A 57,549-nucleotide genomic window follows, 5' to 3' on the forward strand; every position below is an offset into this window, starting at 1 on the left:
GGCATCGCCGGGATGGTGATCCTCACGGGCGAGGCGTTCATCCGCCGCATTCCCGATTCGGTCGTCGCGCTCGCCGAGCAGCTCGGGATTCCGCTGATCGAGCAGCCGTATCTGCTGAAGATGGTGATCGTCACGCAGCTGATCGGCACAGCGCTCGTGCGACACGAGAATACGCTGCGCTCGCAGCGCGACATCGTCAACCAGCTGCTGACGGGCGATTACCCGAGCATCGACATCGCGGCCCATCGCGCGCGCAACCTGCAGCTCGCGCTCGACCGGCCGCGCCGCGTCGTCGCGCTCAGGCTCGCGGGCGTGCCCGCGCTCTTCGACGGCCGCGATCCGGCCGCGGCCGAGACGCTGCTGCAGGATGCGCGGCGGACCGTCCAGCGCGGTCTCGACGACTGGCTGCGCGACGAGAACGGCGCGCTGCCCGTCGTCGAGCAGGGCGAACTGTTCGTGCTGCTGCTGCCGTGCGACGATCCGCGCTTTCGGAAGAGCAAGCTCGCGCTCGGCGCGCTGCGCGACGCGCTGAGCCGGCAAATCGGCCCGCTCGCGCTGTTCATCGGGATTTCGTCGACGGTCGGCGCCGCGGGCCATTACTGCCGCGGGCTCGCCGAGGCGCGGCAGGCGCTCGGCGTCGCCGAAGGGATGCGGCCGGGGCAGGGCCTGTGCGATTACAGCGAGCTCGGCGTGCTGAAGCTGCTTGCGGCGATTCCCGATCCGACGCTGATCGACAGCTTCGTGAAGGAAACGCTCGGTAATCTGCTCGACAGCAACCGCAAGCACCCGACGATGCTGATCGAGACGCTCGAGGCGCTGCTTCAGGAAAACGGCAATGCGATCAAGACGGCCGAGCAATTGGCGATCCATCGCAACACGCTCAATCACCGGCTGCGCAGGATCGAGACGCAGTCGGGGCAATCGCTCGCCGATCCGTATTTTCGGTTGAACGCGTCCGTCGCGCTGCTCGCGTGGCGGATGTCGGACACGCAACGACAGGAGTTCTGATGAAGCTCATCAACGCGACGCTGCGCAAGCGCAGCGGTCTTTTCAGCATCGCGCTCGACGGCGGCGCGATCGCGAGCGTCACGCCGCAGTCGGCGCGCGTCGCCGCGCAGGGCGCGGACGATATCGACGTCGAAGGCCGGCTCGTGATTGCGCCGCTCGTCGAGCCGCACATCCATCTCGACGCGGTGCTGACGGCGGGCGAGCCCGAATGGAACATGAGCGGCACGCTGTTCGAAGGCATCGAGCGATGGTCGCAGCGCAAGGCGACGATCACGCACGAGGACACGAAGACGCGCGCGCACGCGGCGATCGCGATGCTGCGCGATCACGGGATCCAGCACGTGCGCACGCACGTCGACGTCACCGATCCGACGCTTGCCGCGCTGAAGGCGATGCTCGAAGTGAAGGACGAGGCGCGCGGCCTGATCGATCTGCAGATCGTCGCGTTTCCGCAAGAAGGGATCGAATCGTTCGACGGCGGCCGCAGGCTGATGGAGCAGGCGATCGAGATCGGCGCGGACGTCGTCGGCGGCATCCCGCACTTCGAGAACACGCGCGAACAGGGCGTGAGCTCGATCCGGTTCCTGATGGATCTCGCCGAGCGCACCGGCTGCCTCGTCGACGTGCATTGCGACGAGACCGACGATCCGAACTCGCGCTTTCTCGAAGTGCTCGCCGAGGAAGCGCGCGTGCGCGGGCTCGGCGCGCGCGTGACGGCGAGCCACACGACCGCGATGGGCTCGTACGACAACGCGTATTGCTCGAAGCTGTTCCGCTTGCTGAAGCGCTCGGACATCAACTTCATCTCGTGTCCGACCGAGAGCATCCATTTGCAGGGCCGCTTCGACACGTTCCCGAAGCGCCGCGGCGTCACGCGCGTCGCCGAGCTCGACCATGCGGGGATGAACGTGTGCTTCGGGCAGGATTCGATTCGGGATCCTTGGTATCCGCTCGGCAACGGCAACATCCTGCGCGTGCTCGACGCGGGGCTGCACATCTGCCACCTGATGGGCTATCAGGATCTCGCGCGCAGCCTCGACTTCGTCACCGACCACAGCGCGCGGACGATGCATCTCGGCGAGCGCTACGGGATCGAGCCGGGACGGCCCGCGAATCTCGTCGTGCTCGACGCGAGCGACGACTACGAAGTGCTGCGGCGGCAGGCGAAGGCGCTGCTGTCGATTCGCGGCGGCGACGTGATCATGCGCCGGGTGCCCGAGCGCATCGACTATCCGGTCGTACGCTGACGCACGGCGGCGGCGGGGCATATGCGTTCCGTCGCCGCCGTGCGCCGTCATTCGTGCCCGTGCTTGAGCCGCAGGCTCGCGAATGCGGCGACGACGAGCGCGATCGCGAGGAACGCGAGGCCGTTCTTCGCGTTGCCGGTCACTTGCTCGATCGTGCCGACGACGGTCGGGCCGACGAAGCCGCCGAGCAGGCCGCATGTGTTGACGAGGCCGAGCCCGCCCGCGAGTGCGCTGCCGGACAGCCGTGACGCGGGGAACGTGAACACGATCGACTGCACGACGAAGAACATCGACGCGGCGACGCACACGCTGAGGAGCGCGGCCGCGGGCTGCGCATACGCCGCGCAGACGAGTCCCGCCGCCATCACGACGAGCCCCGCGCACAGCATCCGCCGCGACTGCGACGAGTCGCGCGCGAAGCGCGGCAGCGTCGCCGCGCCGAGCGCCGCGGCGATCCACGGCATCGCGGCCAGCAGGCCGATGACGATGGGCGTGAAGCGCCCCGATTCGCCGATGATGCCGGGCAGGAAGAAGATCATCGTGTAGATCGTCAGTTGATGGCAGAAATACACGAAGATCGCGAGCCAGATCTGCGGATCGCGCAGCGCGATGCCGAACGTATGCGTCCCGTGCGCGGACGCGCCCTCCGCCTGTTCGCTCGCGAGCGTGCGTTCGAGCGCGCGGCCGACTTCGGGCGCGAGCCAGCGCGCGTCGCTCGGCCGGTCCGGCAGGCGGGTCCAGACGACGAATGCAAGCGCGATCGCCGGAATGCCTTCGATCATGAACAACCATTGCCAGCCGTGCAGCCCGAGCGCGCCGTCGAGTTCGAGCAGCGCGCCCGCGAGCGGGCCACCGACGATGTTCGCGATGCACACGCCGAGCAGAAAATAGCCGGTCGCGCGTGCGCGTTCCTCGCGGCCGAACCAGTAGGTCAGATACAGCATCACGCCGGGAAAGAGCCCGGCCTCGGCGGCGCCGAGCATGACGCGCATCGCATAGAACGACGTTTCGCCGCGCACGAGCGCCATCGCGACCGACAGCGCGCCCCACGTGATCATGATTCGTGTGATCCAGAACCGCGCGCCGACGCGATGCATGATCAGATTGCTCGGGATCTCGAAGAGTGCGTACGTGACGAAGAAGAGTCCCGCGCCGAGACCGTAGGCGGCCGACGAAATGCCGAGATCGACGCCCATCGAATGCTTCGCGAACGCGATGTTCGTGCGATCGAGGAAGCTGATCACGTATGCGGTGATGAGCAGCGGCATCAGCTTGCGGAACAGCAGGCGGTTCAGCGACGCGCGGGCGTCGCCGGCGGGCGGACAGAGAGCTTCGGCGTGGTGAGCGGACATGGGTGCGACTCCGGTGGGAACGAGCCGGAGCGCACGGCAAGCACGGCGCTCCGCGTTCAGATGACGGGCAGATGCGCAGGTCGCGCGCCGGCGGCGCTCGTCGGGAGCGGGGCGAAAGGCGGCCTGCCGGGCATCGGCTTGCGCCGATGCCGCGTTTCTGCGCTTGCTTGTCGAATGGTCGGGCGGCGCGTCGTCAGAAGTTGACCGCGTCGCCGCCCTTGAGCGCGAGCATCGCGCGCGCGTCGGCGGGCGTCGCGATCTCGAGCGACAATCCTTCGAGCACCTGACGAATCTTGCGCACCTGGGCGGCGCTCGATTCGGCGAGCTTGCCCGGCGCGATCCACAGCGAATCCTCGAGGCCGACGCGCACGTTCGCGCCCTGCGCGGCGCCGATCGTCGCGAGCGGAATCTGGTTCTTGCCCGCGCCGAGGATCGACCACACGTAGTCGCCGCCGAACAGGCGGTCGGCCGTGCGGCGCATGTGCGCGAGATCTTCCGGATGCGCGCCGATGCCGCCGAGGAGGCCGAACACGCTCTGGATGAAGAACGGCGGCTTCGCGAGCCCGCGATCGACGAAGTGCGCGAGGTTGTACAGGTGCGAGAGGTCGTAGCACTCGAATTCGAAGCGCGTGCCGTTCGCGCCGCAGCTCGTCAGGATCGTCTCGATGTCCGCAAAGGTGTTCTTGAACACGAGGTCGCGGCTTTTCTCCAGATGCTCGCGTTCCCACGGATGTCTGAATTCGCGGAACCGCTCGAGCATCGGATAGAGGCCGAAGTTCATCGAGCCCATGTTCAGCGACGCGACCTCGGGCTGGAAATGATGCGCGGGACGCAGCCGCTCCGCGACCGTCATGTGCGGGCTGCCGCCCGTCGTGATGTTGATCACCGCGCCGGTGCGCGCCTTGATGCGCGGCAGGAATTCGGCGAACACGGCCGGGTCTTGCGTCGGCCGGCCGTCGGCCGGATCGCGCGCGTGCAGGTGCAGGATCGCCGCGCCGGCTTCGGCGGCCGCGACCGCCGCTTCCTCGATCTCGCGCGGCGTCACGGGCAAGTGCGGCGACATCGACGGCGTGTGGATCGCGCCCGTCGGCGCGCAGGTGATGATGACTTTGCGGGTGCTGGCCACGTTAGGGCTCCTTTCGATGCTCGACCGTGAATGGCGATGGTTGATGGCGCGTCAGAGCGCCTCGACGTTGCCGCAGACGGAAATCGCCTGCCCGGAAATCCCGTGGCCGCCCGGCGAGCAGAGGAACAGCGCCGTCGCGGCGATCTCGTCCGGGTCGGTCATTCGCCGCAGCGAGATCTTCTCGAGATAGCGCGCTTCCATCCGATCGTAGTCGATGCCGAGCTGCGCGGCCCGCGCTTCGATCACGCGGCGCATCCGCGGGCCGCGGACGATGCCCGGCTGGATCGCGTTCACGCGGATGCCGAGCGGGCCGAGTTCGATCGCGAGGCTTTTCACGAGGCCGACGACCGCCCATTTGGTCGCCGAGTACGGCGTGCGGAACGCATAGCCCAGGCGTCCCGCGACCGACGACAGCGCGATGATCGCGCCGCCGTGCGGCGCGTCGCGCAACAGCGGCACCGCGCGCCGCGCGAACTGGAACTGCGCGTTCAGGTTGATCGCGACCGTCTGCTCCCATTGCGCGGGATCGATTTCGTCGATGCCGCCCGTCGGTCCGGCGATGCCGGCGTTGTTGACGAGCACGTCGAGCCCGCCGAGCGTTTGCACGACGTCGGCGAACACGCGCTCGACGGCGGCCGGATCGGCGACGTCGGCGAGCGTCGTGCCGAGCGCGGCGCGCGACGGGCGGTCCGCAAGCCCGGCGAGCGCCTTCTCGGATGCGTCGCAGACGTGAACCTTGCCGCCGCATTCGGCGAACGCGTCGGCGATCGCGAGCCCGATGCCGGACGCGCCGCCCGTCACGAGTACGCGCAGACCGGCGTATGGCTTCAGTAGATCGAGTGCGGCCATGAGTGTCTGTCTCCAGTGATGTCTGTGGTTTTTTTGTGATGTCGCCGTGGTTTCCTCGGCGATCTGCAATCGGCGATCGTCGATCGCTCGCCGCGCCGCCGATGACGGCCCGGATGTGCGACGGGCGGCGCGCCGCGCGGCTTGCCTCGAAGGCTGCACCGCTTATTCGTTCGCGAGCCGGCGCGGCCCGAGTCGTTCGCGTTCGGCCGCGAGCGTCGCGGCGAGATCGTGCGCGGCGCCGCCGATGTCGAGCGCGATGCCCGCGCGCACGCCCGCGCCGTCGCGGCGCTCGAGCGCGTCGACGATCGCGCGGTGCGCGTCCATCGAGCGCCGCATGTGCGGGACGTCGAGCGCGACCATGTTCAGGAACGGGCCGATTCGCATCCAGAGGTTCTGGATGATCGCGCGCGTGCTCTCGCTCGCGCCGTGCGCGTAGATCGCGCTGTGGAACGCGAAGTTGCTTTGCAGGTACGCGCGGCTTCGGCCGGCTTCGACGTGCGCATTCATCGTCTCGCAGATGCGCCGCACTTCGGCGATCTGCGCGTCGGTCATCCGCGTCGCCGCGCGCTCGGCGACGCAGCCTTCGAGCGCGATCCGCACGTCGCGCAGCTCGCCCAGCATCTCGACCGTCATCGGCGGCACGACGAGCGCGCGGTTCGGGCCGTCGACGAGCGCACGCTCCGCGCGCAGACGCGTGAGCGCGGCGCGGACCGGCATCGTCGACGAGCCGACCGCCTCGGCGACGCTGCGCAGGCTGAGCGCCTGGCCGGGAGCGAAGCGGCCGCTCATCAGCGCCTGGCGGAGTTGCTGATAGACCTTGTCGGCCATCGTTTCCTGTTCGATGGCCTTGAGGGCGGGGGGGACGATGCGCGGCGCCAAAACGGACTCCTCGGGGTTTGATATGTGATCCGTGATCACACTTGCCATGTCATGCAGTGTTGTCGATGCGATGCGAGGAGTCAAGCGCGCGGCGATCAGGGAAAACGCGGGGGTCGTCGTGCCGACGCATCGAGCGAGACGTCGCTTCGGCGCGGTGCGGGAGATCGCGTCGCATGCGTGCGGTGAGGCGCCCGCGGCGCATCGCGCCGGAATGAATGCGCTGAAATCATCACTGGGTCAGAAAAAGCCATTCGTTTCATGATCTGGCGGCGCATACGATGGCGCCATTCGTTCCCGTCGCGCTTGCTTGTCGATGCATGCGCGCGCTCATTCGATTCGTCATCGCTCATGTCCACCCCGATCGCATCCGCTTCGTCCGTTCCCGCCGCTCCGGCCGCTCCGGCCGCGCCCGCCGCTGCTCGCGGTTCGCGCGTCGAGCTCGCGGCCGTCACGCTGCTGACGGGCGTCGGCGCGGGCCTCGGCGGGATGCTGCTCGCGCCGCTGCTGCATGCGATCCGGCACGTCGCGTACGGATACGACGTCGCGCAAGTCGTCGGCGACGAGCGCTTCCTGCAGGACATGACGGCCGCGCCGCCGCTGCGGTGCATGCTCGTGCTGATCGGCTGCGGCGTCGTCGCGAGGGGGAGGCTGGTGGGCGCTGTACCGGTTCGGCGCGCCGCTCGTCAGCATCCGCCGCGCGGTGCGCGCCGACGATCCGCGGATGCCGGTCGTCAGCACGATGGTGCATGCGCTGCTGCGGATCGTCACGGTTGCGCTCGGCTCGCCGCTCGGCCGCGAAGTCGCGCCGCGCGAGACCGGCGCGATGTGGGCCGGGTGGCTCGCGCATCGCCTGCAGGCAGCCCGACGCGATGCGCGCGCGATGGTCGCGTGCGGCGCGGGCGCCGGGCTTGCCGCTGTCTACAACGTGCCGCTCGGCGGCGCGCTCTTCGTGCTCGAAGCGAGTTGCTCATGCATCCGCCGAATCGAACCGGACGATAGCATCGTCCTCGCCGACGGTGCGACGACGCGCCGCGTATCAGGCCGAATGCCGCATGCGGATCGCGGAAGGCAGGCATGATCCGCCGAGCGCAAGACGGCTTCGCCTCTCGCACGCCAGGCATGAAGCGGAAACGGATCGAAGGAACGGTGCGCCGCGCATATACGGCGACAGCGTGAGGCGCGCAGTGACGATCGGCAATGCCCGTTGCATCGAGCATGCGACGGGCACCGCCGAATTCCGCGCAGCGACGCGCTATGCATCGCTTGGCGCGAGCACGGCGCGCGATGACACGTCAGGCGGGTGTCTCGGCGATGTACGACAGATGGAGATTCTGCCCCCAGCCGCTCGTCGTATAGTTGGCGCCGACATAATCGGTGCGACAGATGTTGACCGTGAAATCGGTGTTGGTGACGCTGATCACGGTGACCGCGAACGTGTCGGGGTAAGCGGGCGTGTGATTCGGATCCTGCAACGTACTTGCGATGACGATCGGCCTGGTGGTGAACGGGGCCGGGAACGGAATCTTGACGGTCAGCGGCGTGTTGGTCCACGGCTTGCTGGCCGGCAGTTTCTCGCGCGGACCGACCACGTGCGTACCGACGAATTTTTGCGTCATGTCGAATTCTCCATGGTTTTATTGATGTGGAGCGATGCACGGACGCGTCGAGCGACGGGCGACCGTAAGCACGTTATAGAAACCTCCCGAAGCGCGGAACAACCAGGAAGTCTTGTAGGTTGCGCATGTCGACTGTCGATGAGCGGAAGCCGCGAACGCGGAGCGGGGCGAGCGGGAGACGCCCCCGTTCCGCGATCGATCCGGCGCACGAAAGCGAGTGCGATGCGGCGGGCCCGAAGCGTGTCGCGTGCGGCCCAGGTTCTCGAGCCGGCCGAGACGGAAATCGTGAATGCAATCGATCGTTCGCGATTTCCGTCGCCGCGCTTCGTGTGAAGGTCAGCGCTTCCCGTCGGTCAGCGTCTTCAGAAACGCGACGATGTCGCGCATGTCCTGCTCCGTCATCGCCGGTCGATCGCCGGGCTTGCGGTCGAACGGCGCGTCGGCGACGTCGACGTTCGCGCGGTATGCGGGCGGGATGTCGTCGTATTGCAGCACGCGACCGCTTGCGTCGCGCGGATAGATCTTGCCCGGATCGGTATTGCGCACGTTGTAGAACGCGAGCACCTGATCGAGCGAGTGATAGACGCCGTTGTGAAAGAATACGCGGCGCGTCGCGACGTTGCGCAGCGACGGCGTCGCGAACATCCCGCAGTATTGCGTCTGCGTCTTGAGATCGTCGCGGAACGGCCCGCAGATGCCGAGATCGTGGAACGCCGGATTGCGGTTCTGCGCGAGCGCGCGGTTGCGCGGCACGCCGAGCGCTTCGTACTGGTAGTCGGTGAACATCGGCGGCAGCCCGTCGACGCTCGGCTTCGACAGATGGCAGCCCGCGCAATTGGCCTTGTGCGGATCGTCGAAGAGCCGCAGCCCGCGCAACTCGGCCTGCGTGAGGCGCGCGTCGCCTTCGAGCCAGCGGTCGTATTTGCTCGAATACGGATGGAACGACCGATCCTCGACCTGGTAGCGCGCGATCGCGAACATCGCTTCGGACACCGCAAGACGCGCGTCGTCGAAGATGCGCGGGCCGAACAGTTGCCGGAACTGCTGCGCGTACCGCGCGTTCGCGAGCTTGCGCGCGACGTCGTCGATGCTCGCGTTCGCCATCTCGACAGGATTCAGCAGCGGACCGAATGCCTGCTGCTGCAGCGTATCCGCGCGGCCGTCCCAGAACATTCCGCCTTGCGGCACGAGTTGCGGCGCGGCGTCGGCGCCCGCCGTCTTCTGCGCGCGGACGACGCCCGCTGCCGACGCGGCCTGCTGCGCGACGCTCGCCGCGTCGTCGTTCTCGGATGCGTCGGGACCGATGCTGAAGTTCGGCTGACGGTACAGATACATCAGCGACGGCGGCGGCCGGTAGCCGGGCTGCGACAGCGCGGCGCCGCCCAGTTGCACGTCGAGATCGTTCGGCGGCCCGTATGCATGGTCTGGGCTGTGGCACGACGCGCACGACTGACGGCCCGACGCGGACAGCGACGGATCGAAGAACAGTGTTTTGCCGAGCTGCGCGACCACGCTCAACGGCTCGGCGGCCGGGCGGCGCAGCACGACCGGATGCGGATTCGCACCCGTCAGGTCTTCGACGATCGCGCCGACCGCGTCCGGCGCATGCTCGGGAAATGCGAGCGCGAATGCGGCGAATGCGAATGCGCCGAACGCGGCGAGCGACAGCGCGTGACGCACGGCGCGCGCATTGCGGCGGGGTGCGTCGACTGATGCGGCGGCACGCGCCGACGCGGCGGATTCGGCGAACGGAGTGGACCGGTCGGATCCGGCGGAGCTGGAGCGGGAAGAAGAGGCGGGCTGGGCGGAAAGCGGCTCGGCCATGCTGGAACGTTCGGTCGTCATCGTGCGAATGAAAAATCCGGCGCATGCGCCGCCGGAACGACGGCGGCCGGCGCTGTGCGCGCCGGCCGGTTGCGGGTCGGACGCGTCGAGCGGTTGCGCGCCGCGCGACGCCCGATGATCGGTCAGATCGAGGGCGGCGTCGCGACCTTCGTGCCGAGCGTCGGATCGAGATACAGCGGCGTCGTGTTCACCATGCCCGAGAAGTCGAACAGATCGCGGATGTCGCCTGCCGTCGCATCGAACGAGCCGCCGCCGATCCGCTGGCCGCCCAGCCAGTTGTCCTCGATGAAGCGGACGATCGACGCCTGATCGATCAGCGCGTGGCTCACGTAGTTCTGCTTCGCCCACGGCGACACGACGACGAACGGAATCCGCGTGCCGGGGCCGCAGCGGCCGTTGACGGCGCCGCCGCCTACGCCCGTCGTCGCCGCGCCGGAGCCGCACACACCGTTGCCGTTCAGCTGATCGACCGCGTCGAACGACGCGCGCGTCGGCTTCGTGTACGCATGGTCATACCAGCCGTCCGAGTCGTCGTACGTGACGATCACCGCGGTGTTCTGCCAGTCGGGCTGCTGCTGAAGGAAGTTGATGACTTTCGTCACGAACTGTTGCTCGTCGAGCGGATCCGAGTAGCCGGCGTGCGCATCCTGCGCGGCGGGCGCCTTCAGGAAGCTGACCGACGGGAAGTTGCCCGCCTTCACAGCCGCGAAGAAGTCGTCCGAATCGTACTGGTGGTTCGCGGGCTCGGCCGTCTTGCCGTCCGTCTCGACGCTCGCGCCGATCGCGGCGACCGAGCTCGGGCGCGTGTGCTGCGGGTTGGCGGTCGACGCGTAGTACTGGAACCAGTTGTGGTGCGGGATGTAGTCGGACGTCGCCGCGTTCACCGCGGTCGCGATCGTGCTGCGCTTGCAGCCCGTCGTGCCGTTCGCGTTCGTCGTCGACAGGTTGAAGCCGCCCATGAAGCCGCCCCACGTGATGTTCCGCGCGTTCAGCAGATCGCCGATGTTCTTGCCGGACATCATCGCCTGGTCGGTCGTGCTCGAGCATGCGTCAAAGCCCGGGTCGACGTCGTTGATCATCGTGAGGCCGCCCTGGCCGTCGTTGATGTAGTACGACGTCTTCGCGAGCGTCGACACGGCCTTCGACGTCTTCACGATCTGCATCCCGTCGGTCTGGCCGGCGATCACGTTGAGCGCGCCCGGCGTCGACGGACCGTAGGTCGACGTGTATGCGTTGTCGCTCATCGCGAAGCGCTGCGCGTAGTTCCACAGCGCAGTCACCGTGTTGCCGTCGAAGTAGCCCATCACCTGGCCCGTCGTGCCGAACGCGCCGGCGCCGCCGCTCGAGCCGTTGCCGGTGTATTTCGGGAAGAGGTCGGCGAGGCCGTTATCGTACGCCTGCTCTTCGGCGGTGTACGCGTGGTTCTGGTCGGCCGTCGCGGCCTGCGTGCGGTCGAGGCGGAACGGATTCGTCGCGCCCGTGCCGTTCGCCGGATTCGTCGCGTTCGGGTTCGCGGTCAGCAGCAGGCCCGACAGGCCGTTGATCGACGGCGTGCCCGACGCGGCGCTGAACGCCGGCTCGCCCGACGGGTTCGCGGCGTTCGGATAGGTGCCGAAGTAGTGGTCGAACGACACGTTCTCGCCGTAGATCACGACGAGATGCTTGATCGGCGTCGCGGTCTGCAACGCGTTTTGCGATGTGACGGGCGCCGCGCTGTCGGTGTCGCCGCACGCATAGAGGGCGATGGCTGATCCGACGCACGCGGTGGCGATCAAGGCTCGACGAAGCATCTGGTAGGACTCCAATGAAAGACCGCTCGAGCGACGCGAATCCGTGGCGGATCTCGCGACGGAAATCGGCTGCGCGGGAAGGGCTAGCGTCACGAGCGCGCCGCGCCGTGCGCCGGAAACGAAACGGCTGCATTGGACCAGTTTGGTATGAAGCTATGGAGGCGATGTGCCTTCGATAAAATTACAGGCGGATGTCGGCGGCATTACGGGCGGGGGCGTGGGGAAGCGGGCCATGCGCCAAGCCGAGCATGCGTGCGGCTTGCGCCGCGTCGTTGCGCGTCGCGCACGTGACGGCGCGCGACGTGTGACGCGGCGTTACTTCGCCTTGCTGCGAGCGATGGCGTGCGGCATGTCGCGCGCCGCCCGCGATCGCGTCATGGCAGAAGTCGATTCAGCCGCGCCCGCTGTTCGAAGAGCGCCGGCCACGCGTGCACGACGCTGCCCGGCTTGCCCATTCCCCAGCCATGGCCGCCCGTCTGGAACGCGTGCAGCTCGCCGGGTACCTGCGCGGCGCGCAGCGCGCTCGCCATCGGCAGGCTGTTGTCGTCCGGCGCGATTGGATCGTCGAATGCTTGCGCGAGAAACGTCGGCGGCGTGCGCGCGCTCACGTGCAGATTGACCGACAGCGCTTCGCTGTCGGTCTGCGCCGGATGTGCGCCGACGACGTGCAGACGCGTGCGCGTGCGATCGAACGACGGCATCATCGTGCGTCGTCCGGATGGACGCGTCGCGTCGCGCAACTTCATCGGCATCCTCGCGTCGGTGAACTGCTCGGCGACCGTGATCAAGCAGATCGCCGCATGGTTCGCGCCGGCACGGCTCGCGGCGTTTCCGAACGTCGATGGCGTCGTCGCGTTCGCGCAGCCGTGCATCGTCGCGCGGCCGCCGCGCGGCTTTCGAGTCGATCGCCCTCACAACGGTTCGCCGATCTGATGCGCGATCGCGTAGCGGACGAGCGCCGATTCGTTCGGCAGTTCCAGCTTGTCGAGCACGTGCGCCTTGTAGATCCGGACGGTCTTCGCGCTGATCCCGAGCGCTTGCGCGATCTCGGCGGGCGTGTCGCCGGACGCCAGGTGGCGGAACACTTCGAATTCGCGCTTCGACAGCCGCTCGTGCAGCGGCGCGTCCGACTGCGAATGAAGGTTCTCCGCGAGTTGCTCGGCGACATGCATGCTGACGTACACGCCGCCCGAGGCGATCTTGCGAAGCGCGGCGATCAATTCCTCGCAGCCGCTTTGCTTCGTGAGGTAGCCCGATGCGCCGGCCCGGAACGCATCGGCCGCGTGCCGCTGATTCGTCTGTGCGGTCATCAACAGGATGCGCATCGACGGCGCCGCCTGGCGGATGCGATGGATCACGTCGGCGCATTCCCGGCCGAGGGTGGTCTGATCGAGTATCGCGATATCGGCATGACCGTGCTTGACGAGCTCGAATGCGGATGCCGCGTCGCCCGCTTCCCCGTCGATTTCGAAATCACCCGATTTTTCGAGAATATGTCGCAGGCCGTCGCGCAGCACGACGTGACGGTCGACCATCAACAGCTTGATCATCAGTGAAGTCTCGCAGCTCCAATATCCCATGGCCGTCGTGTCTCGGTAGTCGGCACGCGTTCGCGCCGCGTCGCGACGAAGCGCGAACGCATCTGGCGAGCCGGCCGAACTCCGGACGCTTGTTCCCCGGGCCGTTGCGTCGCGCCAAGCGGCGAGCGGGTTTCCCCGAGCGCGTCGCACGCGTCGCGACAGGTCGCCACGGCTTGAAAAGCAAAGTCGAAACCGCCGCTTCGAGCGAGCCGCGCGGCGCTGACGATACCCGGCGGCATGCGATGCGACGCGTGCCTTCCAGGTTCTCGTTCGTATCATCGGGATCGTCGCCCGCCGGTGGCGGACGTGTGGCCAAAATGCGAGCGCCACGTTTCAATTTTATGCCGGAATGCTTACGCAATCCTGATCGTTGCGCGCGCAATCGCATCGGTGAAATCGCGAATGGCGTGCCGGCGCGCTGTTTTGCGAATTGTTCATACCGTAGGACGACTGCGCTTTCGCGCAATGCGAAGACAGGCCGAGGCCGCTTTCCGTTCTTCGTGATCCGAAGCATGCGATGCACGGTGCTCGACGATCACGCAAGTTCCCGCATCCGCTCATTGCTCGCGCGTTTGCATGTGTACCGGCGACGCGATCCACGAATTGCGATACGCCGTGTCGACGCGAATGGCATGCCGACGCGTTCCGGCCGGTTCGGTCGTGTGAATCGATCGCGCCGCGACGGAACGCATGCTTTCATCGCCTCGCGGCGCACGATGCGACATGTGCGCGCAGGCGGGTGCGGGTCGGAACGAGGAAAGCGTTTCTGAAACGTCGATGTTTGGCATCGGCATGCGCATGGCATCGATCGAACCGTGGCACAACTGCAGCGCATTGCGCGATCGAATCGACTGCGGATTCGGCAAATTCCTACATGTCGGTGCACAGCGGCTGTGTGCTTATCTCGCAATTGCCGATTTGCTTTCGCGGTCCCGACCTGCACAGTGCGATGGAACGCAGTTTCCCATCGCAGTTGAAACGAGGGCGGTGTGGCCGGCGCAGGCTGACGCCGCTCGATGTCGGAGACATGACCATGTTGACGCCGCATGAATTCTCGACGTTGTTGTGCATCGCTCGCTCGCCCGAAGACGTCGACGTGGCGGACCCGGAATTCGTTTCTCTCGTCGAAATGGGACTCGCGATGACGACGGCGCGCGGACTGCCGGTCGCACGGGAGCCGCTCTTGACGTCGCGCGGCCGTGAATTGCTCGAACGGATCGTGTGCGCGAAGTCGGCCGCCGTACAGCGGATGTGACCGTCGGCGAGTCGCGGCGCATGCGCGATTCGCGCGTGGTCGGACGACGATTGCAGCGTGTGATGACGTCGTCGGGCGATCGACGAATGATGCCTTTGTCGACCGTCACATTGTTTGGCGGATCGATCTCGCATGCGGCACGGAACGCATGCGTTTCCGTCCCATTGTTGATGCAACGCAAGCCATACGTCGCGCGATGGCGCACGCTCATCGTCAGCCAGCCGTTCACGCGGGGCATCGCACGCCGACCGCCTCGCGCGCGGCGTTCGGCGCATTCGACGCAACGCAGAAAAGCGCGGCGTCAGGCAAGCGAAGCGAGCCGGCGCGCGCCGATGCGTGCGTTGAGCCTCATCAATCAACGGGCGACAAGTATGGAACACACGCACCGCCTATCCGAGAACGCAACGCGATTGCTCGCGTTGCTCGATGCGTTGCTCGCGGAGTTGTACGGCGAGCGGAACGGCCATCGCCACGCGACGCTCGACGCGCAGTTCGAGCGCGATCTCGGCTTCGACAGCCTGACGCGTGCGGAGCTGTTCGACCGAATCGAGCGTGCGTTCGAAGTACGCCTGCCGGTCGACGTGTTCGCATCCGCCGCGACGCCCGCGGACGTCGTGCGCGTGCTGGCCGACGCACACGCGCACGCGCAACCGCAGGCCTTCGCCGATGACGAAGCCGTGTCGATGTCGCCCGCCGCCGCATGGCCCGTCGACGTCGACACGCTGATCGACGCGCTGCGCTGGCATGCCGAGCGTCATCCGGATCGCGTCCATCTGCGGCTGCTCGAAGACGGCCTGACGGCGACGCCGCTCACGTATGGCGAGCTGTATTGGCGCGCGTCGAGCATGGCGAACGGCCTGCGCGAGCGCGGAATCGATCCCGGCGACACGGTCGCGCTGATGCTGCCGACGGGGCTCGACTACTTCGTGTCGTTCGCCGCGATCCTGTTCTGCGGCGCGATTCCGGTGCCGATCTATCCGCCCGCCAATCTGGCGCAGCTCGACGCGCACGTCGAGCGCCACACGCCGATCCTCGAAAACGCGCAGATCAAGGCGCTGATCGCATTTCGCCCGGCCGTCTCGATCGCGCAGTTGCTGAAGCTGCGCGTGAGCACGCTGCAGCACGTGTTCACGCCCGAGCAGATCGCGGGCCGCGAGCATCTGCCGCCGTTTCGCGCGGCCGCCGACGACGTCGCATTGCTCCAGTACACGTCGGGCAGCACCGGCACGCCGAAGGGCGTGATGCTCAGTCATGCGAATCTGCTCGCGAACATCCGCGCGATGGGCGACCGGATGCGCGTCGACGCGACGGACGTGCTCGTGAGCTGGCTGCCGCTGTATCACGACATGGGGCTGATCGGCGCGTGGCTCGCGCCGCTTTACTTCGGCATCCCGGCGATCGTGATGTCGCCCGTCGCGTTCCTCGCGCGGCCGGCGCTCTGGCTGCGTGCGATCTCGCGGTATCGCGGCACGATCACCGCTGCGCCGAACTTCGCGTACGAGCGCTGCGCGCGGCGTCTCGCCGCGCTCGAACCGACCGAATTCGATCTGTCGTCGCTGCGCTTTGCGTTCTGCGGCGCCGAGCCCGTCAATCCGGACACGCTGCGCGCGTTCGCCGCGCGCTTCGCGTCGTGCGGCTTCGATGCGCGCGCGCTGGCGCCTGTCTACGGGCTCGCGGAAAACACGCTCGGATTGACGTTTCCGACGCCGGCGCGCGGACTGTGGGTCGATCGCATCGCGCGCGAACCGCTCAACGCGAGCGGCCGCGCGACGCCCGCGCCCGGCGACGCGAATGCGCTCGACGTGCCGAGCTGCGGCTATCCGCTCGACGGCACCGAGCTGCGGATCGTCGATGACGGCGAGCGCGAGGTTGCCGAGCGGCAGGTCGGGCGCATCGAGTTTCGCGGCACGTCGGCGACGCGCGGCTATTACCGCAATCCCGCGCAGACCGCGCGCCTGTTCCACGATAGCTGGCGCGATACCGGCGATCTCGGCTACGTCGCCAACGGCGAGCTGTACGTTACCGGACGCGCGAAGGACATGATCATCCGCGGCGGCCGGCATTTCTTTCCATACGAGCTGGAGAAGGCGATCGAGCGGCTGCCGGGCGTCGTGACGGGCGGCGTCGCGGTGTGCGGCGGCGCCGATCCGGTGAGCGGAACCGAGCGCGTCGTGATTCTCGTCGAGAGCGACGCAACCGATGACGCCGCGTGCGAGCGTCTGCGCGCGAGCGTCAACGACGTGACGGCCGCGCTCTGGGGAATGCCGGCCGAGCAGGTGAGCGTCGTCGCGCCGCACGGCATCCTGAAGACGCCGAGCGGCAAGATTCGCCACGCGGCGACGCTCGAGCAGTTCGAGCGCCATGCCGGACGGCTGCCGCAGGCGCCCGCGTCGTGGCGGCAGTTCGCCGACCTGGCGGCCGGCAGCGTCGCGCCGTTCGGCCGGCGCGCATCGCGGCGCGCGGCACACGTGCTCCGGGGGCTGTACTGCTGGGCGCTCGCGGCGCTGCTCGCGCCCGCGCTGTGGGTGCTCGTCGCGTACCGGAAGGATCTTCAGGACAATTGGACTCTCGCGGCATACGCGTGCCATACGTTCCTGCGTTTCGCCGGCGTGCGCACGAACCTGATCGCCGATCCCGACGCGCTCGCGGCCGGACCGTCGATCGTCGTCGCGAATCATACGAGCTATATGGACGTCGTTGCGCTGCTCGCGCTGCTGCCGCACCCCGTGCACTTCGTCGCGAAGCGCGAACTCGCGACGCGACCGTTCGTCGGCCGTTTCCTGCGCGCGCTCGGCACGCGGTTCGTCGAGCGGCGCGAATACAGCCGCAGCGTCGAGGACGAGGCGCGGCTCGTCGCGCAGGCGGCCGCCGACGATACGCTGCTGTTTTTCCCGGAAGGCACGTTCACGCGCGCGGCGGGGCTCGCCGCGTTCCGTCTCGGCGCGTTTCGCGCGGCGTGCGTCGCGCAGCGGCCGGTGGTGCCCGTCGTGGTGAGCGGCGCGCGCGCCGTGCTGCGCGACGGCGATTGGCTGCCGCGCCGCGGGGAGATCACCGTGACGATGCTCGCGCCGATCCGGCCCGACGGCACGGATTTCGGCGCGATGGCGCGGCTGCGCGACCGCGCGCGCGGCGCGATTCTCGCGCACTGCGGCGAGCCGGACTTGCGCGACGGCGGCGGTCAGCGCGTGGAGTTCGCGCCGGCCGCATAATGCGCGCGGCATTCCGCCTCGCGCCCGCGCACCACGCGCCTGCCGATCAGCGCGCCGCGCGTTTCGGTGACGACGGTGCGCTGATGCTCGTCGTGTTCGGGGTCGTAGAAGTACAGGATCACCCAGTCCGCGGTGCGGCCAAGCTCGTGCGCGCGTCCGGTGTGCGAATAGAACGCCGTGAAATGCCAGTCGTCGCGCGTCGCGTGCAACACCGGCAGCCACGCTTCGTGCCGCGGGTTCAGCCGCTTCGGCGCGATCATCGGCAACGTGCCGGCCGCGGCCTTCTCGCGATAGAGGCGGTCGACGTCGAGCAGCACGGATACGGGCGGCTCCTGCGCGGGCGTCGCGCCACGCACCAGCGCCTGCCTGCCGCGCCGGCGACTCAGCAAGTCCTCGAGCGCTGCGCGGATGCCCGCGATCCGTCGCGGACCGAGCCCTTCGACCGTCGCGAGCCGGCCGTCGTGCACGGCGAGTTCGAGGTCTTCGAGCGTGTCGATGTGGAGCGCATCGTGGATGCGCTCGGCGAGCGCCTGGCCGACTCCGGGCACCATTCGGAACGACAGCGTCGGGCTTGCCGAGCCGCGCAGGCGATCGAGTTGGCGCCAGCGGTCGGTGATCAGCATCTCGGCGATCGCGCGCGCGATGCCGAGGCCGATGTGCGGCAGCGCGTCGAGCGCTTCGATGCCGCCCGCGTCGAATAGCTCACGGACGTCGCGACCGAGGCTCGCGATCGTATCGGCGGCCGAGCGATACGCGCCGGCCCGATACGGATTCGCGCCCTGCGCGTCGAGGAGCTGCGCCGCCTCGAGCAGTCGGTCCGCGATGCGCCGGTTGTCCGGCGCGGCGGTAGGTAGGGCAGTCTGCATCGTTCGAAGGCGGTTGATTGCGCGGCGAGGCCGGGGTTCGCGTCGGCGAGCGATGCGAATGCGTGTTGCGTGGGGCGATCGAGCGACGCGGTTCCGGCGCGCACGGCGAACGGCGCGCGCCGTTCGAAGCCGCCGAATCCGCTGCGCGCGCGGCTGCGAGTCGGAGCGTCGAGGACGGCACGGGCTCATGAGCGCCGGCGCCGTATCCGTATCCGTATCCGTATCCGCATCGCATTGCATTGCATTGCATCACGCCGCGATCGACCGATCCTCTGGAAAATTCTCATCGAACGAATGCACGGGAAATTGACGATCGTCAACGGTGTGCGATTGGGATGCGTGTGGCGACGCTTGTCGGTGCGCGACGTTTCCCGCCGTGCGATGCGGGGCCGGCACGACGGAGCGCGATCCGGAAACGCGGTCCCGCATGTCGTCGATCGGCATGTCGCCGTGCATGGGCCTGCCGAGGCCGAAACGACAGCGGTCGCCATGCATGGCTTGCGGTTCGCGCCGCGTGAGGTCGGGCCGGCGCGCGCTGGCGGCGATATGACGAAATCACTGACGCCGTGTCGGGCGAACGGCGCGACGCGCGCGGGATCGAACGGTGCTTCCGCTTCCGATCGTCGCGTTCGTGCGCGTGCGGCGCTCGCATGCGAGTCGAGCGAACGTCTGCGATGTCGCATCCGTCTGCCGCGCGCGCCCGGAGCCGTTCGCAGCGGCACGCGCCGCGCACGCGTAGTCAGACCGCCGCGCCGTCAATCTCTCGCGCGGCGTCGCGAATCGCACCGATCGTCACGTTCGCGCAGGCGCATTCGCCTCGTGTTTTACCAATATCTGGTACGCGGCGGCATTCTGTTGCTCACGGTGCTGTTCGACCCGTATCGTCGCAATCAGCGGCGCGCGATGAGGGGCTGACGGCCGCTCGGCTGCGCCCGGGATGAAAGGACGCAAGTGGGGTTCGTTCGGTTGCCGCCTGGCCGGATGGCGGCGCGAGCAGTCGAGCAGCCGAGCGGAAACGACAAATCCCGCCTCGCGCGCGCTCGACGCCTGCAGCCATCCGGCTGCGGAGAACGACGACGATATCTGGAGGCAGCATGGAACAATCGAATCGACCGTCGCGTCCGAACGCGGAGAACGCGGAGAACGCGGAATCCGCCGCCACGCTGCTGGTCGACTGCCGGAACGCGCTCGGCGAGGGTGCGACGTGGTGCGACGCGACGCGCGCGCTGTATTGGACCGACATCGAAGGCGCGCGGCTATGGCGATACCGCGCAGACGACGCGCACGGCAGCGCGGCGACCGAAACCTGGGAGATGCCCGAGCGCCTTGCATGCTTCGCGTTCACCGACGATCCGGACGTGCTGCTCGTCGGCCTCGCGTCGCATCTCGCGTTCTTCGACGTCCGCCGTCGTACGTTTACGCGGATCGTCGACGTCGAGCCCGATCTGCCGACGCGGCTCAACGACGGCCGCTGCGACCGCGCGGGCGCGTTCGTGTTCGGGACGAAGGACGAGGGCGGCGGGGCGCCGCGCGCGATCGGCGGCTACTATCGTCTGAATGCGGATTTGAGCGTGCAGCGGCTCGCGCTGCCGCCCGTCGCGATCGCGAACGGCATCGCGTTTTCTCCGGACGGATCGAGGATGTACTTCTGCGATTCGCCGACGCGGGAAATCCACGTCTGCGACTACCGGCCGGGCGGCGGCGTCGATCGCGTGCGATCGTTCGTGCGACTGGGCGACGCGGATGGCGAGCCCGACGGCTCGACCATCGATGCGAACGGCGGCCTGTGGAACGCGCAGTGGGGCGGCGCGCGAGTCGTGCGTTACGACTCGCGCGGCGTCGTGACCGACCGCATCGCCGTACCGACGCCGCAGCCGAGCTGTGTGACGCTCGACGGCGGCGGGCGGCTGTACGTGACGAGCGCGCGCGTCGGTCTCAGCGACGACGCGCTGGCGAGCGATCCGCATGCGGGCGGCGTGTTCGTCGCGGACACCCGACATGCAGGCTTGCCGGCATCGAGGTTTGCGTATCGCGGTTCGCGCTGAAGCGAAAGACGGGGCAACGGCGCGCCGGCTGCGGCGGCGCGATCTCCGGCATCGCGTGCGATACGCCGCCCGCACAACGTGCGCGCACGGCGTTTCACGTCTTTTGCTGTTTTGGCGCGGCTGGCGTGTGATCGGTGCGGGCGTCTGCCGGCAGGGGCGCTCACAAGCCAAGCATCAAGTTGCTTCGGCTGCCGGCGTTTTCCGGCGGCCACGCTGCTCGAGCGGGATCTTCTCCTTTCCGCCACGAACGGGCGTCCCGCTGTCATTGAGCGCGCGCCGCCGCTATTGCGACGCCTTTGCACCGCGTGACACCGGCTCGGAGACGGATCGTTAGCAGACGAGAACATTCGCGCGCAGGCGCTCGGCGTGCATGTTCGCACCCCGCCTTGTTAATTTATTACAAGTCGGTCAATTATTTCTTGCGATTGCGTGACGATTTCTTACACAATGGCTGCCTCCGGTTCGTTCAGGGATATCGACTGGCGATAGTCTCGCCGTACCTGAAAGCCGTGTTTTCTTCTGATTCCCGCATTGAACCGCAGCAGAGGTAGATCATGTCCCGTCCCGTTTTCGAGGCCGTACGATTGGACGACGTCGTATTGCAACCTTCTCCGATCGACCCGGCTTGGATTCTCGAAGGGAATCCTGTCGCGCGCAGCGGTCAGTGGTCCTGCAGTCCCGACTCGACGACATCCATGTGGGTCTGGGATTGCACCGCGGGGCGTTTCAACTGGCACTTCGACTGCGACGAAACCATACATGTGATCGAAGGCGAAGTGATCGTCACGTCGGAAGGCCACGAGCCGCGCACGTTGCGGGCGGGCGACGCCGCGCTGTTCCACGCCGGCAGCCGCGCCGAATGGCACGTGCCCGAGTACGTCCGCAAGCATGCGATTCTGCGTCCGCCTATCTCCAGGCCGGTGCTGTTCGTTCACAAGGTCGTCCGCAAGTTGAGCAGCACGCTGAGATGAGACGCGCGCGGAGAGTCTGCCCGGTCCGGAGAGGGCGCGAATCCCGCGGCCTACTTTGCTCGCTTTGACTTTGCTTTTCCGCCGGATGTATTGAGCGCGATCGCGGCATGGATGAGGGCCTTGAACGCGTGCTCATCCAGCGCCTCGCCCTCATGGATGTCGATTGCGCGCCTTACGTTTCCGTCGAGGCTTGAGTTGAAGAGCTTGGCCGGATCCTCCAGCGATGCCCCCTTGGCGAAGGTCAGCTTCACGATCGACTTGTAAGACTCGCCGGTGCAGATGATTCCGCCGTGCGACCATACGGGCGTGCCCATCCATTTCCATTCCTCCACGACGTCCGGGGCCGCCTCCCGAATGAGCTTGCGCATTCGGCTCAAGGTTTTTCCGCGCCAGTCTCCGAGCTCGGCGATTTTCTTGTCGATCAGCTCAGAGGCCGACTGGCCCTCGGTCGAATTCGGCTTTTCCATGTTCTCCTCCTGAGACTTCCAGACTCGTTCAGATTTCGGGGAGGCTTTTCGCTGCGCTCGGGGGCGTCGGATGTCTTCGTGTTCGCTGCTGTCGGCTGCTTGGCGGACACCTACATGGACTTTGACGCCGTCGCGGCGGGCACGACGGAGCGGGCGGGGCCTCGGCAGCTGGCTGCGCTCCTCGCACAATACTCGATTCCCGCTGCGCTCGCGCGCGCTTCGCCTTTCGGCCGAGGGCGGTCGTTCGGCTCGATACCCCAATCGTTGACGCACGGACACGAGCGTCGCGATTGAGACGGGTTGGCCTGATAGAATACGCAGTCGCCGACTCTCCGAGGTTCCATGATGAGAATTGACGCCGCTCCTCCATCAGGATACTCAGGGGTATCCCTTCGGCAACTCGAACGCTCGGATGTGGACGCCTGGTATTCGTACCTGAAGCTCCCGCACGTCTTCGAGCATACGAGCTGGGACTTGCGATCCCGGGAAGACCTCATGCCGATGTTTGACGGATTCGAATCGACGTCTGCTCAATCAGTCCGGCGCCTGGCGATCATCGGAGATGACGACCGGAAACTGATCGGCACGATCGGGTTCCATACCGTCTCCGATGTGAACCGCACGGCAGAGATCGCCTACGACCTTTCTCCTTCGCATTGGGGAAGAGGGATCGCTAGCGCTGTATGCGCCGCCGTCACCGCCTGGTCGTTCGGCGCGTATGGTTTTGTTCGTGTTCAAGGCACGGTGTTGAAGACCCACTCGCGTTCGGGCCGCGTGCTCCACAATTGCGGTTACCGATACGAAGGCTTGCTTCGGTCCTACCGCATGGTGCGAGGCGTACCCGGAGACTTTGCGCTCTATTCGCGATTGGCGACTGACTAACGCGCATCCGGGATCGGCGAATTTCGGACGTCCGGCATCGCCTGCCGATGCCCGGAAAGCCGTAGCGGATCGGGCGGCTTACCTCGCCTGGAATTCGTTCGTTATCCGGTTTGACGGCGACTGATACGAGGGCGCATCGCCGCCTTCAGGAAAATCGCGAAGCGACGGCCGCGAGAAAAAGCCTGGTGCCCACAGGGCGGGATTTGAACCCGCACGCCTGTCGGCACTCCCCCTCAAGATAGTGCGTCTGCCCATTCCGCCGCCTGGGCAAAGGGGCGCCGCTGTAACGATTGAATGCGCGTTTGTGAACGCAGCGTATCCCGGAAGCCGGCCGCTACACCCGATCAAGCAGGTCGCGCAGCACCTTCGCCCCGTCGGCCCCTTTCGCCGCATCCGCCCATAGCCTGTCGATCATCTTCCGATACATCGCGACCGCATCGGCCGACGTCGTGATCGTCGCGATTCCGGTGCGGATGTTCGGCAGTTCGCCCAGCCGGAATGGCGATGCCGCGACATGCGCGCTGTCGTCGTCCTCGAAGATCTGGAAGGTCTCGTTCGGCTGGTTGTCGTTGACGATCCCGATCCGCACGCCTTCGGTATCGTCCCAGAGCATCCCGACGATCCGCATCACCTCCCGACGCGCGGTGCTCCGATACTGCATCGCGACCAGCGCTGCTGGGCGTGGTGTTCGTGATTCCGATCAATGCGCTGTGATGGCGGTTGATCGGGCTGCTGTAGGTTTTCCTGAACGGTGATTCCGATGATCGGCAACGATCTGATTGCGGTGCGCGTGATCGCGCGCGAGCGCGTCGCGTGCGACGTGATTTTGCTGCGGCTCGTCAGCGACGGTCAGCGACGCGCCGGACCTTCCGCTGCCGGCGTTCGAGGCCGGCGTGCATATCGACCTGCATCTGCGCGACGGGCTCACACGCAAGTATTCGCTGTGCAACGACCCGTTCGAGCGCGGCGGGTACGAGATCGCGATCAAGCGTGAGCCGGCGTCGCGCGGCGGCTCCGCGCATGCACGACGTGGTTCGCGTCGGCGACGTGCTGCGGATCGGCGCGCCGCTGAATTATTTCCCGCTTGCGCCGGACGGCGGCCCGGCCGTGCTGCTCGCCGCCGGGATCGGCATGACGCCGCTGCTCGCGATGGTGCACAGCCTGATTCGCGCGGGGCGGCCGCTCGCATTCCACTACTTCGTGCGCTCGGACGGCGCGGCCGCGTATCGGCTGACGCTCGCGTCGCGGCTGGCGGACGTCGCGACGGCGCACACGGGACTGACGCCGGACGCAACGGACGACGCGATCGCGCGCCCGGCGTTCGGCGATGCGCGGCTGCATCGCGAGTACTTTTGCGCGCCGATCGCGGGCGACGAATCCGATGCCGGCGATGCCTCGGGCGAGGCCGGCGCGTTCCGGATCGAGCTCGCGCGCTCGCAACGCGTGTTGCTCGTGCCGCCGGGGCAATCGCTCGCCGACGTGCTGTTCGACCACGACGTTCCGATTGCCGCCTCGTGAGAAGCGGGCATCTGCGGCGCATGCCGGACGGGGGGCTCGAGGGCACCCCAGATCATCGCGACGCGTTTCTGAGCGCGGCGGAAAAAGCCCGCAACGAATGCATGATGCCGTGCGTGTCGCGATGCCGCGGCGAACGGCTGGTGCCCGATCTTCGAGATGCGCCGAAGGCACTGAACGGCGATTTCGATTGGACTGTCTCGGATGAGAATGGGCGAGGGTGCGCCGTCGAGCCGCCCGGGCGGCATCGTAAGCGGGATCGCGCTTCGTCGAGATTGTCGGCGTCGCCTAACCGTTCAAGCGCTGTCACGTGAACCAAGCGCACCCGCAACAATGGCGCGTCCTCTGCGATAGGCCGAATTGAGGTGTCACGAAAAGCCGCGGCAGAGCCGGGATTTCCAGGGTTCAATAGACACATTTATTTTCACTCTCAACCAAACAGATCTTCCGCTCACCTGTATTCGAATAAATGTATCTATTCGCATCGCCACTCTGAACGTGTGACAAAACGGTATCGTATTGATGGATATATTGTCGAAATTGTGAAATATTTAATTTTGGCATGAGACGTTATATGGAAATTCCTGGATTTGTGCCGACTACGATCTATCTTGTCACTGAGAGGCAGAGATTTTGGCGAGTCTGGATGGTAAAGGAGCTTTGCTCGGGATCGAGCAAGCGTGCTTCGGCAGTAGTCGCGTTGAGATTTTCGCTATTTGAAGAATTTCTCATTATTTACGATGGAATCAATCAGGAACGGGCATATGCGAAGGGATCGAGCAGCGCGGACCTCCGGCGTTGACAGGCCGATATCCGCTGGTTTGGCTGGGCGGTAGCGACCGGCGAATTCATCACTGTGCCGTAAATTCAGGGCGTGATTCGACTGAAGTTTTTGCACCAACGGTTTTCTTCGTGGCCTGTCGATTTTTCAACGACGTACCGGACATGTGCAGGCCCGGACGACGTTGGTTTCGCGCATCGAGGCTTACGCGGCCGCCTCGACAGCAAGTGCAAAGAGCAATCGTTTACGAGCCGCGTATTTCGGAACATTCGATATTACATCTTTCATTTGGAGGCCATGCAATGAGCGCAACGTTTTCGAAACGTCGTTTAGGTCGCGGCACATCGGTGGCATTGGCGCTCGGAGTCTCGCTGGTTCCGGCTCTTGCCTCCGCGGACGCGGGAGCCGAACTCGGAATTCGGAATTTGTCCAGCGTGATCGCGACCCCCGCATCGCCGAACGCCGTCGGCCCTACATGCACGCAAAATGTGACCATTACGTCTCTTGCCAACCACGACCTCGTCTCGACGGAACTGGGATACGCCGGGAACGAATATGCGATGTTGCGCGCCCGAGCGACCGTGGCGGGTCCCTGGGAGCAATACAGTATCTGCAACTTCCCCAGCGACGGATATTGGACGATTCAATCGGAGGCCGACGGGCTGTTCGTCTCCGCGGAGCTCGGCTACACGGGTGACCAGTATGCGATGTTGCGCGCGCGTGCTTCCGTCGTAGGCCCTTGGGAGAAGTTCACCCTCGTGCCCTGCGGCTTGAGCTGCACGTCGATTCAATCGCTCGCCAACGGATTGTTCGTCTCCGCGGAACTCGGCTACACGGGTGGCCAATACGGGATGCTGCGCGCACGCGCTTCTGTCGCAGGTCCATGGGAACAATTCCGATAGCGCGATTCGGTGCATGAGGGGCACGCGCGCGGCATGACGAGCTGAACGCGAACGCGGGACATCCAAGAAGATTCACGGTTCAATTCCTGGCTGTCCCCATCGGCCTATTCGATCCCGGCAAGGTGACGCCGCGCTGTGGTTGATGGAGCTGATCCGCTTTCATGGACACCGGCTCTTCCAAAGGGCATGGAGCCGTAACAAGCGGACATTCAAAACTGCGACGCCGATTGTCTGTTTCGGATCGGCTTCGGAACACTAGAAATCGCACGGCGCAGCTGACAGCGTAGGTAATCTGTCAGAGCCTTGTCGGACGAGATGCAGGTACTGCTGCATCAGTCTTTCCAGCGTGAAAAGTAGAGGATCATTCGCAAGATATCTGTCAATTTTGGTTAGGCGGACTTGGCCGGCGCGCCGTAAGCCGGCCGATTTCCCGTTTGCTTCAGTGGATTCGGTATCCTTATTCGCCAAAGATGGCGGTTCGCCGGTTCCGATACCGCGCTCGATCGCCTGACAACAAGGGGCGCGACGCCCCATTCCGGCGAACCCGAGAAAAAAGGATTTGAACCATGACGTTGGGGCCGCGCGGGCCGCAGGAGACTGCGTTTGCGCCGATCTTCGAGGCGATTCATCGTGGGCTGTTGCAGCGCGAGCGGCTGCTGAAGCTCGACACGCCGCTCGGCGCGAACGCGCTCATTCCGTTGCGTGCGGTCGGCGAAGCGAAGCTCGGCCGCGATTACACGTGGACAATCGACGTCGCGACCACGCGCGACGATCTGAATGCCGACGCGCTGATCGCGCAGCAATCGTCGCTAAGCGAGCAGCATCGCGCGGAGAGTCTGAAAGCGGGTCACGACGCGCTCACGGAACTGACCGGCGCGACGCGGCAGCCGGTGGAGCCGGGCTTGAGCGGCGGCCGCACGTCGGGCGGCGGGACGGGCAGCGCGAACGGCTTCAGGGTGCCGGCAATGCTGCTCGGCAGCGGGCGGGATGGGCCTCACGACGCTTCAGTCGCTGCACGCGTCGGCGGATCGGCACGTGAACGTCGTCGCGGGTCAAAGCGCGTTCGTCGCGACCGGGAAGTCGTTCGTGACGAGCGCGGGCGAGAAGGTGAGCGTGTTCGCGCAGGACGGGATCAAGCTGTTCGCGAAGGACGCGATTCAGATCGAGTCGCATCGCGAGACGATCGACCTGATCGGCCAGAAGACGGTGCGGATCGTGTCGGCGACGGAGCGGATCGAGATCGCGGCGGACAAGGAGATACTGATTACGTCGGGGCAGGCGTATATCCGCCTGAAGGACGGTGACATTCAGATCCATGCGCCGGGCAAGATCGACATCAAGGGCAGCATGCACAACTTCTCAGGCCCGGCCAGCATGCCGTATCCGATGCCGACGCAGCCGGATGCGGTCTGTGTGCCATGCATGATGAAGCAGGCGGCCGGACGCGGCGCGTTCGTGACGACGGGGGCGTGACGACCGAGCGGAATACCCAAGACTCCGGCATCCAAGTCACGTTCGCCGAGGCTGAAGCGTTGGGCGCGCATGTATACGTACTCGCGGCGCCGTTGCATAACGGCAGCTTGCCGGGGGCGTTGTCGGTTCGTCGCGACCATGTCGCATGCATGCTTGACGGCGGAGCGGACGTGCAGGTCGTATCGCCACACCTGATCTACATTCCGCCAAGTCACTTTGAGTCGGCTCGTGCGTGGCTGGAACGACATGGGCCGTCATCGCCGTGTGCAACGATTCTCGCATCGCCATTGCCGCTTGCTGCGCTCGCGGCGCATCTGAAGTCGTTTTTGCGCGTGCGCTTGCCGGATGGCGAACCGATCGTGCTCGCGTATTGGGATCCGGCGATTCTCGCGACGCTCGCCGGCTCGGTCGAGGACGAGACGCTGTTCGTGAAAGGGCCGGTGCTGTCCGACGCGCAGCATCAGGCATGGCTCGCGCCGATTCTGAGGTGGACATATTGGGACCGCAAAGGCGCGCTGCGTCAGATCGACTGGCGTCAGGATCGGATGCCGGCCTCTACAGCGACGCTCAAGCCGCCGTTCAAACTTGATCAAGGGCAGGTGGATGCATTGATCGATGCGAGTGTGCCGGACGGCTTGCTATTGCATCTCAATGAACGCGATCCGTCGACGTTAGCTGGAATCCCGGAAGGCGAGCGCTACGGATTCGTATGCCGGCAGATTGAACGTGCTTGGCAGCACGGTATCGAGGGAGTCGGCGTGCTCATGGAATACTGCTCGCTTGCCGTCCGGTATGGGGAGGCGTTCGAGGCATCGCCCGAAGGCGCTGCATTATTGAAACCGCTACTACCGGTTACGATCGATCGACCCCAAGCATAATCGGGCTATTTGCCAAGAAGGACGCACAAGATGACCTTTGCCACATTCCGGCGTATAGCTTTCGCGGCGGGCTTTGCTGTCTTTACACTGACCGCTTGCGCCGGTTCCGACATCCTTCCCGATGATCCGTTTGCCGGGGAAGGGCCGGCGCTTGCGATGGTGCCAGCCAATCATACCGATCGCTGGGCAGTGAACATCTTTGTAGAGAAGTATTGGGCGGGGGATGTGAGCCCTCGGGGAGGGGGCGCGAAGGCGGCATGCTGTTTCCCTGGCATGAAAGACTGGAGTAAGCCGGTCACAGTGACTTGGACTTGGGACGCCGTCGAAGACCCGAAAACCAAGGCCGTAACAGTACCTGAAGAAAAGCGCAGTGTTCAGGCGAACTTTCCGCCCGGCGGTCCGCATCAAGATTCCGACTGGCACAAGGCGGACGCCTACCTGTGTGTCATTTTACGAGATCGCAATACCGCTGCTTTGGCTTTTTCGCCCAGTCGATCGGGGTGCATGGCGAAATAACTACACAAGGGGAGAGATTCATGACGGTTCGACAAGCGGGCGCGCCAATTACCAACGAAGCACTCAAACAAGCAGCAATCGACGGCGTAACGGAACGTATCCTTTTGCAATGCCCCGAAAATCAGGCAGAAAAAATTGCGTGCCGTCTTTACCCCGCACTGTCGTTCTTTTTCGACGGTACGAACAACAACATGGAACGAGACTTGCCGCAGAACAAGCACTCGAATGTCGTCAAATTATTTCGAGCGGCAAAAGATTCCATCCAAGAAGACGCGAGGTCCATCTATCTTTCTGGTGTGGGGACGCCATTCAAATTCGTCAAGGTAGCTGGCTACACCGATCATCTGAAAGACGATGAAGGCGGGGTGCTTGGGCTTGGACTCGGCGCGGGCGGTGTGAGCTTCGTATTAAGTTTGCCCTCGCGGAATTTTCTCGATTGCTGGAAGTTAAATGGGGGCCGGGCTCATGGAAGCACATGCGCGCAGTTACTGTCGCGATCTTCGGCTTTTCTCGGGGTGCGACGGAAGCGCGCGCATTTGCTCGTCGATTAATTGAACAAAAATGCGTGAAGGGCGGGGGCAAGCTGTAGTGGGCAGCCCCGAGCGGCGTGCGCGTGCTGTTACGTATTACCTTCATGGGCATTTTTGATACGGTCGCCTCGGTCGGCGGTCCCGCTCTGCATCTCGATTGGGCGTCGGAATTGGCGATACCGGCCGAAGTAGAGCGATGCGTGCACTATGCTTCGGCGCACGAAGTTCGACGCGCATTTTCGCTCGATTCGGTTCGTGTCGATAAGTCCTACCAGGGTAACTGTGAGGAAGTCGTGTATCCGGGCGTGCATTCCGATGTCGGCGGTGGTTACGGGCCTGAGGAGCAGGGACGCGTTCACGATCTTTCGTTGATTCCGTTGAGGCATATGTTTGCGGAGGCGTTAAAGGCCCGCGTGCCGATGATCCCTATCGATCAGATGCCAAGGAACATCAGGAAGGATTTCGATCTGCCCGATGATGCCCGAATTGCGGGGCTGTACACCGAGTATATGGCTGCCCTGCCGTCCGCATCCGGCGACACGCTCGAAGCGCTGATCCAACCGCACCGTTACCTGAACTTCCGGTGGCGCAGCATCCTTGCTCGCAACCGTGCGGACGACCGCGTATTGGGGCAGCTCTATCAGAAAGTGGGCGCATCGTTTTGCGCGGCCGTGTCGGCCGGAACCGACGCTGACCACCCGCCGTGCCAGCCGAACGAATGGGTCTATGACGTTCCGAAGGATCCCGAAGAGCAAGCCAGACAACTGTTGGGCGAGCAGCGGCGGCTGGAGCGGCATATCGAGTTCCTGCGCAATCCTGTCGAACGCCGCCCGGGGCCGCATAGCTATCCGCCGACGCCGCGCGAACTGACTCCATACGAAAAAATGATCCTGTCGGCGTGGGACGAGCAGGAGCCGCCTTTGCTGGTCGTCGATCAACTGCTGGCGGAATACGCTCACGATTCGGTTGCTGCATTCACGTCGTGGCCCTGTGCGCTATGGGATCAGCGGGGGATCTGGTGTGACCAGAGGCGCTATCTCGCGGAGAATGAACCGATGAATGCGGGAGATTTAGCCGTGGCGTAGGGACGGCGGGGCGCGGATCATCGGCCTGCCAAAAATACACCAGCTCGGGGTTTATATGGCGGCGTCTGCTGTTGCGCGCCGAGCTTCGTCAGGATCAGCTGGTGCGCGGTGTGCGTCGAGAAACCGGTCGGCGGCGGCACGGCGATGTCGTGGCCCGGACGGCGGCCAATGAATTGACGGCCGGTACGTTGAGTGCCGCGCCGTCGCTTCGGTTCGCTCCGCCGGCGCGCGCCTGGAGGGGCGAGTCCGACGCTGCCTCGCGCCGAGCGGCCGGGCGATCCGGTGCTCGGTGCGTTTCCGGGCGACTGCCCGCCCGCGGCCGGTCCCTCACTTCGAAACCGATCGCCACGCCGCGATCGCGAGCGCTTCCCGATATTTGGCGGGCGGCGACTTGACCCGGCCGTTTAGCCACGCGCGACAGTAGTTTTCCGATTGGCCGACGATGAGCGACGGCAGCAGTTCCGTCGGCCATTGCGCCATCTCGTCGCGCCCTTGCGCGTGCGCGAACCAGCCGATGACGCGGCGATTGCGCGCACGGTTCTTTTCCGCCAGCTCGTCGGCGCGCGGCCCCGAGGCGACGGCCGTGCGCGCCATGAACTGGAAGCGTGCGAATTCGGGCTGAGCGCTGACCCAGTCGACATAGCTGTGGACGAGCGCGGCGACGCCCTCCCGCGCGGTCGTCGCGCGCCCGATGTAGTCGGCGAGCAATTGCGCCTGGTCTTCGATCGCACACAGGAAGAGCGCGGCGATCAGGCCGTCCTTGTTGCCGAAGTGGTGATAGATGTTGCCGACGCTGGTGTCGCAGCGCTCGCGGATCATCTCGATCGTCGTGGGCTCGAGCCCGTGATCGTTGAAGCAGGCGAGCGCGGTCGCGAGGATCGTGCGCTTCAGGTGCGCGCGGCGGCCGGGAAACTGCCGCGTCAGGATGTCGAAGGTAGGCAAGCGGGATCGCGAACGAAAAACTGGAGTCACGCAATAGTACCTTGACGCTTGCCAATCAAACAGAATAATCTTCTGTTGCAGAACATTGTTCTGTTTTCATCGAAACGGGAGACAACATGAGTCAGGTTCTCGAGATGTTCAAGGCGGCCGGGGCCGCGCAATTCAGCAAGATGGTCTGTCAGATGGCGCCGTTCTTCGGCACGATCGAGCCGCAGGTCGTCGAGCTGCAGCCCGGTCGAGCGGAGGCGAAAGTCGGCTTCCGGCGTGAAATCACCAATCATCTCGGCACGGTCCACGCGATCGCGCTGTGCAACGCGGCCGAGCTGGTCGCGGGGCTGATGACCCAGGTGTCGATTCCGGACGGCCTGCGCTGGATTCCGAAAGGCATGACCGTCGAATACCTCGCGAAGGCGAAGACGGACGTGACGGCGGTCGCCGACGGCTCGGCCGTCGACTGGCAAAGCGAAGGCGACAAGATCGTGCCGGTCGAAGTGACCGACGCCGAAGGCAAGACGGTGTTCACCGCGCGGATCACGATGAACATCAAGGCTTGAGGCCGCCGCGCAGTCGCCGCCGGGGAAGGCGGCACCTGCGCCGGCGACGCGAAGGCGCGCATGCGCGTCTCGCTGCAGCGAATTTTGACCGGCTATGATCTGATCATATGATCAACGTCCGTCCAACAAGGAGACTGCAGTGAAAATGAAAATCCGCAAACTGTTGCCGATCAGCGCGGCTGCGATGCTCGCGGCGGCGGCCGCGACGCATGCGGCGGCCGACCAGGTCGTCAAGATCGGCAGCGCCGAGCCACTGACGGGCGGCATCGCCCACCTCGGCAAGGACAACGAGAACGGCGCGCGTCTCGCGGTCGAGGAGATCAATGCGAAGGGCCTCACGATCGGCGGCCAGAAGATCACGCTGCAGCTCGACGCGCAAGACGACGCAGCCGATCCGCGCACCGCGACGCAGGTCGCGCAGAAGCTCGTCGACGGCAAGGTCGTCGCGGTCATCGGCCACCTGAATTCGGGCACGTCGATCCCCGCGTCGAAGATCTACAGCGACGCCGGCATCCTGCAGATCTCGCCGTCGGCGACGAACCCGGCTTATACGCAGCAAGGTTTCAAGACGACCTACCGGGTCGTCGCGACCGACGCGCAGCAAGGCCCGGCGCTCGCCGATTACGCGAAGCAGAAGGGAATCAAGACGGTCGCAGTCGTCGACGATTCGACCGCGTACGGCCAGGGCCTCGCGAACGAATTCGAGAAGAAGGCGAAGGCGCTCGGCCTGAAGGTGCTGTCGCACGACGCGACGAACGACAAGGCGGTCGACTTCCGCGCGATCCTGACGAAGATCAAGGGCACGAATCCGGACGCGATCATGTACGGCGGCATGGACGCGACGGGCGGCCCGTTCGCGAAGCAGGCGAAGCAGCTCGGCCTGCGCGCGAAGATCTTCTCGGGCGACGGCGTGTGCACCGAGCAGTTGCCCGCGCTCGCGGGCGCGGCGGCCGACAACGTCGTGTGCTCGCAGGCGGGCGCGGCGCTCGAGAAGATGCCGGGCGGCGCGGCGTTCCAGGCGAAGTACGAGAAGCGCTTCAACCAGCCGATCCGCTTCGACGCGCCGTTCACGTACGACGCGGTGTACATCGTCGTCGACGCGATGAAGCGCGCGAACTCGACCGATCCGGCGAAGATCCTCGCGGCGATGCCGAAGACGAACTACACGGGCGTGATCGGTACGACGATCTTCGATTCGAAGGGCGACCTGAAGCACGGCGTGATTTCCCTGTACGACTTCAAGGGCGGCAAGAAGACCTTCCTCGATCAGGTCACGATGTAAGCGGCGCGGCGGAGCTTGCCGCCGGATGTGCCGATTGAAAAGACGGGCGGGCGCCGGATGCGGCGTCCGCCCGTCTCGTTTTTCGTCCGGCGGGAGGAAGGATATCGCGTTGTCGAGACGCCACCATTCCGACCGAGGCCGTCGCCGAGAAGCGCGCGCATTCGCTCGACGCCGTGCGGCTGTCTGCCTTGCAGGCGTCGCGCGCATCGCGACTGCGAAATTCGGGGTAGTCTCGCCGTTCATGAACTTGCCGGCTGCCGCCGGGCGGCGAATTGCCTGCGGCAGTGGCGTGCCGATCGGCAATTTTCCTCTTCCGGCGACTTTCAGGCGTTTGGAGACGTATTTGAAAACCCGGAATGTGTATTGTCGAAAGCGCGATCACCCCGATGCTCCGGCGCGATGTGCTTTGGCCGATCAATTGTAGCGGCGTAGTGGCGAGGGTAATAACCGTAGTAAATGTCGACGGTGCCGTCATTGGCGGCGAATCGCGCGACATAGGCTTCGATGCCGGGTTCCGACGGAGGCTGCGAAACGTATTGATCGCTGTCCGCGTCCATGAAGCCCTGTCATCTGCGCGGCGGCATGGCGTGCCGCCGCATCCGCGAATTGCAACGCGCATGCGGCGACCGGGACGATTGGCGTGGCGTTTTCTCGAGCCTAGCCGACGTTATTGCGGCAATGCCGTCGCGCGGAAGCCGATCGGGCCTTCGCCGCTGTAGGTCATGCTGCCATGGAACGTGTTGCCGTTGTCGCCAGAGGTGATGTAGAGCTCCACGACGTTTTGGCCTGAGCGGCAGCCGAGCAGCCAGGTGCCGCCCGGATGCCACGGAGCAGACGTTCCACCCCACTGATTTTCGACCGCGTAGTTGTTGCCCGCGACCGAATTCCCCTTGAAGCCGATCGGCCCCTCGCCGGCATAGGTCATGTTCCCGTTCAGCGTCTTGCCGCTGTCCGTGGAGCCGATGCTCACCGAGACAACGGCCTGATCGCGCGCGCCGATCACCCACACGCCGCCGTTGTGCCAGGGGGCCGACGAACCGCCCCATTGATTCTCGACCGCGTAGACGCCACCGTCGGCCTGCTGGCTCTTGAAACCGATCGGGCCTTCGCCCGCGTACGTCATCGTTCCCGCGAGCGTGGCGCCCTGGTCGCCGGATTCGATGTCGAGCGCCACCACGTTCTGATTGACGCGGCAGCCGATGATCCACGTGCCGCCCGGATGCCAGGGGGCCGAGCTTCCGCCCCATTGATTTTCGACCGCGTATGTGTTGCTTTGCGTGAGCGTCGCCCTGAAGCCGATCGGACCTTCTCCGACGTAGGTCATCGTGCCGGTCAGGGTCCTCCCACCGTCTCCGGACTTGATGCTGAGCGCCACGACGTTCTGACCGGAACGGCATCCGAGCACCCACATGCCGCCTTCATGCCACGGTGCCGACGAGCCACCCCATTGATTCTGCACGTGCTGCAGATTGTTGAAGCCCTTGCTGGTCTTTGCCATTTTTATCTCCGGTGATGGTACGGGTAGCGTGGGAGTTCAACCCACGTACGGAGAACGGCCTTGCACTTTGATTTTCATTGCCGCGCCCGTCATCCTGTTCCAGAAAGCGAATGCCCAAGCAGCATGATCGAATTTGGACAAGGCAAAGACGTGTTTTGCGATTGCATGGCCGATCAAACGAGTGACCACGATTGCCTGCATAACGAGCCGATTTGTTTCTCGCAGGCGATCGACGCTGCGACTCATTCTCAAAAAAAATAGTTCAGATCCGAATCCATCACAACTACCAGAACCCGTAGGTAAGCCGCTGATTTTGCGATGGCGCGGCGACTCGGGAACGGGCGCTGTGCTGTTGCCGTACCGAACGCGGGGCAGGTCATCGTCCGCGCAGACACCTACCAATACTGTCAGGCTCCCGCCCTTGAGCGATCGCCTAGACTTCAATCATTTCACCGGGGTCCGCGCGTGATCTTTCGGGGCGGTATCGGTGCTTCTCAGATCGGCGCGCTGCACGACACAGCATGACCGAGGCCCCGTGAATCGGCGGGACTCGCCGCGTGAAATCGGGCAGGGCGCAGACATTTGGGGTGGTGGAGTCTCGACGTCACGGGATTCAACGCCTGAGCCGGGCGTGTTCGTAGCGGCGCATCAATCTCGGCACCGAACTTTTTCTGGTATGTGCGTGCGGCCGGCAATCTGCATCATCCGCTGGAGCGACTTTCGCATACTTCAAAAACGATGGGTGGGATACCAAATGAATTCAGCCAGCGCCGTTCAAGATGATCCGCAAGTCGCTCATCGAAAGAACGTTCTGTTTGGGATTTCAATGGACGGGGTGCTTGCTTCCGGCATCACGGAGGAGTTTCTAAAAGTTGCGTCGATTTTCAACGGGCATGGCTATCGAATATATCTCGATCTCGGCTATGACATCAGGAGCGATAAAGGCGATTTCTTTCGACCTTACGTGAACGAAGCCGATGCGTTGCCCGACTGGTTGACGTTGGTGCGCATTCAGGGTCTCGCCGCTGTCAGGGGATACACGCAGCGTTTGGTCACGGAAATGCTGGAGCAACTCCGGGAGCGTGACGGCGAGCGAATACGCAGATGCCTCGACGGCAGCATCGTTCCTCGGATTGCCGCGTCGATTGTGGACACCTGGCGACGTCTGGACGTTTCGGTCGTCGTCGTGGAGAACGGGTCCCTGCCGGAGAATCTGCTGTTTTCCGAGGCTTTGCGTGTCGCAATCGAGCAGTACGGACGTGAAAGGCGCAAGGGTCCGTTCGTGCTCTGGCGGGACCACGACCTGATGTGGTTCAGCGAAAGCGCCAAATACGGAGGGCCTCCGTTCGAAGGCATTCCGAAGCCGTCTGTCTCGAAGTACATCCGATACGTGACCCTCACGAACACCGCGAGAAAGCAGCTCAACCAGTGGGCGCCGCACGTGGATGCGACCGTACTGCCAAACTGCTTTCGGTTCGCGGAAGTCGCAATCGACGACGGCAATCGACATTTTCGCTCTCGCTACGGCATTCCCGCCGATGCGCTGCTGATCGCTCGGTGTACCCGGGTCATTCCGCAAAAAAGGCTCGATAGAGACGTCTTTCTTTTGCATGCGCTGCAGAAATCGATGCGTTCGTCAGGCGGTCAGCGGCCTGTCTATCTCTTCGTGACCGGGCCTACCGACGAACACGAGGAAGAGCGTCGCCGGCTGTCCCGCATGGCGATCGAACTGGGAGTCGACGATCACGTTATCTATGGAAACGGGCTGCTGCCGTGCTCCGCGCTATGCCGCCCCTCGAATCGTGCATCGCGGGAGACCCGGTATTCCGTCGGCGACCTCCTCGCGCACGCCGATTTGAGTTCGTTTCTGACCTCGTACGATTACGAAGGCTTTGGCAATCCTCCCGCCGAGGCGAGTGCTCAAAAACGCCCATTCATTAGCAGCACCTACGAAATGTACGAAGAGGTATACGGGGAGAAGGGTTTCAAGAGTCTTCTTTTGCGCACGCGAAAGGATTGGGACGAAATGCCCGATCACGCCTACGTGCAAGCGGTGCTCGAACTCCTTCTCGATGAACGACGGCGGGAACGATGGGCACGTTTCAACTTCGAGCTCGGGAGAAAACACTTTTCCCTGGAGTTCTTGCAGCGCCGGCTTCGCGCATGCCTGCCCGGCGCACTCGAGACGGCGCCATCCGAGGCGATGCACGGTGCAGTCAGTGTCTAGGAGGTGCCCTCAATGTCCAGCTCGCCTATTCGGATGCTAGAGCGCGTGAGCGCTCGCGAGAGCCTGTTGCTCGTCGACGAGGATTATCCTCGGCCGCGGGCAGCGGACGTGTTGTGCAGGCCCGAGAACGATCATCTTCTTCGATACGTCGTGCGCGACCCGTTTGGCTCGCACGTATTTCCGGGCACAAGGGAGTGTTCCCGGGAACGGTTTCTTCAGAGTCTTCAGGCTGAACTGGAAGGGCAAAATCCTTATTTTTTATGGGCGACGATTCCACTCTGCAAATACCATTGCTACTTCTGTCAATTTCCCATCGTCATGCGCAAGCACGATGAGGCGGCGTTTCGCGAGCAGGCTCGAAACTGGGTCGATCTGAACATTGCCGAGGCCAGGTTGTGGTTGGCGCTCGTGCCGGCGTTGCGGGACGCGCCGGTCGGAGAGTTTTGCCTGTTCGGCGGAACGCCCACGCTTTTGCCCGACGAATTGCTGGCCGAGCTCCTGGATTTCTACCGGTCGAATTTCGGGTTCAACGCCGACACCACCATTCGCATCGAAGGCAGTCCCGACAGTCTCTCGAGCGACAAGCTCGCGCTTCTCCATAAAAAAGGATGCCGAAAGATCACTTATGGCATTCAGTCTTTCGACGATCGTCTGGTTGCGCTCGCCGGGCGGGAGCACACGTCCGACGAAGCCCGGACGGTGGTTCGCCGCGCCTTCCTGTCGGGCTTCGAGCGGGTGGATGGCGATCTGATCTATGGATTGCTGGATCAGCGTGTCGAGGGATTTTGTCGCGACGTTCGGCAGATGCTGGAGCTGGGTTACAGCACGGTCGTGATGACGAAGCTGCACCTGCGTCCGTTCGGCGAAACCGGGACCGCCATCGCAGGTGTTTCCGCCAGGTGGCAGAGTCCGGCGAGCAGGGCGCGCGCGTCACGAGAGGGCCATCGCTGGCCGAGCCTGGGAGAGCAGTATCAAATGCGCGAAGCGGCAGTCGCGTTGCTGGAGGACGCCGGACGCTTCGAGTATCCGACGATGTACTTCCAGAAGCCGGAAACCGGATGCGGACGGTGGAAGTCGCTCGTCCTCGACCAGGACAAGCAGTTCGTCGAAGTCGGAATCGGGTTGGGAGCCAGTTCCGCGACTCGGCGTTGCTCCGCCAATGTCGCGACGCGGCCGGGAGAGTATCTCGATGCGATTGCCAGCGGGGAATTGCCGCTCGAACTGCTGGAAATGAGCCCGGACGAGGAGATCGCGAGCTCGATGCGCCGCGCGCTCACTACGTGTCAGCCGCTTCGAGACGATTTGCATCGGGCCAGGTTCGCCGGCGGCTCTCTCTTCGATCAGCGATGGAAGCCGGTGTTTCAAAGCCTGGAGCGGCGCGGGCTCGCGGCGATGCGACCCGACGAAGAGACGGTCGAGCTCACCAGCGTCGGCAAGACGCTGGTCGAGGCCATCGTCAACACGGAAATACGCTGAGCAGTTTGCCCGGCGGCCCCGGAGGCGGCTCGGGGAGCGCAACGGCTCGACCCGACCCGATGCTCCGGCCGTCGGACGGCATTGCGGGATCATCGGGCCTGGAGCCATTGCCGGCGGCCTTGTTCGTAGCGCGGTCGATAGACTTCGGCGAGGAACGCGAGCGAGCCGGGAATGCTCGAATGCCGAGGCGGAGGGTGAAAGATGAATTCACCTTCGCGCGTGAAGTACTCGGGGATCGGCATCGTCGAGTCGTCGACTCCAGCTTCCTTGAACGCCATTTTGAGCCGAGTGTTGTAGGTCGATGTCTTGTCACAGATGAACTCCGGCCACCGCCGCCAGAGGGGGATCTCGGACCAAAGAGGGGCCAGGCGGCTCGACAGGCGAAAGAGATGCTCCGCGTGCGGGTAATACGCTTCGAGCTTTCGGTAGCCTTCTTCCTTGGTCGTTGCGGCTTCGACGACGCCCTGGAGCAGAGTGCGATAGTAGCCGAATATCTCTTCGAAGCCGTCTGCATCCTTGACGATGAATGGATCCGCACATTCGCCCTTGACCAGCGTATCCACGCCGAAGAAAACCGACGCGAAGGCGCTTGCGTGCGTCTGCGAGATGCCGTCGCCGGGCCGGAGCGAATACCGTTTGCGCTTGATGCCGTAATGGATCGCACGCAGCACCGAGCCGGCCTTGCGGCTCAGCAGGCCGCGCCACGATGTCTTCAGGAAAATGCCGAGGAGTTCCGCCTCCGGCCGGCCGCGGATACGGTCCAGGTTCGCCAGTCCGTCCCGTCCTCGCTGCGTGAACACGAGCATGTCGGGCTGTCTGACTTCGCGGCTGCGAGTCTGCCCCACGGGCAACAGGCTGTCGAAGTATTCCAGCCGCAGGAACTCGTTGGTCCCGGGCGGGAAGATCAACTCGCGAGCGATCATGTTGACGACGATGTCATGGTCGTGGATATCGCGCTCGAGCAGCCAGGGCCAGACGTCGTACGCGAGGACGAGATCGGCCGCTGTCCAGACGATCGCATCGTCCGCGTCGGCGGCGATAAGCGGGGCCGTGCTGCGCTTGAACGAATCGAAGAAAGAGATGCGGCTCTTGTCCTCTTGCACTGTGATCAGATCGCATGTATCGCGGATCCAGCCTATCTGAGCAACGTAATCGCGCACGACTTCCGCCACACGGCAGACCTCGGGCGGCGCATAGAGGCAGATGCGGATTCCGGCGCGCGCGAAATTGAGCAGCGGCAGGACCACGACCGGAATGTTGTCGAGCACCGGGTAAAGGAACTTGACGTCGTCGACGCCGCTTTCGATCGATCTGTTCAAGCGCGTACTCTCGATCGCGTACGGACACCATTTGCGGCCAAGGCGGTGTTGAGTGAGGATTTCGATGCGGCGTTGAAGGCGATCCCGGATCGTCTCGCGAAGGGCCTCCTCGGGCGAAGAGAACAGTTCGTGGCTTGCTGCAATCGCCACGTTTCGGGCCGGCCAGCGCCTTTTCTTGCTGATCGTCGAGTCGCTCATCGGGTCTATCCTCGATTTTTTGCGGTCTGGCTCGCGCGCGAATCCGCAAACCGCCGCTGAAAGTCGCGACGCTCGAATCCGGCGGGCCAAGGGCGGCCTGTCATGAGATCCGCGGCCAGGCGTCCGAGCGTGTCCGAACACGCGGCAGCCGCACCGTTGCCTGCCGTCGCGACGAACAACCCGTCGTCCAACTCGTCGATATAGGGCTTGCCGTGCGCGCTGTAGGTGACGAGGCAGCGCTTTGCGCGAGCCGAAAGCAAGTCGAGATCGGGCAGCAGATGAAACATGGCCTCGCGTATGTCCGATCGCGGCTCGTCGGAGCCGGAGATCATCCATTGCTGAATCGCATCGAAGCTCGGCAGGATCATGTCCGCGTCCGTGTTGGCGCCGAGCTTGAGGTAATGATTGCCGTCCGGATAAAGCATCGGCGGGACGACATAGACGTCGGAAATCGAACGCGAATCGATCCGGTAGCTAATCGGCGGCAGTGCTCGAAGTCGCTCCGATTCGGCTCCGGAAACCTGAAGGAGGACTGTGTGCTCCGACTTGACGCGCAAATCGAGCTTGCGAGGCAGGAGATCGAAGCAGTTGGAGTACGCGCCGGCGCTGACCAGCACCTTGTTCGCGGTGTAGCGTCGGCCGCAGGCCGTGTTCAACTCCCAGTGTGCGGCGCGCCTGCGGATTGCCGTGACGATGGCGCAAATGACGCTCGCGCCGTTGGCTTTGGCTATCGTCAAGTGGTTGTGCCGCAACGCGAGCGGACCGAAGATTCCGGCCGGCGCGTGCTCGAGCAGGCCGTGAAAGCCAGCGGGAAAGCGGAGCGGCGATAGTCGCCCGGCGCACGCCGCGCTTGCGAGTTCGACGTGGTCCACCTTCAGGCTGCGCGCGAGCCGGACTCGCTCTTGCATGATCGGGTCATCCAGCGGCGCCACATAGAGCATGCCGAGCGGCCGGTAGGACCGCGCTCCGCCAACCTGTTCCAGACGGGCGTACTCGTCCATCGATCGATGGACGAGTCTTGCCCAGACGTGATCGCGAGAAAGCCGCGTCGCAATCCGCCCCGCGTCGTGATGGCTGGAGAAGAGGCCTCGATGTGCGCGCCCATCCCGGGGCTCGTCGGGACCGATGGCCGCGACGCTTTCGGACGCGACGCTGAGGTAGCGCAGCGTCGCGGCTCCGATGAGCCCCTTGCCGACGACTGCGTGCTCGTAGTGGCGCATCATGATCGCGTTTCGGCGCGGCATCGCAGCCGGGCGGCAATATAGGGCGCGTCGAGGTGGAATCCGGCCACCGTTCCCGAGGACTGCGTCCGAAGGCCGTGGAAGCCCAGCCAATAGAAACCGTCGACGGGGGTTTCGCAGGAAGCCGGAAGTCCGCGAGAATCCAGCGCCCGGCGAACTTCGTCGATCCGCAGCCAGCTCAAGTCGGCGCGCCAGCCCGTGGCCCACACGACGGCACGGATGCCATGCTCGCGCAGCGTCACGCTCGTGGGTGGGGTAGACGCGAGAAGCGGGGGATACGGTTGCCACGCCGGCTCGGCTGTCGGCGGCGGATACCGCGTGTGCGCGTTTGCGTCCCGGTTTGCGATCCAGTTCTCGATGCGATCGATCAGCGCCTGGTAGCCTTGCGATGCAAATGCAATGTTGGCGTGGAGATCCTCGTCGAACGTCGCAACCGCGCCGTCTGGCGAGATGCCGCTCAGGCGCCCCAGCAGTTGAACGCCGAGCCGAGCCAATGAATGGTGAGAAATCGGATGATCGTGGCCGACGATGGGCATTTGATCGGGTTGTTCGGCAGGATGCGCGAACGCGCTCTTCGGGGCGCTCAGGAACCCGATTCGGTCCAGCCAGAACATGATGTCCTCGCCGCGGTAGCTGCGCGGGGTTCCCTTGACTCTCGACGTTGCCAAGTACACGCTGCGGCCGGCCGTCGCCAATTCTTCGCTGAGCTGCACGCCCGTTTGACCGCCGCCGACCACCAGCACGGGGCCGTCCTGCACGGCCGACGGGTTCGTATATGTCCCGACGTGGAGTTGCTGCACTTCGGTGCGCAGATGCCGTGCGAAGTCGGGAATTCTCACGAGCTGGTAATTGCCCGGCGCGGCGACGACGTTCAGCGCGTCGTAACGTCGCGGGCCATCGTCGCCTTCGACGTGGACCCGGAAGCGTCCGCCTTCGATCCGCTCGACCGAGCCGACCCGGCAGCGCTCACGGATGGGAAAGCGCCTCTGCGCGATGCATGCGTCCCACATCCGTACCATCTCTTCGAGCGGGATGCTTCGCCGGATGCCGGGAAGTCCATCGATCTGTCCCATCAACCTCGAATAGGCGAGCGGAGAATTGATTCTGAACGAATCCCATCGCGCCGATCGCCATTGTTCGAGCGCGCGCGCTTTCTCCAGCACCACGTGCTCGCGTCCCTCGCGCTGCAGGACGTAGCTCATGCAAAGCCCCGCATGACCGGCGCCGATCACGACGGTGTCGATGCGTTTGTCTCGTTCCATGGCACTCGTCGACGGCGCCATGCCGTTACAGGATCAGCATGCTGTCGCCGAACATGTCGAATTCGTATCCCCCCATCTCGAGAATCTCCGCGTAGCCGCGCATGAGGAGAGCCTTGCCCGCGAAGGCCGCGGTCAGGACGATGTGGCTGGATCGCGGCCGATGGAGGTTCGTGAGCAGCCCGTTCGCGATCTTGAACTCGAATCCGGGATAGATATAGAGTTCGGTCCATCCCGCCTGGGCCCGGAAGGCGGCGCCCGGCTCGCCATGAGCCGCAAGCGACTCCAGCGTTCGCATGGCTGTGGTGCCGATCGCGATGATGCGGCGCTTCTCCGCTCGCGCCCGGTTGATTTGCTCGGCGGCCTCGGCTCCGACTTCGAAGTACTCCGGCCTGACCTTGTGCTGCTCGATCTCGTCCTCGTCGATATGGCGAACCGCGAGGATCTCCGTTGCTCCGACATGCAGCGTGACGTAAGCGAATTCGACGCCCTTGTCGGCGAGCCGCCTTAACACGTCGGTGGAAAAGTGCAGGCCTGCGGACGGAATTTCCAACGAGCCGGGTTTCCTGGCGTACACGGCGCGGTATGCATCGGGCCGCGTGCGCCAGTAAACGGGGTTGAGAGGAATCGTTTCGTCCGAGCGCCATCCGCGGCGATCGAGGACGCCGACGAGTTTCCCCGCAGGTTCGAATCGCGCGCTCCAGAGTTGATTCGGCTCCGGAGAGAGCAAGGTGCAGCTGAGCTGGCTGTCGTCCGTGGCGGTCAACGTGAGGCCGGGCCGCGGCGATTGGGAAGATCTGAGTTCGACGATGCTCGTTCCGTCGGGCTCCTGACCGTACACGATCACGTGCGCGGACTCGTTGCCATGCCGGAACGACAACGTGTTCGACAGCATGTAGCTGTCGTTGAAGACCAGAAGGTCGCCCGGCCGAAGATGGTCGGAAATGGTGGGGAAAATCGTATGCTCGATCGTGGTCGCGGCGCGATCGAGCACGATCATTTTGCCGCTGTCGCGACGCTTGCCGCGCAATTCGGCGGGATCGGTCGGCATGGCTTTCCAATCGAGGCCGAAATCGAAATCGTCGGTTTTCATCGTTTATTGTCCTTGGCAGTCCATTTTTCAGGACTGGATCCGATGACTCAGTATTCGGTAAGCCACGCGCACGACCGGCAATTAATCCGGCTCGTTGTGCCGCCTTCGGCACCATTTGGCGAATCAACGGCAAAGGTCTATCCGAAGAAAGGCGCTGAAGCTGGCCAGATGCCCCAGTGTCGAGGGCATTTACAGCCTAGGACATGCGATATCCGTTTTCAAATCGATAAAGAAATCGATGCGCGGCGGCATTGGGGTTTTCTTACGCATCCGATGATGTCGCCGTCATTCGGTTCGCTTCCGGCACGCAGAGGCGCTCGATGCGGGCTTCCAATCGCCCGCCGATCCGGACCGACAGGTGCGCTGCGGCGAACCGGGAGCGTGAGGCCGGTCAGAAGCTCGGATCCACGCTTGACGAAACCGAGTTCGAACGGCGGCGAAGCATGCGCCCGGAAACGCTATTGCTTTCGACGCGGCATCCTTCTTTTATAGTCGTCGATATCCGTCTGGTGCGTTCGATTCGATGCGCGTATGTGAAATTAAACGCGTTGCCACTTCACAAATAACATTGCCGACGTGCGGAAACATCCATGAAATACGGGATCACGATGCGAGTTGATGGATCGATTCGGCTTGAGCGCTACACGCTCGTCCGCGGATTTTTCTTCCATGTGAATGGGAAGCGGACATAGGCGCGTATTCGCCGTGGCCAGCGGATTGCGCATCAGGTTGGTCGATGCGTCGGCCCTTCGGCATCGGAAACTGAGTGCGAGAAGCAGTCCGCCGGTACCGGTGCTCGTGCCGAGCAGCGCCCATCACGACCCGATGCGGGACATGGGCCGACCGTTCGGCGCTGACTCGGGCGGCATGTGCGCAGGGATCATTTCCCGCAGTGGGTGGCGGCCGCAGCCCTATCGGCCGCACCGGAGTGCTTCGTCGGCTGAACCACGTCCGTTCCCGGCTCGTCGCACGTCGCGAGCGCGGCGCGTGTTCTTGCTCCCTGCCGCACAGCTACAGCGGCATCGCACTCGTGCACTTGATCTCGTCGAGGCACACGCTTGAATGCACGCCGCTCACGCCGGGGATGCGCATCAGCGTGTCGAGCAGGAACGTCGACAAGCCCTTCAGGTCCGCGGCGACGACTTTCAGCACGTAGTCGATGTCGCCCGTGACGGAGAAACACTCCTGAATCTGCGCGAGCTCGGAGACGAGCTTCTGGAACGTCGACAAGTCGCGGATGTGGCCGCGCTCCATCGTCACCTGGACGAACGCGGTGACGCCGAAGCCGAGCGTGCCGGCGTCGAGCCGGGTCTCGTAGCGCTTGATCGCGCCGATCTCCTCGAGCCGGCGATGCCGCCGCAGCGTCTGCGCGGGCGACAACCCAACTTCCTTGGCCAGCTCCAGGTTGGAGATGCGGCCGTTTTCCTGCAGGATGTCGAGCAGATGGCGATCGATGCGGTCGAGAAGCGCTTCTTGCATTTTTGTTTCCTTATTTGTCTCCTGGATGCAATCTTATCTCATAATGTAGGGTTTGCATGAAGGGCTTACGAAACCCCATTTCATCCCGCCAGCGATAAACTGAGCGCCGATTTTTGCGCGAGATCAAAGAAAATCGGTGCGCGCGGGCAGGAGCGGGGCGGCGGCTTTCCCGCTCGATGCAAGGCGACGCGCGCTGCGCAAGAATTCGGCATCCCCAGCCCGGCCGGCCGCCGTGACGAACCACGACGGCGGCCGGAACAGTACACAGCGCCCGGGCCGGCCCGAAGGCGCGCCGCCTCCAAGAAAGGCGGATGAGACGGAGAAGACATGGTTTCGGATCAGGACAACGACGGACTCAAGCGGGGGCTGAAGAACCGCCACATCCAGCTGATTGCGCTAGGCGGCGCGATCGGCACGGGGCTCTTCCTCGGCATTGCTCAGACGATTCGGATGGCGGGGCCGTCGGTGCTGCTCGGCTACGCGCTCGCCGGCGTCGTCGCGTTCTTCATCATGCGGCAACTGGGCGAGATGGTCGTCGACGAGCCCGTCGCCGGCTCGTTCAGCTATTTCGCGAACAAATATTGCGGGCACTTCACGGGCTTCCTGTCCGGCTGGAACTACTGGGTGCTGTACGTGCTCGTCAGCATGGCCGAGCTGTCCGCGGTCGGCATCTACGTTCAATACTGGTGGCCGGGCGTGCCGACCTGGATCTCCGCACTCGTGTTTTTCGTCGCGATCAACGCGATCAACCTCGCGAGCGTCAAGTCGTATGGCGAAACCGAATTCTGGTTCTCGATCATCAAGGTCGCCGCGATCATCGGGATGATCGGCTTCGGCGGCTATCTGCTGCTGTCGGGCCACGCGGGTCCGGACGCCGGCGTCGCGAACCTGTGGCGGCACGGCGGTTTCTTCCCGAACGGCATCGGCGGTCTTGCGATGGCGATGGCGGTCATCATGTTCTCGTTCGGCGGGCTCGAGCTCGTCGGCATCACGGCCGCCGAGGCCGACGATCCGTCGCACAGCATCCCGCGCGCGACGAACCAGGTGATCTACCGCATCCTGATCTTCTACATCGGCGCGCTCGGCGTGCTGCTGTCGCTTTATCCGTGGCAGAAGGTCGTGACGGGCGGCAGCCCGTTCGTGCTGATCTTCCACGCGCTGTCGAGCGACATCGCCGCGAACGTGCTGAACGTCGTCGTGCTGACGGCCGCGCTGTCGGTCTACAACAGCTGCGTCTACTGCAACAGCCGGATGCTGTACGGCCTCGCGCGGCAGGGCAACGCGCCGCGGGCGCTCGCGCGCGTGAACGGGCGCGGCATTCCGATCGCGGCGCTCGGCGCGTCCGCGTTCGCGACCGCGCTGTGTGTGGTGATCAACTATTTCATGCCGGGCAAGGCATTCGAACTGTTGATGGGACTCGTCGTATCGGCGATCATCATCAACTGGGCGATGATCAGCGTGATCCACCTGCGGTTCCGCCAGGCAAAACGCGCGGCGGGCGAGGAGACGCGCTTCAAGAGTCTCGGCTACCCGCTGACGAACTATCTCTGTCTCGCATTCATGGCGGCCATCCTCGTCGTCATGTTCCGGACGCCGGATCTGCGCCTGTCGGTCTACCTGATCCCCGTGTGGCTCGCGGTGCTCGCGATCGGCTACCGGTTCCGCCAGCGCGGCGCCGGCTATGCGCTCGGCGGCGGCGTCTCGGCCCGTTGACCCCGATTTTTCCTCATCAGTCAGAAACCGCCATGTTTGAACATATCGATGCATACCCCGGCGATCCGATTCTCACGCTGAACGAGAATTTTCAGAAAGACCCGCGCACGCGCAAGGTCAACCTGAGCATCGGCATCTATTTCGACGACGACGGCCGGATTCCCGTGATGGGCGCCGTGCGCGAGGCCGAGGCCGTCGTGCAGCGCGAGTCCGGTCCGAAGCCGTATCTGCCGATGACGGGGCTCGCGTCGTATCGCGATGCGGTGCAGGCGATCGTGTTCGGCGAGGACAGCGACGCGCGCGCGCACGGGCGCATCGCGACGGTGCAGACGCTCGGCGGGTCGGGCGCGCTCAGGATCGGCGCGGACTTCATCAAGCGCTACTTCCCGGGCTCGCAGGTGTGGCTCAGCGATCCGAGCTGGGAGAACCATCGGTTCATCTTCGAGCGCGCGGGCTTCACGGTCAACACGTATCCGTACTATGACGAGGCGACGGGCGGCCTGAAGTTCGACGCGATGCAGGCCGCGATCGACGCGCTGCCGAAGAAGAGCATCGTGCTGCTGCACGCGTGCTGCCACAACCCGACGGGCGTCGACCTCGACGACGCGCAATGGCTGAAGCTGATCGACGTATTGCAGGCGCGCGAGCTGCTGCCGTTCGTCGACATGGCGTACCAGGGCTTCGGCGCGGGCCTCGCAGCCGACGCGTTCGCGATCCGCGAGCTCGCGCGCCGCGGCGTGCCGGCGTTCGTCGCGAACTCGTTCTCGAAGAACTTCTCGCTGTATGGCGAGCGCGTCGGCGGGCTGTCGGTGATCTGCGACGATGCGGCGGCGGCGGAGCGCGTGCTCGGCCAACTGGCAGGCGCGGTGCGCTCGAACTACAGCAATCCGCCGACCTACGGCGCGAAGATCGTCGCGCAGGTGCTGACGACGCCCGCGCTGCGCGCGCAATGGGAAGAAGAGCTCGCGACGATGTGCCGGCGCATCGCGAAGATGCGCAGCGCGATCCACGACGGCCTGCGCGCGCACGTGCAGGGCGAGGCGCTGTCGCGCTACGTGAAGCAGCGCGGGATGTTCACGTACACGGGCCTGACCGAAGCGCAGGTCGAGTGCCTGCGCGAGCAGCACGGCGTGTACGTGTTGCGCTCGGGCCGGATGTGCGTCGCCGGGTTGAACGAGGCGAACGTCGGGATCGTCGCGGATGCGTTCGGCGCGGTGATCGCGAGCGGCGTCTGACGTTTGCCGGCGCGTCGGCGCTCGGCCGGGAGGCTTGGCGTCGGTGCGTTCGGTATGTCCGGTATGTTCCGGGCGATGCGAAGTCGCGCGCCGGCGGCCGCATGCCCGGCGCGTCGAATGAAATGGGAGCGGCGGCGCAATGCGGTTGCCGCGCGGTCGTTCGCATGAGGGGATGCGTCGCGCGTCGTCGGTTGTGCGTCATCTGCCGCGCGGCCGTGCGTCGTGCCGCATCGTCCGGCACTGCGATGCCGCGATGCGTCGCGCGCAAGTCGGCGGTTCGACGCACTTCGCGCCGATCACTCTGAACGGGAGCCCAGCATGAGCATCAGCATTGTCCAACTCGGAACGCGGCGCGCCGACGACGAGGGCGTGCGGATTGGCACCGTGCGCCGTCCGCCGCGCGGCGTGCCGAAGGAAGAATTCGCGGCGCGCGACTTCTACGATGTCTGGCTGCCGACGTTGTCGCCGAGTCCGGAGCTCGTCGCCGAAGCGCAGGCGGCGAAAACCGACGCCGACTGGAAGGCATTCGCGCGGAAGTTCCGCGGCGAGATGAAGCACGGCGACGCGAGCAAGGTGCTCGACGTGCTTGCCGCGCTGTCGGCGACGTCGAACTTCGCGATCGGTTGCTACTGCGAAAACGAGGCGCGCTGCCATCGCAGCAACCTGCGCGAGCTGCTCGCGGAGCGGGGGGCGTCGATTCGGTCGTGATCGACGGCGATTTCGGCGGGCGCGGCGAACCGTGCTTCAAAGAGCCTTGACCGGATATTTGCGTCGCCATCGCAGCCGCAGCGCGTCGAATGCACGGATCCCGACCAGCCGCAGTGCGGCGATCAAGAAAATGCCGAGTAGCGACGCGATGTTTCCGACCTGCGTGATATGGAACGGAGTCGTGAACACGCCGGTGAAGAACATCTTGATCGCTCCCCGCGGCGCGCTCGCCGTGACACGGTTCTTTTCGACTTCTCCCATGCTCACGACGAACGCGCGCGACTCGGCTACGCCGAATCGAAGCCGATCAGGAACGAGAAAGCGGCGATGCGCCAGCCGCGATGATCGACGTCGAGCCGGGGGAACAGGACGCAGACCAGTAGCAGTAGACGGTCGCGGCGATATGCGATCGCGCCGACGGAATATTGATCAATACGTCGCCCATCACCGATGAGCCTGTTATTGAACCTGTCTCTCGGAAAAGTCACGTCGCCGCGATGGCATTCACTGCCCTGACGATGTCTCCTTCATCCCAAAGGCGCCGCAACCGCAGATCTTTGATGGCGCCGGCGGCATCGATCAGCATTAGCTCGATTCGATGCCGGTTGACAGTCGTGGGCCCATAGCCCACACCCAGATGTAGCGCTTCAATGACCGCCGCGAATGATTCCGTTGTGCGAAGCAGTTGGCAACGGTCCCCGAACGGCCAGTTTCGGTCTTCGCCATAGCGACGCAATCGATCAGGAACGTCATAGTCCGGGTCATAGCTGATTGCGGCAACTGTCGTGCCGCGGTTCGCCGGAGAGTCCTCCAGGAGCCGAGACAGACGCGCCAGGTTGCTGATCGTGCGCGAGCACTTGTTGGGGTTCATGCATCGCGTATAAAAGAACCCGACGACGGCCGGACGCCCCTCGAATATCTGACCGAACGTGGCTCGCATTCCGTCCTGGTTCTCAAGCTCAACGTTGTGCAGCATCGCGATCGAGTCGGGTTGAACATGCGAATCGGTCGACCGGCTGTCTGTCTGCGCACAGTCCCGTGATTTCCGCTTGATCGCTTTCGAGGGCTCGGCTTGCGACGTGCCTCCACAACACTTCGATTCGGTGCCGGTTGGGTTTGCATCTTCACCGGCCGCGGCGAGCGTTTCCTGGAGCAGCGCTCTGGTACGCGGGGTTGCGTGTCCATCGTTCTCGATATCGTTCAAGAGTGCGATTCGTTCCGTTCGGCTGCCGATGCACGTCATGGCCAGCGTTTCGATCAGTTCGTCGATCGCGGTCGTGCAGCCGCCGGTCGGTGGCGATGGATAGATATCAAATTGCACGAACTGGTCGACGTGCCGAATGCGGTCGATTGCATCCACGAGCAGCTTGGGCATCTCCGGAGGCAGAGGACGGATACCGCGGGCGACACGAGCGGCCGCGGCCAGGGCATGCGGGTTCAAGCCCGTTTCGAGTTCCTCGAGGACGTAGGGCAACAACACGTCGGCCATGCCTGCCGCCCCGATGTGCGCCATCACATGTGCGCGGAGCAATTCGACTTCGGTCGCGCCTCTGCCGCGGTAGATGGCTGCATCCTCTCGCATCAACGAGAGCAGGTCATCGCGGCCTCCGCAGCACGCCGCGCGTGAGCCGATCCCGCGCAGGACAACTGCGACCTCGCCCTCCGACAGGGCCGGCATGTTGTTCATCGGCACCTCGCCCGGTTGGTGCGCGCGCGTCGGTTCGTTCTCGAAACGTTGCGAGCGGCGCATGGCTGAACGACCGCTATCGACGCCGACGGCTCGCGCCCTTCTTGGCCGGACGTTTCGTCGGTGCGGAGGGCGGCGTAGCAGGCGTGACGTTGGCGCGCTGAAGCGCGCCGGCCACGGTCGCCTTGATGTCCTCGAAGTCGGATTCGTCTTCGAGGATGTCCTGTGCGCATTTCGCGAACATCTGCGGGTCGAGTGCGCGCAAGGCGACCGCGCTTGCGCGCCGAACTTGCCGAAACTCCGTCTTGTCCTTCATCACGGCGTCGAGCAGCGACTTCGCGGCGGGGGCCGCACCGAGTACGCGCACGGCCTGCTCACGAACATGCTGATCGGTGCTTTGCTTCAGCAAATCGCGCGCGATGTCGTGAGCAGAGCCATGGTCGTCGCGCGCGAGAAAACCGAGCGCGACGGCCGGGGCCACGAGTGCGTCTTCCGGGCTGCTCAAGCCCTCCGTCAATTTTTGGCGCGCGAAGTCGTCCTTCTGGTTGCTCAACACATCCAGCGCCATGCGGCGCAACTCGCTATCTGCATCGGTCGCCAAGCGCCGCAGCGTATCCAGGTACTCCGCGTGTAGCGATGCAAACTGCGGAGCAAGGAAGGAGGCCGCCTGCAGAATCTGGAGTGCGCCTCTTCGGCCCGCAGGGTCGAGGGTCGAGTCGACAACGTGCTCGAGCGCTTGATTCCAGATTGCTATGGGATCGCTGTCGACGGGCGCGGCAGTCGCTTCAGCCGCCGCGGACACGCGGCGCGTCTGTAGTTGTGCTTCAATCTGCTGCCGGTATTCTTTGACGCTCACGGTGCCGCTCCTCAAGGATTAAGTTCGAACGGGACATCGTCGTAGTCGAAACCGAGCGGCTCGGTTCCGTGAACCCCCTGATAGTCGATCATATCCTTCACGGTCGGCTGCCCTCCCGGACGGGACGTGATCGGTGACGGCGGGAAGGGACCGCGCGGCGGCGCATACGTGGGTCTCGGCGGCTTTGTTGACCCGTTCCAGGGCCACATCGTGTCGTTCAGCCTGTGGCCGATGTTATTCGGCTTTCGCACCGGCCCGGTCAACGCGTAGGTGGCCGGGTCGCTGGGATCGGTGCGTCGGTTGAGCCACTGCCAGAACGCCCACAGGCGGTCGACGTTGGCATGAAGCAAGAAGAACAACGGATCTTTTGCCGCGGTCGGTACGCTGCTGATCGGCCCGTCAAAACTGGTATGCGCGCTGCCGTGCGGAGCGCTTTCCAATCGGCGGAAATTTGGATAGAGGCCGCCGAGCGCCAGCGTTGCCGCCTGGTCGATCACGGAAGGCTGTCCATTTATCGTTTGCGGCGGAGCGACCGCGATGTCATAGCGTGGGCGCCGCTCGATCGGGTCGTGAGTCGGGTCCGTCTTCCAGAATTCGAGCGGATGCCCATGAGGGAACTGAATGATGTCGCCCTGCGCCGGGTTCGCCGACGGCATGCCCAGGAACTCGGGAGCGAAAAGGCCGGGGGCAGGCTCATCGAACCGCCAGTACGGCAGGGCGACGGCGGGATCGATAGCCTGTAGCGATCGCTCGAGATCAAGCAGGTAGGCGCGGTGCCAGGGGGGGAAGCCCGGGTAGCCGTGCGCTTCATCTTGGGACGGACGAACGTGCGTGTCACGAAAGCTCTGGAACGGACCCGCCCCGGCATCGTTGAGTTTGCCGAGCGCCACCAGAAACCGATCGCGTTCGGCGGGTGCCAGTTTCACCGCGTTCTTGCGGATGCGAACCATCAGATCGCGTTGCCCGACCACCAGGCCTGCCGGCGAGACAGCTTCGATCGCGGCGTCGTCGAGGTCAGTGCTCGGGTGTTGGAATTCGCCGGCGACCCAAAATTCTACTTCGCTGCCATCGGCTGGCAAGCTCAGGTGAAGTTCGTCGGCGCCTGCATCGCTGCGCTTCGTATCGAATACCACGCGACCGCCATTCACTTTACCGCCGTTGCGCAGCGTGATGTCGATAGGCGCGGGCGGAGCGCCGTCACTGCTCAACCGCGCGGTCGACTTGATGGGAGCCCAGCCGATGAACGAACGCCCTTGTGGGTCCGTGGCCTCCAGGTTGATCTCGACCTTCATGCCCCCTCCCTGTGTGCTCGCAGTGGCATTCATGCGCAACGGACATGCAATCTACACGGCCCAGTGTGACGAATACATGCTAGTAACTGCGTTGCCAAGTGGCAAGCTCGGGTAATGGCGGATGATGCATTCCGAAAAAATCAAACTCACTCTTTCTTTTTTGGGGTCATCAAAGCGATATTCGTCGTGCCGCTCGGGACTTCGGCAACGGCCGCGCTCACGCGTATTTTGGCGACTTCATCGATGCATCGATCCTCGAGATGCGATAGGCGATGAAGTAACGCGAGGAATCGATCGGCGGCTTCGACGCGGCGACGCCGATTGACATATTTATCTTTTGAGCATGGAAATAAATGCGCCAACTCAATCCGAGAAAATCCGTTCCGCCGCGGCCCACGGTGACATATTTAATGCGGTTCACGCGTACGGACCAGACTTGCGCTTGTAGAGCATGGGCGAGGATTTCGAGGTCGAACCCAGTTGCCTTCGCGTCATGCCCGATATCGTTCAGGGACGGTTCGCCGGGGTCGTTGCGCCGGACAGCGGCCGTCGCGGTGTATCGGCAATGTGCGGAAGCGCGCCAGGCCTTCGGCGATGGCCGCGCGGAGCGTGTGGAAGGTTGGGCTGGTCGCGAGCATGGCCTGACAGTTGACGGAATCGCTCCACGTGCGCATGAAACGTGTGCGCTTCTCATTTTTTGCTCACTTGCAAATGCCGATGCGAAGGTAGCGTAGTCGGATCGCGGTTGGATTCCCAAGTATTCAAGCCGGTATGACGAAAGCGAGCGCGATGCAACGAATTCGAGTCGATGCGGCTACGGCGGCAAGGTCGTAGATAGTCGGCCCTGAACAATTCGTTTTGTCGCGCAGATGAAGCTACGCCGCCGACGGCGCAGCGGCTCGGAAGCTGAGCAAAGCGACGAGAATCAGGGCGTAAAAAAGCCGCAGGTTGCGCAGGATCATCCGCAGGTTGTGGCCAGCGCCGCACAGCACCGCATGAATCGCATCGCCCAACGAACCCTTGAGCCAATTTCGATCGAGCTTGCCGTCGGCCTTCATGTGCCCGATGGCCGGTTCGATTGCGCTGCGACGCCGGATCATTGCTCGCAGGCCGCGTGTGATACCGCGTCGCAAACCTGGGTGATAGACCTTCACACCATCGACGGCGACGCCCTTGTAGCCGCGGTCGACGACGGCGATCTCCGGCTGCACATCGCTCAGGATCGCCGCTTGTTCTAACGCTTCGGCCAACGTGTGCCCGTCGTATGGATTGCCCGGCATTGAACGAGCTCCGACTACCAGACCTTCCTTGTGCGTCGTGGTGATCGACACCTTCACGCCAAATTCGTACGGCTTGCGCGCTTTGCCTTTCGCCAGGCACTCCACTTCCGGCGCGTGCAGCGCATACAGCTTGTTTTTGTCCTTCTGCTTCTGCGTGAGAATCCGCTTCGTGCGGCTGATCAAGTCTTCCAACTCCGCGCGACTTTGCTGAACAACGCCTTCCAGTTGCCGCTCCACGTCACGCATCACGCGCCCCACTCGTGAACGCAAAGTGCGCAGCGCCTTCTTCATCCGCTTGTACTGCTTCGCATGCGCATAGCGCCCGATCTGGCCCGCCAGACGCGGCGCTTCGCGGTTGTAGTTCTGCCGCAGCTTCAGCCCGTGCTGGGCGGCGGCCTTCACCAGATGTTCCCGGCAACGTTCGAGCAGGCGCGAATCGGTGGGATGCGCAATCGCCTTTTCCATCACCGTCGTATCGACAATCACCCGCTTCAGGCTCGTCGTCTTGATGACCTTTGCGCGTTTGGCCGCTTCGATCGTCTCAGCCAACAGTTCTTCAACGCCGGCTTCGCCCAGGCGCTTACGCCAGCGCGTCAGGCTCGACGGATCGATCGGCGGTTTCGTCTGCAAGTACGTCTCGCCGGTGAACACTTGCCAGTACGGGTTCTCCAGCCATTGCCAGACGACCTCTTCATCCGACAGGTCGAACGCGTGCTGCAAGTACAGCAGCCCTGCGATCAAACGCGGCGACGTTGCCGGTCGGCCACGAGACGATGCGAAACTCGCACTCATCGTCGTGCTCAACCGAGCCCAGTCGATCAGATCGGCCAGGCGAATCAACGGATGCTTCAGATTGATCTGCTCGCGCAGCGGTTGGCGGAAGAAATCTCCCTCTGTCACCGGCAACTTCGGACCCATCCACACCTCGTCAGGATTTGCAGGATTCACGCGTCAATATGCCTGCTTCCTGCAAATCCAACAACACCGTTTCGGCCTCACCGCCTTTCCGTATAAGCCGTCCAGGATTGTTCAGGTTCGACTAGATAGCGGGCACCGGCTATCTGCCTACGTCGGCTGGCCCGATTCATCTGGCGGCGGACCATCGACTGCCGCTCACGTCAGGTCGTGGGTGGGCGGATGAAAACAAAGCCGGCGCGTGAGTTCATGCTGACGTGCTGCACATTGCCGGGGCGTGCCGCAAGCGGTCGCGAACCATGCTCGCGCCAAGTGTGAGCGAGCCGTGCCGCGACATGTGTCATCGGCTCATTGGCGCGGGGGCGTTTGCGGTTGTCGCTGCGGCGGCAACGGCCAGTTGTCGCTACGGCTTCCGCCCGTCGGCGAATTTCACGTGCTCATCGCGCATGAGCATCATCACGAAATCGGCAACGCTGTTTCCGTCCGGGATGCGCCGCGCGCCGTCGGCTGCGCGCGTACGGATGGAGCGCAGCGTGGTCTGACTGCAGCGCAGCGTGTAAATCGAACATCTCGAGCCGACGGTCGCAGCCGCTTACCGCGTAGTCGTGACCTTCGCTTCGCGCGGTCTTCGGTGCGTCGATGAATTCGCGGTGCCGCGCCCACGGCAACTCGTTCGCGGCGAAGCGCAGCGCGGTGCGCTGTCCGGACTTGCGCGTCGCGTTCGGATCCCCGCATGTCACGAACCACCAATAGGCGCTGCTAGAAGTACGTTCAGCACGACAATCCCCACGAACGCGAGCTTCCAGAATGCCGATCCAATCACGGCCCGGCCGACGCCCGATTGGATGAAGCCCGTCGTCGGATGGATCGCGTCGTGCCGTGGCAGGCTTCCTTGCAGTCTTTCGACAATCGGTTCACCAATGTCTCATCGGCTCGGCTCTTCCGGATGTCCAGGCAAGCGGCTTGCCGCAAGAGTCGATATGCACTCGGGATATTTGGAAACCATCTCCAAGTTGACGCGTTGAGCATGGCGAGGGCATTTTTATGTTGCGCAGGATGATTTTATTTTGTTATAAATATAATAAGTTAATTGTTTTGGTGGAGGTGTTCGATGGATTGAATTTTAAATATATTATTGGTATATTTTTCCAATATACTCGAGCCTATATCCATGTCTGTAGACGGAGCGCAATATGACAAGATTGCAGCGTGTTAATCCTAATTTTTGCCTGATGCGATAAATGTGGGTGTCGAGCGTGCGAAAGCTTGCCTCGTCGGGCGGGCGTCCCCAAACGAGAGAAACCATCTTGTCTCGCGGCACGACCTGTCCGAGATTCTGGGCAAGTAATTCGACGATCTCGTATTCCTTGGGGGATAGTGATATTTTTTCGCGATGAAGGTAGACTGTTTTTTCGATTGTTTGGATTTTATATGGGCCAATTTCCATCAATTCGGGCCGAGTGTGAATTTCGCGGGATCGTCGATATAGCGCCTTCACGCGCGCGACGAATTCTTGCTCCCTGGGGGGCTTGGTCACGTAATCATCGGCGCCGGCCTCCAATGCCGTAACGACATCCGACTCGAGAACCGCATTCGTCAATATGAGGACCGGGACGGTAGCGTGGTTCTTTCGTATCCAGGCCAGAACTTCAAGTCCGTCGAGATCTGGCAATCGTCTGTCGAGAATGACCAAATCCGGAGTCATTCGATGAATCTCGCGAAATGCTCGCTCGCCATCAAGCAATATCTTCACTTCCCATCCGTGTCTCGCCAAAATTGACTGGTAGTATTGAGCTTGAATTTCGTCATCCTCGACCAAGTAAATAACCACCTGCTACCTCGTGCTGTTTGATGCTCTTGTTTCATTGATTTAGACATCAATTTTGATTGAAATCGAATCGTCTGATATGGACTTATTTTTTATATTAACTAAGATATTTCAGTGTTTATGGATGTGCGGATTTTGGGGCATTGGTGAGTGCTTCAATGATTTCTATGATGATGGCGTTGGTGAGGGTGCAGTAATTGCTTGGAAAGCTCGAACCCTCTCGGCAATGCGTTGTCTCGATGTTCGCAATATGGCATATGTGCCCCTATTTTTTTGATACCGCCGACATTTATTCGCGCGGCGAAAGCGAGCGCATCCTCGGCCGTGCGCTATGCGACTTCGCGGTGCGAAACGACATCGTGATCGCGACAAAGGCATTCTTTCCGACAAGCGACGCGCCCAACGCGCGGGGACTGTCGCGCAAGCATCTGTTTGCAGGCATCGACGCATCGCTCAAGCGTCTCGGTACCGACCACGTCGATCTCTTCGTGATTCATCGCTTCGATCCGGAAACGCCGATGGAAGAAACGCTGGATGCGCTCGACGCGATCGTGCGCAGCGGCAAGGCGCGCTATCTCGGCGCGTCGTCGATGCATGCATGGCAACTGATGAAGATGCTCGCGTATCAGCGGCATCACGGGTTGGCTCCGTTCGTCTCGATGCAGAGTCAATACAATCTCATTTGCCGCAGCGACGAATATGAAATGTTGCCGATGTGCATCGGCGAGGGCGTCGCGTATACGCCGTGGTCGCCGCTCGGCCGAGGGTTGCTGGCGGGGTCGCGCCGAACCGGCACGCTG

General features: G+C 64.0%; 49 protein-coding genes, 1 tRNA gene and 6 pseudogenes (2 of these 56 cut by a window edge). 25 read left to right on the top strand and 31 right to left on the bottom strand.

Annotation, left to right across the window (positions count from 1 at the left end):
* Both WS70_RS22915 and codA read left to right on the top strand, forming a co-directional pair.
* On the top strand, positions 1–1,008 hold the 3' portion of the coding sequence (locus WS70_RS22915; protein ID WP_059596421.1) for a PucR family transcriptional regulator. Its footprint begins 225 nt before the window's first position; 1,008 of the gene's 1,233 nt are visible here — the last part of the coding sequence; its start codon lies off the left edge, out of view; its stop codon occupies positions 1,006–1,008.
* Entirely contained in the window at positions 1,008–2,255 is a 1,248-nt protein-coding gene (gene codA / locus WS70_RS22920; RefSeq protein ID WP_059469695.1) for a cytosine deaminase, read from the top strand. The genes WS70_RS22915 and codA overlap by 1 nt, the downstream gene beginning before the upstream one ends.
* Positions 2,256–2,302: 47 nt before the next feature.
* Here the strand turns inward: codA and WS70_RS22925 are convergent, their stop codons facing one another.
* The 4 genes from WS70_RS22925 to WS70_RS22945 form a co-directional block, all read right to left on the bottom strand.
* Positions 2,303–3,607 carry an MFS transporter gene (locus WS70_RS22925; protein WP_059596420.1) on the bottom strand — a complete coding sequence of 435 codons (1,305 nt, stop codon included), beginning with the start codon at positions 3,605–3,607 and terminating at the stop codon, positions 2,303–2,305.
* A 193-nt stretch (positions 3,608–3,800) separates the two neighbouring features.
* Complete coding sequence (gene kce, locus WS70_RS22935; protein WP_059469697.1) at positions 3,801–4,733, bottom strand: 3,5-dioxohexanoate:acetyl-CoA acetone transferase; 933 nt, start codon at positions 4,731–4,733, stop codon at positions 3,801–3,803.
* A gap of 51 nt (positions 4,734–4,784) precedes the next feature.
* On the bottom strand, positions 4,785–5,582 hold the full coding sequence (locus WS70_RS22940; protein ID WP_059596419.1) for an SDR family oxidoreductase: 798 nt from the start codon (positions 5,580–5,582) through the stop codon (positions 4,785–4,787).
* A 162-nt stretch (positions 5,583–5,744) separates the two neighbouring features.
* Entirely contained in the window at positions 5,745–6,461 is a 717-nt protein-coding gene (locus WS70_RS22945) for a GntR family transcriptional regulator (protein WP_059469699.1), read from the bottom strand.
* A 348-nt stretch (positions 6,462–6,809) separates the two neighbouring features.
* On the opposite strand from WS70_RS22945, the pseudogene WS70_RS22955 reads away from it, so the two are divergent.
* Positions 6,810–7,419, top strand: a pseudogene (locus WS70_RS22955) (chloride channel protein); the annotation flags it as partial.
* A 334-nt stretch (positions 7,420–7,753) separates the two neighbouring features.
* On the opposite strand, the gene WS70_RS22960 reads toward WS70_RS22955, so the two are convergent.
* A complete protein-coding gene (locus WS70_RS22960) occupies positions 7,754–8,077 on the bottom strand; it encodes an H-type lectin domain-containing protein (protein ID WP_059596418.1) in 324 nt (107 codons plus the stop codon).
* A 336-nt stretch (positions 8,078–8,413) separates the two neighbouring features.
* Positions 8,414–9,757 (bottom strand): cytochrome-c peroxidase, encoded by a 1,344-nt coding sequence (locus WS70_RS22965; RefSeq protein ID WP_059469701.1) that lies wholly within the window; start codon positions 9,755–9,757, stop codon positions 8,414–8,416.
* Between the two features lie 73 nt (positions 9,758–9,830).
* Between WS70_RS22965 and WS70_RS22970 the strand changes: the two genes are divergently transcribed.
* On the top strand, positions 9,831–10,040 hold the full coding sequence (locus WS70_RS22970) for a hypothetical protein (protein ID WP_059469702.1): 210 nt from the start codon (positions 9,831–9,833) through the stop codon (positions 10,038–10,040).
* Positions 10,041–10,044: 4 nt separating this feature from the next.
* Here WS70_RS22970 and WS70_RS22975 read toward each other — a convergent pair whose 3' ends face one another.
* Both WS70_RS22975 and WS70_RS22980 read right to left on the bottom strand, forming a co-directional pair.
* Positions 10,045–11,712, bottom strand: coding sequence for a phospholipase C (locus WS70_RS22975; protein WP_059596417.1), 1,668 nt, complete (start codon positions 11,710–11,712; stop codon positions 10,045–10,047).
* A gap of 374 nt (positions 11,713–12,086) precedes the next feature.
* Positions 12,087–12,473, bottom strand: a pseudogene (locus WS70_RS22980) (alpha/beta hydrolase); the annotation flags it as partial.
* Here WS70_RS22980 and WS70_RS22985 point away from each other — a divergent pair.
* Positions 12,424–12,621: pseudogene (locus WS70_RS22985) on the top strand (UxaA family hydrolase); the annotation flags it as partial. The pseudogenes WS70_RS22980 and WS70_RS22985 sit on opposite strands and share 50 nt — an antisense overlap.
* 2 nt (positions 12,622–12,623) lie before the next feature.
* Here the strand turns inward: WS70_RS22985 and WS70_RS22990 are convergent.
* Both WS70_RS22990 and WS70_RS22995 read right to left on the bottom strand, forming a co-directional pair.
* The gene (locus tag WS70_RS22990; protein ID WP_059469704.1) at positions 12,624–13,262 is read right to left on the bottom strand and encodes a response regulator; all 639 of its coding nucleotides are present in this window, start codon (positions 13,260–13,262) and stop codon (positions 12,624–12,626) included.
* Positions 13,263–13,849: 587 nt separating this feature from the next.
* A complete protein-coding gene (locus tag WS70_RS22995; RefSeq protein ID WP_059469705.1) occupies positions 13,850–14,158 on the bottom strand; it encodes a hypothetical protein in 309 nt (102 codons plus the stop codon).
* A gap of 167 nt (positions 14,159–14,325) precedes the next feature.
* Between WS70_RS22995 and WS70_RS23000 the strand changes: the two genes are divergently transcribed.
* Both WS70_RS23000 and WS70_RS23005 read left to right on the top strand, forming a co-directional pair.
* Entirely contained in the window at positions 14,326–14,547 is a 222-nt protein-coding gene (locus WS70_RS23000) for a hypothetical protein (RefSeq protein WP_059469723.1), read from the top strand.
* A 371-nt stretch (positions 14,548–14,918) separates the two neighbouring features.
* Complete coding sequence (locus WS70_RS23005; RefSeq protein ID WP_059596428.1) at positions 14,919–17,756, top strand: AMP-binding protein; 2,838 nt, start codon at positions 14,919–14,921, stop codon at positions 17,754–17,756.
* On the opposite strand, the gene WS70_RS23010 is transcribed toward WS70_RS23005, so the two are convergent.
* Complete coding sequence (locus WS70_RS23010) at positions 17,726–18,622, bottom strand: helix-hairpin-helix domain-containing protein (RefSeq protein ID WP_059469706.1); 897 nt, start codon at positions 18,620–18,622, stop codon at positions 17,726–17,728. The genes WS70_RS23005 and WS70_RS23010 overlap by 31 nt on opposite strands.
* Positions 18,623–18,691: 69 nt before the next feature.
* Here WS70_RS23010 and WS70_RS31805 point away from each other — a divergent pair, with 69 nt between their 5' ends.
* From WS70_RS31805 to WS70_RS23025, 3 genes are all read left to right on the top strand, one after another.
* Positions 18,692–19,537 carry a hypothetical protein gene (locus WS70_RS31805; RefSeq protein WP_203236032.1) on the top strand — a complete coding sequence of 282 codons (846 nt, stop codon included), beginning with the start codon at positions 18,692–18,694 and terminating at the stop codon, positions 19,535–19,537.
* Between the two features lie 179 nt (positions 19,538–19,716).
* Complete coding sequence (locus WS70_RS23020; RefSeq protein ID WP_059596415.1) at positions 19,717–20,667, top strand: SMP-30/gluconolactonase/LRE family protein; 951 nt, start codon at positions 19,717–19,719, stop codon at positions 20,665–20,667.
* Positions 20,668–21,221: 554 nt separating this feature from the next.
* Positions 21,222–21,638, top strand: coding sequence for a cupin domain-containing protein (locus WS70_RS23025; RefSeq protein WP_059469708.1), 417 nt, complete (start codon positions 21,222–21,224; stop codon positions 21,636–21,638).
* A 50-nt stretch (positions 21,639–21,688) separates the two neighbouring features.
* Here the strand turns inward: WS70_RS23025 and WS70_RS23030 are convergent, their stop codons facing one another.
* Positions 21,689–22,105 carry a DUF1801 domain-containing protein gene (locus tag WS70_RS23030; RefSeq protein WP_059596414.1) on the bottom strand — a complete coding sequence of 139 codons (417 nt, stop codon included), beginning with the start codon at positions 22,103–22,105 and terminating at the stop codon, positions 21,689–21,691.
* Between the two features lie 345 nt (positions 22,106–22,450).
* Between WS70_RS23030 and WS70_RS23040 the strand changes: the two genes are divergently transcribed.
* Entirely contained in the window at positions 22,451–22,987 is a 537-nt protein-coding gene (locus WS70_RS23040) for a GNAT family N-acetyltransferase (RefSeq protein WP_059469726.1), read from the top strand.
* 183 nt (positions 22,988–23,170) lie between these two features.
* Here WS70_RS23040 and WS70_RS31810 read toward each other — a convergent pair.
* Positions 23,171–23,256 (bottom strand) — tRNA-OTHER (locus WS70_RS31810).
* Positions 23,257–23,321: 65 nt separating this feature from the next.
* Positions 23,322–23,633, bottom strand: a pseudogene (locus WS70_RS23045) (helix-turn-helix domain-containing protein); the annotation flags it as partial.
* Between the two features lie 374 nt (positions 23,634–24,007).
* Between WS70_RS23045 and WS70_RS33160 the strand changes: the two are divergent.
* Positions 24,008–24,505, top strand: coding sequence for a ferredoxin reductase domain-containing protein (locus tag WS70_RS33160; protein WP_226382945.1), 498 nt, complete (start codon positions 24,008–24,010; stop codon positions 24,503–24,505).
* Between the two features lie 1,080 nt (positions 24,506–25,585).
* Positions 25,586–26,185: a fascin domain-containing protein gene (locus WS70_RS23055; protein ID WP_156438371.1), complete on the top strand. Its 600-nt coding sequence runs from the start codon at positions 25,586–25,588 to the stop codon at positions 26,183–26,185.
* Between the two features lie 389 nt (positions 26,186–26,574).
* On the opposite strand, the gene WS70_RS32195 is transcribed toward WS70_RS23055, so the two are convergent.
* The gene (locus WS70_RS32195; protein ID WP_162498985.1) at positions 26,575–26,988 is read right to left on the bottom strand and encodes a hypothetical protein; all 414 of its coding nucleotides are present in this window, start codon (positions 26,986–26,988) and stop codon (positions 26,575–26,577) included.
* Here WS70_RS32195 and WS70_RS23060 point away from each other — a divergent pair.
* From WS70_RS23060 to WS70_RS23075, 4 genes and pseudogenes are all read left to right on the top strand, one after another.
* A pseudogene (locus WS70_RS23060) lies at positions 26,932–27,658 on the top strand (DUF2345 domain-containing protein); the annotation flags it as partial. The gene WS70_RS32195 and the pseudogene WS70_RS23060 sit on opposite strands and share 57 nt — an antisense overlap.
* Entirely contained in the window at positions 27,604–28,536 is a 933-nt protein-coding gene (locus tag WS70_RS23065) for a DUF4123 domain-containing protein (protein ID WP_059598679.1), read from the top strand. The pseudogene WS70_RS23060 and the gene WS70_RS23065, both read left to right, overlap by 55 nt.
* A gap of 30 nt (positions 28,537–28,566) precedes the next feature.
* Positions 28,567–29,052, top strand: coding sequence for a DUF3304 domain-containing protein (locus WS70_RS23070; protein WP_082722490.1), 486 nt, complete (start codon positions 28,567–28,569; stop codon positions 29,050–29,052).
* Positions 29,053–29,072: 20 nt separating this feature from the next.
* Positions 29,073–30,667: pseudogene (locus WS70_RS23075) on the top strand (T6SS phospholipase effector Tle1-like catalytic domain-containing protein).
* Positions 30,668–30,994: 327 nt separating this feature from the next.
* On the opposite strand, the gene WS70_RS23085 reads toward WS70_RS23075, so the two are convergent.
* The gene (locus WS70_RS23085) at positions 30,995–31,609 is read right to left on the bottom strand and encodes a TetR/AcrR family transcriptional regulator (RefSeq protein ID WP_059472350.1); all 615 of its coding nucleotides are present in this window, start codon (positions 31,607–31,609) and stop codon (positions 30,995–30,997) included.
* Between the two features lie 116 nt (positions 31,610–31,725).
* Between WS70_RS23085 and WS70_RS23090 the strand changes: the two genes are divergently transcribed.
* The gene (locus WS70_RS23090; protein WP_059472351.1) at positions 31,726–32,163 is read left to right on the top strand and encodes a hotdog fold domain-containing protein; all 438 of its coding nucleotides are present in this window, start codon (positions 31,726–31,728) and stop codon (positions 32,161–32,163) included.
* Between the two features lie 145 nt (positions 32,164–32,308).
* The gene (locus WS70_RS23095) at positions 32,309–33,445 is read left to right on the top strand and encodes a branched-chain amino acid ABC transporter substrate-binding protein (RefSeq protein ID WP_418230168.1); all 1,137 of its coding nucleotides are present in this window, start codon (positions 32,309–32,311) and stop codon (positions 33,443–33,445) included.
* A 323-nt stretch (positions 33,446–33,768) separates the two neighbouring features.
* Here WS70_RS23095 and WS70_RS31815 read toward each other — a convergent pair whose 3' ends face one another.
* Both WS70_RS31815 and WS70_RS23100 read right to left on the bottom strand, forming a co-directional pair.
* A complete protein-coding gene (locus tag WS70_RS31815; protein WP_159082949.1) occupies positions 33,769–34,002 on the bottom strand; it encodes a hypothetical protein in 234 nt (77 codons plus the stop codon).
* A 110-nt stretch (positions 34,003–34,112) separates the two neighbouring features.
* The gene (locus WS70_RS23100) at positions 34,113–34,943 is read right to left on the bottom strand and encodes a lectin OAA family protein (RefSeq protein ID WP_059472353.1); all 831 of its coding nucleotides are present in this window, start codon (positions 34,941–34,943) and stop codon (positions 34,113–34,115) included.
* A 754-nt stretch (positions 34,944–35,697) separates the two neighbouring features.
* Here WS70_RS23100 and WS70_RS23105 point away from each other — a divergent pair.
* Both WS70_RS23105 and WS70_RS23110 read left to right on the top strand, forming a co-directional pair.
* Entirely contained in the window at positions 35,698–37,170 is a 1,473-nt protein-coding gene (locus WS70_RS23105) for a glycosyltransferase family protein (protein ID WP_226382947.1), read from the top strand.
* Between the two features lie 12 nt (positions 37,171–37,182).
* Entirely contained in the window at positions 37,183–38,646 is a 1,464-nt protein-coding gene (locus WS70_RS23110; RefSeq protein WP_226382948.1) for a radical SAM protein, read from the top strand.
* An 89-nt stretch (positions 38,647–38,735) separates the two neighbouring features.
* On the opposite strand, the gene WS70_RS23115 is transcribed toward WS70_RS23110, so the two are convergent.
* The 5 genes from WS70_RS23115 to WS70_RS23135 form a co-directional block, all read right to left on the bottom strand.
* Positions 38,736–40,163 carry a hypothetical protein gene (locus tag WS70_RS23115; RefSeq protein WP_226382949.1) on the bottom strand — a complete coding sequence of 476 codons (1,428 nt, stop codon included), beginning with the start codon at positions 40,161–40,163 and terminating at the stop codon, positions 38,736–38,738.
* A 5-nt stretch (positions 40,164–40,168) separates the two neighbouring features.
* A complete protein-coding gene (locus WS70_RS23120; protein ID WP_059598685.1) occupies positions 40,169–41,386 on the bottom strand; it encodes an NAD(P)/FAD-dependent oxidoreductase in 1,218 nt (405 codons plus the stop codon).
* Positions 41,383–42,666: a flavin-containing monooxygenase gene (locus tag WS70_RS23125; protein WP_059598684.1), complete on the bottom strand. Its 1,284-nt coding sequence runs from the start codon at positions 42,664–42,666 to the stop codon at positions 41,383–41,385. The genes WS70_RS23120 and WS70_RS23125 overlap by 4 nt, the downstream gene beginning before the upstream one ends.
* Before the next feature lie 25 nt (positions 42,667–42,691).
* Positions 42,692–43,756, bottom strand: a complete 1,065-nt coding sequence (locus tag WS70_RS23130) for an S-adenosylmethionine:tRNA ribosyltransferase-isomerase (protein ID WP_059472356.1) — start codon at positions 43,754–43,756, stop codon at positions 42,692–42,694.
* Between the two features lie 1,011 nt (positions 43,757–44,767).
* On the bottom strand, positions 44,768–45,235 hold the full coding sequence (locus tag WS70_RS23135; RefSeq protein WP_059472358.1) for an Lrp/AsnC family transcriptional regulator: 468 nt from the start codon (positions 45,233–45,235) through the stop codon (positions 44,768–44,770).
* Between the two features lie 327 nt (positions 45,236–45,562).
* On the opposite strand from WS70_RS23135, the gene WS70_RS23140 reads away from it, so the two are divergent.
* The 3 genes from WS70_RS23140 (at position 45,563) to WS70_RS23150 (ending at position 48,891) form a co-directional block, all read left to right on the top strand.
* Complete coding sequence (locus WS70_RS23140) at positions 45,563–46,948, top strand: amino acid permease (protein WP_059472359.1); 1,386 nt, start codon at positions 45,563–45,565, stop codon at positions 46,946–46,948.
* Between the two features lie 32 nt (positions 46,949–46,980).
* Entirely contained in the window at positions 46,981–48,183 is a 1,203-nt protein-coding gene (locus WS70_RS23145) for an amino acid aminotransferase (RefSeq protein WP_059472360.1), read from the top strand.
* Between the two features lie 318 nt (positions 48,184–48,501).
* Positions 48,502–48,891: a DUF488 domain-containing protein gene (locus tag WS70_RS23150; protein WP_059598682.1), complete on the top strand. Its 390-nt coding sequence runs from the start codon at positions 48,502–48,504 to the stop codon at positions 48,889–48,891.
* A 36-nt stretch (positions 48,892–48,927) separates the two neighbouring features.
* Here the strand turns inward: WS70_RS23150 and WS70_RS23155 are convergent, their stop codons facing one another.
* The 8 genes from WS70_RS23155 to WS70_RS23195 all read right to left on the bottom strand — a co-directional run bounded on the left by WS70_RS23155 (position 48,928) and on the right by WS70_RS23195 (position 56,752).
* Positions 48,928–49,152: a hypothetical protein gene (locus WS70_RS23155; protein ID WP_059472362.1), complete on the bottom strand. Its 225-nt coding sequence runs from the start codon at positions 49,150–49,152 to the stop codon at positions 48,928–48,930.
* A gap of 26 nt (positions 49,153–49,178) precedes the next feature.
* The gene (locus WS70_RS23160) at positions 49,179–49,379 is read right to left on the bottom strand and encodes a hypothetical protein (protein ID WP_059472363.1); all 201 of its coding nucleotides are present in this window, start codon (positions 49,377–49,379) and stop codon (positions 49,179–49,181) included.
* Positions 49,376–50,641 (bottom strand): SCO family protein, encoded by a 1,266-nt coding sequence (locus WS70_RS23165; RefSeq protein WP_059472364.1) that lies wholly within the window; start codon positions 50,639–50,641, stop codon positions 49,376–49,378. Before WS70_RS23165 ends, WS70_RS23160 begins: the two co-directional genes overlap by 4 nt.
* Positions 50,642–50,654: 13 nt before the next feature.
* A complete protein-coding gene (locus tag WS70_RS23170; RefSeq protein ID WP_226382950.1) occupies positions 50,655–51,434 on the bottom strand; it encodes a HEAT repeat domain-containing protein in 780 nt (259 codons plus the stop codon).
* A gap of 11 nt (positions 51,435–51,445) precedes the next feature.
* Positions 51,446–52,726: a tyrosinase family protein gene (locus WS70_RS23175; RefSeq protein WP_226382951.1), complete on the bottom strand. Its 1,281-nt coding sequence runs from the start codon at positions 52,724–52,726 to the stop codon at positions 51,446–51,448.
* A 217-nt stretch (positions 52,727–52,943) separates the two neighbouring features.
* Positions 52,944–53,147, bottom strand: coding sequence for a hypothetical protein (locus WS70_RS31820; RefSeq protein ID WP_156438261.1), 204 nt, complete (start codon positions 53,145–53,147; stop codon positions 52,944–52,946).
* A 454-nt stretch (positions 53,148–53,601) separates the two neighbouring features.
* The gene (locus WS70_RS23185; RefSeq protein ID WP_059474209.1) at positions 53,602–54,924 is read right to left on the bottom strand and encodes an IS5 family transposase; all 1,323 of its coding nucleotides are present in this window, start codon (positions 54,922–54,924) and stop codon (positions 53,602–53,604) included.
* A gap of 1,129 nt (positions 54,925–56,053) precedes the next feature.
* The gene (locus WS70_RS23195) at positions 56,054–56,752 is read right to left on the bottom strand and encodes a response regulator transcription factor (RefSeq protein WP_059598447.1); all 699 of its coding nucleotides are present in this window, start codon (positions 56,750–56,752) and stop codon (positions 56,054–56,056) included.
* Between the two features lie 254 nt (positions 56,753–57,006).
* Here WS70_RS23195 and WS70_RS23200 point away from each other — a divergent pair, with 254 nt between their 5' ends.
* Positions 57,007–57,549: the 5' portion of an aldo/keto reductase gene (locus tag WS70_RS23200; protein ID WP_226382952.1), read on the top strand. 288 nt of this gene lie beyond the right edge of the window; 543 of the gene's 831 nt are visible here — the first part of the coding sequence; its start codon is at positions 57,007–57,009; the stop codon falls past the right edge of the window.

This window comes from Burkholderia mayonis (assembly GCF_001523745.2).
GTDB lineage: Bacteria > Pseudomonadota > Gammaproteobacteria > Burkholderiales > Burkholderiaceae > Burkholderia > Burkholderia mayonis.

Excerpts from the sequence above, each read along its gene's own strand:
- codA (WP_059469695.1), top strand. The coding sequence starts at position 1,008 with ATGAAGCTCATCAACGCGACGCTGCGCAAGCGCAGCGGTCTTTTCAGC.
- WS70_RS22925 (WP_059596420.1), bottom strand. The coding sequence starts at position 3,607 with ATGTCCGCTCACCACGCCGAAGCTCTCTGTCCGCCCGCCGGCGACGCC.
- WS70_RS22940 (WP_059596419.1), bottom strand. The coding sequence starts at position 5,582 with ATGGCCGCACTCGATCTACTGAAGCCATACGCCGGTCTGCGCGTACTC.
- WS70_RS22960 (WP_059596418.1), bottom strand. The coding sequence starts at position 8,077 with ATGACGCAAAAATTCGTCGGTACGCACGTGGTCGGTCCGCGCGAGAAA.
- WS70_RS22975 (WP_059596417.1), bottom strand. The coding sequence starts at position 11,712 with ATGCTTCGTCGAGCCTTGATCGCCACCGCGTGCGTCGGATCAGCCATC.
- WS70_RS22990 (WP_059469704.1), bottom strand. The coding sequence starts at position 13,262 with ATGATCAAGCTGTTGATGGTCGACCGTCACGTCGTGCTGCGCGACGGC.
- WS70_RS23000 (WP_059469723.1), top strand. The coding sequence starts at position 14,326 with ATGTTGACGCCGCATGAATTCTCGACGTTGTTGTGCATCGCTCGCTCG.
- WS70_RS23005 (WP_059596428.1), top strand. The coding sequence starts at position 14,919 with ATGGAACACACGCACCGCCTATCCGAGAACGCAACGCGATTGCTCGCG.
- WS70_RS23010 (WP_059469706.1), bottom strand. The coding sequence starts at position 18,622 with ATGCAGACTGCCCTACCTACCGCCGCGCCGGACAACCGGCGCATCGCG.
- WS70_RS23020 (WP_059596415.1), top strand. The coding sequence starts at position 19,717 with ATGGAACAATCGAATCGACCGTCGCGTCCGAACGCGGAGAACGCGGAG.
- WS70_RS23025 (WP_059469708.1), top strand. The coding sequence starts at position 21,222 with ATGTCCCGTCCCGTTTTCGAGGCCGTACGATTGGACGACGTCGTATTG.
- WS70_RS23030 (WP_059596414.1), bottom strand. The coding sequence starts at position 22,105 with ATGGAAAAGCCGAATTCGACCGAGGGCCAGTCGGCCTCTGAGCTGATC.
- WS70_RS23040 (WP_059469726.1), top strand. The coding sequence starts at position 22,451 with ATGAGAATTGACGCCGCTCCTCCATCAGGATACTCAGGGGTATCCCTT.
- WS70_RS33160 (WP_226382945.1), top strand. The coding sequence starts at position 24,008 with ATGCACGACGTGGTTCGCGTCGGCGACGTGCTGCGGATCGGCGCGCCG.
- WS70_RS23055 (WP_156438371.1), top strand. The coding sequence starts at position 25,586 with ATGAGCGCAACGTTTTCGAAACGTCGTTTAGGTCGCGGCACATCGGTG.
- WS70_RS23065 (WP_059598679.1), top strand. The coding sequence starts at position 27,604 with ATGCATGATGAAGCAGGCGGCCGGACGCGGCGCGTTCGTGACGACGGG.
- WS70_RS23070 (WP_082722490.1), top strand. The coding sequence starts at position 28,567 with ATGACCTTTGCCACATTCCGGCGTATAGCTTTCGCGGCGGGCTTTGCT.
- WS70_RS23090 (WP_059472351.1), top strand. The coding sequence starts at position 31,726 with ATGAGTCAGGTTCTCGAGATGTTCAAGGCGGCCGGGGCCGCGCAATTC.
- WS70_RS23095 (WP_418230168.1), top strand. The coding sequence starts at position 32,309 with ATGAAAATCCGCAAACTGTTGCCGATCAGCGCGGCTGCGATGCTCGCG.
- WS70_RS31815 (WP_159082949.1), bottom strand. The coding sequence starts at position 34,002 with ATGGACGCGGACAGCGATCAATACGTTTCGCAGCCTCCGTCGGAACCC.
- WS70_RS23100 (WP_059472353.1), bottom strand. The coding sequence starts at position 34,943 with ATGGCAAAGACCAGCAAGGGCTTCAACAATCTGCAGCACGTGCAGAAT.
- WS70_RS23105 (WP_226382947.1), top strand. The coding sequence starts at position 35,698 with ATGAATTCAGCCAGCGCCGTTCAAGATGATCCGCAAGTCGCTCATCGA.
- WS70_RS23110 (WP_226382948.1), top strand. The coding sequence starts at position 37,183 with ATGTCCAGCTCGCCTATTCGGATGCTAGAGCGCGTGAGCGCTCGCGAG.
- WS70_RS23115 (WP_226382949.1), bottom strand. The coding sequence starts at position 40,163 with ATGAGCGACTCGACGATCAGCAAGAAAAGGCGCTGGCCGGCCCGAAAC.
- WS70_RS23120 (WP_059598685.1), bottom strand. The coding sequence starts at position 41,386 with ATGATGCGCCACTACGAGCACGCAGTCGTCGGCAAGGGGCTCATCGGA.
- WS70_RS23125 (WP_059598684.1), bottom strand. The coding sequence starts at position 42,666 with ATGGAACGAGACAAACGCATCGACACCGTCGTGATCGGCGCCGGTCAT.
- WS70_RS23130 (WP_059472356.1), bottom strand. The coding sequence starts at position 43,756 with ATGAAAACCGACGATTTCGATTTCGGCCTCGATTGGAAAGCCATGCCG.
- WS70_RS23135 (WP_059472358.1), bottom strand. The coding sequence starts at position 45,235 with ATGCAAGAAGCGCTTCTCGACCGCATCGATCGCCATCTGCTCGACATC.
- WS70_RS23140 (WP_059472359.1), top strand. The coding sequence starts at position 45,563 with ATGGTTTCGGATCAGGACAACGACGGACTCAAGCGGGGGCTGAAGAAC.
- WS70_RS23145 (WP_059472360.1), top strand. The coding sequence starts at position 46,981 with ATGTTTGAACATATCGATGCATACCCCGGCGATCCGATTCTCACGCTG.
- WS70_RS23150 (WP_059598682.1), top strand. The coding sequence starts at position 48,502 with ATGAGCATCAGCATTGTCCAACTCGGAACGCGGCGCGCCGACGACGAG.
- WS70_RS23155 (WP_059472362.1), bottom strand. The coding sequence starts at position 49,152 with ATGGGAGAAGTCGAAAAGAACCGTGTCACGGCGAGCGCGCCGCGGGGA.
- WS70_RS23165 (WP_059472364.1), bottom strand. The coding sequence starts at position 50,641 with ATGCGCCGCTCGCAACGTTTCGAGAACGAACCGACGCGCGCGCACCAA.
- WS70_RS23175 (WP_226382951.1), bottom strand. The coding sequence starts at position 52,726 with ATGAAGGTCGAGATCAACCTGGAGGCCACGGACCCACAAGGGCGTTCG.
- WS70_RS23185 (WP_059474209.1), bottom strand. The coding sequence starts at position 54,924 with ATGGGTCCGAAGTTGCCGGTGACAGAGGGAGATTTCTTCCGCCAACCG.